The organism is Paenarthrobacter sp. NPDC090520 (genome assembly GCF_044769205.1).
GTDB lineage: Bacteria > Actinomycetota > Actinomycetes > Actinomycetales > Micrococcaceae > Arthrobacter.
The window spans coordinates 58,408-112,234 of record NZ_JBIVXM010000016.1 but is presented as its reverse complement, the minus strand read 5'-3'; the positions used below and the strand labels follow the sequence as shown (position 1 = coordinate 112,234).

The following is a 53,827-nucleotide window of genomic DNA, read 5'->3' as shown; positions in this document are numbered from 1 at the left end:
CAACACCTTCCGTTGCGGGAGGGTGATGTTTTCCATCACGGTCAGGTGCGGGAAGAGGTTGAAGCTTTGGAACACCATGCCCGTGACCCGGCGCAGGTGATCAAGGCTGGCCTTGTCCGGCAGCCTCGCCCCGCCAGCGACTACCTTCGCGCCGCCGATCGCGATGGTGCCCTCGGACGGGGTTTCGAGGTAGTTCAAGCACCGCAGGAACGTGGACTTACCAGCGCCGGAAGGCCCGATGATCGACACCACCTCACCCTCGGCCATGGACAGGTTCACGTCCTTCAAGACCTGGATGACCCCGTACTTCTTACCCAGCCCGGCCACCTCGACCTCGCCGGTGAGAGCCGTGGGGGGAGCTTTCGTGCCAAAACTTAGGCCCATTTTCGTTTCCTTCGAATAGCGGACCCGCGGGTCCTGGCGTCGGTCCTGCGCCCGACGGTTGATCTGTTGGGGTTGGGCGAGAACGCGGCTCATTCAAAACACGGAGGGCGAAGGACACGACATCGTGTGATCGTCTTCCGCACAGTGCTCGGTGCCCGCTCCGACTGTCTCAGTGGAGCACCTTCAATATTCACTGTGCCATGGATCACGTAAGTTGTCTACGATTTTGAGCACAAATAAGATCACTTTTTGGATTCTATTAGTCCTCTTGGATCTGCGCGACTTCGCTGCCCCTACATTCTCCGCATTCTGCTAGCGAAGTCAGCCATAGATAAGCCCCATCTTGAAACGTCTAAATCAGACAACTTAGTATCCAGGAAGAACCACTTTTACCGTCGGGACGGCACTGTGTGCCCCTGCCCACTCTGGAACAAAGGCCGGCGACCGCACTCACGGGCACATCCAGCTGGAGCGCTGGGAGCGGCTACTGGAGAGCTGACAGCTGACATGACAAAGGAGGACGCGCACCTGCGCGTCCTCCTTTGTCATTCCCGTGCCCTCGGTCTGGCTTAGGCAGTCGCCAACGTACTGTCGTCAACACTGCGGTAGAGCGGAGCCAGGGCCGCCTGAACAGCGACGTAGCGTTCGAAGAGTCGATCGTAAGTCTCAGCGTATGCAGGGTTCGGTGTAAAGGTCCGCGCGAATTCAACTCCGCGGCCGGCAACTTCATGGATGGAGTCCCACAAGCCCACATTGACTCCGGCGATAATTGCGGCTCCCCGACAGGCCGCGCTCTCCGCGTCTTGAAGGGTACGAACAGTGGTCTGCGTGGCGTCAGCCTTGATTTGACACCAGGCATCGCTCTTCGATCCGCCGCTGAGCGAGATGATTTCGTCAACGTGGACCCCGAGGACGGTTGTCGACTCGATCATGCGTCGCAAGACCATGGCGATACCTTCCATGACGGCTCGCGAGACGTGCTGTTTTTTGTGCGCCAGGGTGATCCCCACGATTGCGCCGCGCGCGTACGGGTCCAGGTCCGGCGGGCCCGACCCTTGGAGGTGCGGCAGCATCAGCAGGCCGTCGGCTCCGGGCTCAACCTGCAGTACCTCTTGGTCGATGAGATAGTAGGCGTTGACTCCCGCGATCTCTTCGATCTGGCGTTCCGCGGGGCAGAACTCGTCCCGATACCACCTCATGACCATTCCACCGGTGGAGAAGTTGTGGAGCATGTACTGTCCCGGAACGGCGGCAGGGAAGCAAGGTACGCGTCCTTCGGGATCCAGTGACAGACCTTCGACAATCGTGACGGACGCCAACGCGGAACCGGTGCTTTCAGAGAAAATGCCAGGTGACGCGTTGCCAATTCCCAGTGCCCCGCACGCCTGATCCAGGCCACCCACTGAGACCGGTAGTCCGGCGGGGAGACCGAGCTCCGTGGCGGCCTCGGCTGTCACGGTACCCACGATCTCCCCTTGTCGAGCAATCGCGGGAAGCTGGATCTCGTTGATACCGAGGTAGTCCAGCATTCCGGGCCAGTACTCCCTGGTGTTGATGTCCCACAGAATCGTCGAACAAAGAAGGGAATCCTCGCTGACAAGTTGCCCGGTGAGCCGCTCAACGAGGTAATCCTTGAGCAGCGCATACTTCGATGTTTGCGCGAATCTTGAAGGGTCGTTGCGCTTGATCCACAGGATCTTCGCTGCCGGCCAAATGGCGTCCATTGCTACTTGGCCGGTCGTTTGTTGGATGACCGATCGGCCGAAATGCGCCTCGATCTCATCTGCCTCTGCGCTTGCCCGGTTATCCATCCAAACGATCGCGCGTCCCACCGGCTGGTGGCTATCGTCGAGCGTCAGAAGGGTCTCACCTTGGGCCGACAGCCCCAGGGCCAGCAGGTCGTCAGCAGAGGTACCACTCCGCTCAAGAACCCCACGAACCGCTGTGGCGAAGGTACTTAAGTACGTGGCAGGTTCCAGCTCGACATGACCGGCTCGCGGGGTGAGGAGCGAATACTCTTCAGAATGGCTGCCGACCTCTGTGCCCTCTGAGTCAAATAGAGCGGCTTTGATGGCAGAGGTGCCGACGTCGACACCCAGGATTAGCTTTGTCATTTGACCTTTCCTGTCACTGAGGCGCTGAGCCCGATCACTTGCTGCAGGTTGTCGCGGAACGATCCACCTTCAACAAACGCACCTTCGAACAACGCGCCGCCGATTGTGTAGGCGGACGGGCCGATCTCCTGCATGAGGCGGATCCTCTCCACAGAATTAATGCTGCCCGCTACAACGACCTTTTCAGCGCCTACCCGCTCGATCGTCGCCTTGGCGAGTGCGACAGGATCGCCGTCACTGTAACGGTAGGCTACAAGGTCGATTCCATCCGCACCGTTGTCGACGATGCGCGCAGAGTCGTCGACGATCTCGCCCTGCTCGCCGTGCAGTTCAATGGGAGACCCGCCAACGGCGCCGCTGAAGGGCAGGTACTTCATGCCGGCATCTTGAACGATGTCCCGAACGGCCTCTGAATACGAAGAACCCGTGAAGTAGTCGAAGCCGCAGTCCACGGCGAGGCGGGCAGCATCGAGCAGCAGTTCTTCCTCAAAAGTCACCACTTCAAAGACGGCGGTCTTCCCGGCGGCTTTCAGGTCATCGACCAGCCTCCGAGCCTCGACCGACGTGACGCCGGCATCCTTGAATCCCCAGAATTGAAGGGGTAGATCGGCGCTTTCGGCGAAAACTTCGCGGGCATTCGGCACGGTGATGTCGTTGTGGGTGAGCATGACAATTACTTCAGGCTTCATCGGAGTCCTAATCTGTTGTGCGCTGCAGGACTGAGGTCCTGTTGTGAGAGTGCGTGCCTGGGTGAGTCGCACGCCCCCGCACGCGCGGTCCACCTGGATCTGAAGCAGGCGTCAGAGTCATGCCACGGGGTAAAGGCATTGGGGGCCGCCGGTGATCACGTCGAGTACGGCGAAGGGGGTGCCCGGACGCCGGTGATCGCATGCAGGAAGAAGTGTTGTCAGCGGGCTCAACCGGCAGAGATTGCTGCCTGTGGAGGATTCCCTTGCTTCGGTGCCGAAAACGCGCATGCACTCAAATGTGTTTGGTTGTGAGACAAGTTGTAGTACAACTTGGAATGACTTTGACTATATTCCCAGAGGTTTTTACTGTCAAGATGGCGGTGGTGCATCCGTAGTTGTAGTTCTGAACCACGCATGTGTGACATGGTGGCCGAGCGCAGATCGTAGACGTTTAGTCGACGCACCCGGGCACCCCGGCGGCGCAAATGAGGCACCGAGCTTTTGCTGATGCGGACCGCTTGGACCAGTGGCGCCGCTGCGACTCCCAGTTAGACGCTGTCTTTCAACACATTGGAAGTGCGGCCGCGTCGCGTATCACGAGCAGTCCGTTAAGTCGGTCTTTTATGTCGGAGAAAACATAAATGCCGGACAATATGTCCGACATAGAGGTAGGCTGTAGGACATGTCGAGCTCAAAATCTTCTGACGTCGAGATTGAAACGGCGTCAACCAACGGCCGCCCGAGCGCCAGCGCGAGAGCGGCCCAGTCGCTACGTCAACGTTTGGCTGCCCGGTCCTGGGCTGCCGGGGAGCGCCTTCCGTCTGAGCCAGCCCTTGCCGAGGAGCTTGGAGTGAGTCGGGTCAGTGTTCGCGCCGCTCTCGCGGAACTGCAGTCGGAAGGCCTGGTAAGTCGCAGGCACGGGTCTGGAACCTACGTCAACTCGATCCGTCCCCTCGTCAGCAGTCTGCACCGCAACGTAGGCTCGGATCAGCTCATACGCTCGCGTGGTCATGTATCCGGAATAGCGGGGATGTCATGGCAGCAGATGCCCGCAGACGAGGAACTGGCCGAGAGATTGCAGATCAACGTTGGTGACCCGGTCATCGACCTATACAGGGTGCGTACTTCCGACAACATCCCGGTCACGGTCGAACACGACTATTTCTCCGCAGCCCTTCTTCCACACGAAACCATCAGCTTGGGTCCCTCCCTTTACGCATTCCTCTCGGAGGTCTGCGGCATCGAAGTTGCCTTCGGTATCGCAACCCTTGAGCCCGCTTTCGTAGGCGAAGCCCTAATGGAAGTCTTCAACGTACCGGCGAACGAACTATGCCTGATTATTCGCCAGGTCGACTATGACCCAAACGAGCGACCGGTGTCCTACTCGGTGGAGCAACATCTGGCCAGTGCTTTTGATTTTCAGCTAGTGCGCCAAGGCCCCTTCGTGCCATCGGCAAGCTAGGGCTCCACGGAGTGGGTGCCTGCTCGAACTGACTTATGAGACAACCATCTCGTCCAGCGCGGCAGGTACGGCCCGTAACCAGTGGCGGCCATTGCATGACTCGCAGTGACGGTCCGAGGCTGTGAACCATACAGAAATGGGTGGCCAGGCATCGCCTGGCCACCCATCACGTTGCTTTGGACGGACTCAGGCGCCGGGCAGTGTAAGAGCGTGGGCGGCCAGTTTCGAAAGGAATTCCTTGCCCGAATCGGAAATGGGGGCAGTGGAAATGCGCGTACCACCAACCGGGACGCCGACCGATTCGAGGCAGAACTTTGTGGCAGCAATGAAGGGTTCGGTGTCAATTCCTGTCACGAACGGATACAGGTCATTCCACAGCTGCCGAGCCCGATCGAGGTCTTTGTTCTGAACCGCGTTGTAGACAGCCACCATCTGGGCGGGGGCCACGTTCGCCGTGATTGCCATGATGCCTGCGCCTTCAACGAAGCAGGCCAGGGCGAGGGTGTCCCACCCAACAATGGTTTCAACCAGGTCGCCCAGTTCATGGATGAACTGGACCGACTGAGCCATGTCCGCACTGGTGTTCTTCACGTACTTGATGTTCGGGCACTGCTCTGCCAGCTCGCGGATAGTGTCCGCCTGAAGATTGACGCCGGTGACGAACGGAATGTTGTACAGCATGACCGGGATGTCCACGCTCTCGGCCACCGCACGGTAGTAGGCCTTGACGGCGTCCAGGGCCAGCGGGTCGAAGTAGGGGGCGATCACCATGGCTACGTCGGCCCCAACCTCCTGTGCATGACGCGTCAGTTCGATTGCTTCTTCGGTAGTCAGCGCGCCAGTCTGCGCCACCACGGGTACCCGACCAGCGGCCTGATCCACTACGGTTTCCACCACGAAACGGCGTTCGGCATTAGTCAGCGTCTGGAACTCGCCACTGGTTCCATTGGCCACAATGCCATGAACGCCCCCTTCGATGTTGCGGTCCACCACGGCTCGCAGCTGCTTCTCGTCTATCTGGCCGTCAGCGCCAAAAGGCGTGACAAGCGGGGTAAGAACGCCGGTAAGCTTCGGGGTCATGAATCTCCTCCAATAGGGCGAGCCAGCGGAATTTGTTGTGCCGGCCTCAAGTGTTCAGGTCTCGCGGAACAGCAAGACTTACAAGGCTTTTGGAAAAACCACTGCAGTCTGCGAACAGCAAGATTTCTTCCTACGTCCACCATATTGAACCAAGATGTGCCTGACGTCAAGAGGTTGTATTACAACTATGGAGTGTGTTTAAGATCTCTTCAAGGGCGCTGAGTTGCGTGCTTGCCTTACCCGAAGCAGGACCGTAAGAAGGAGACATTGCTGAATGAAGTTTCAACGAATGTACGACTGCATCGAGACACACAGCGGGGAACCGATCAGGATCGTCACGGGCGGAACAGGGATTCTGAGCATTCCCGGCCAGACCGTGTATGACAAAATGTGCTGGCTGCGGGACAATGATGACCAGCTCAGGAAGCTACTGATCCACGAACCGCGTGGATACCCGCCAGTTTGCGTCGACATCATCGTGCCCTCCAACCATCCCGAAGCGGATGTTGGATTCCTGATTCTTGAACCCTTCGGCTACAGCACCATGTCAGGCGGCAACGTCGGTTGCGTGGTCACAGCACTCCTCGAAACAGGAATTATTCCTATGAAGTACCCCTATACGGACGTCGTCTTGGAAGCACCAGGGGGCCTTGCCAGGGCACGAGCCCACTGCGTTGATAACAAAGTGGAAAGCGTAACGTTCCTGGGAGTACCGAGCTTCGTTGCCCACCAGGACGCAACGCTCAAAATACCCGGCGTGGGCGAAGTCGTCGTCAATATCGCATACGGCGGACAGTTCTATGTGCAAGCTGACATCGCACAGTTCGAAGGCCTCGATCTGACACAGAAGCATGCTCGGGCCCTTGGCGAACTGTCTGCAAAGCTGATCTTGGCGTCCAGGGAGCAACTGCCAGTGGATCATCCCGACATGGCTGATCCAAGGGACAACCAAGTCGTCACCAGCTTTATCACGAAGACCCTGGACGACAAGGTTCCGACCAGGCACATAGTCAACGCGACTGGGATGATCTCGTACCCAGACCTGCTCAGTTGGGAACGCCCGGAGAGCCTCTCAGGCACAATTGCCCGCGATGCGTGCGGAACGGGGGGCAGCAGCATGCTTGCGATTGAGCACGCTCGCGGCAACCTTAAGGTGGGCGAGGAATACCTCAACGAAAGCCTCTGCGGCATCCAGAACACACTGAGGATCGCAGAGACAACGAAAATCGGCGACTACGATGCGATCGTCCCGGAAATTACAATGCAGGCGTGGGTGACCGGGTTCTCCAAGTGGGTCCTGGACGACACCGACCCATTCCCCTTTGGGTACCAAATGGGCGATATCTGGTAGGAGTCGCGCGGAAACCGGACAGGTCCTGAGCCGGCCGGAGCTGCTGAACTGCGTCGATTCGCACGAGGGACGACAACTACAACGGTTCGCCGCTCGGCCCGCCAAAAATCTCAATGATACTGTGCCGTCGCTTGCCGCTGGTGGTCCACAGGCAAGGTCCCAGGGTTTGAATGCAGAGGCTATCTTTTGGCATCCGTGCGGTCAGGGGAAGGGCGATTCCGAAATGGCCGAATGTTAATTTCAGCAGCTCAGATGTAATACAACAGAGGCTACGAATACAAAGTTGTCACACGGCCAATACTACTCCGCTGCTTCGTTACGTCGGCAGAGGTCGCAAGGCGTGAAGGAGTCTAACCGGTTATGACCCGCCCCTCGTCGGTCTGGGGTCGAAGGCAGCGCACAGTCGCCGCGGCCAGCCCAGGGTTGAGGCGTCCGATCTCGGCCGGCCGGGCATCCCTTGACACGTCGTTGCGGATATGTGAAAGTCGTTTAGGACCTGTTGTCCTACAACTTTTTATCGAAAGCGGACCACTTAGCTGACCCCCAGGGTTTCGCCCCGTGGTAAACCGCCTAACGCAAGGTCCGACGTCGACGGTTGACGTGGACAAGTTGGGAACTGTGACTGACCAATTTGTGGGATCCATACCGTTGGATCACACGCTGCCAGTTTGGCCAGCACGCAGTTCGGCAGCCTGCCGAATTGATCGAGGGCCGAGTCCCGGGCGCGATGTTATCCACCACCGGGACACTCGCTCTGGCCGGCAGAAACAATTAAACAGGCACAGCGAGCCAGCGACTTGGGGAACCTGGGTGGGCAACCGCACAAAGTGTGGTGGAACCACTGAAACTCTGGAATTCAGCTCAAAATGAACACGGTACCTGAGGAAGGGAACAACAAATGGCACCCAAGATGGGGCTTGTAGTACTTGTCAGCCGCTACGAACTTGGCGGCGATCGCTGTGACGGTTTGCTGGCTGCCACCAAGCAATCGCTGACCGAAGCCGGCATCGAAGTGGTCTCGGGCGAGCGTTCTGTGGAGAACGTCGCTGACGCCCTCGCAATCTGCGACCAGTTCAAAAATTCCGGAATCACATCTTTGGCAATAGTCGATGCGACCTGGCAGAGCGACTCGCTCAAATACCTGTTCACCCAGGAACTGGGACTGCCCACGTTGTACTGGGCGACGCCGTATCCCGAAACGCTCTCCATCGCTTGCGTTCAGCACTTCAGCTCGATCCTCAAGCTTCAGAACATCCCCTTCCAGTATGTGTACGGCCTGCCCTACGACGAAGCGGCCGTCAACAAGGCTGTCCTTGTGGCCAAGGCAGGACACATTCTCGACAGACTCGCAAATGCCCGCGTGGCCCTGGTTGGTCCCCGCAACTACTGGCGGATCGCCGGTGCCATGGACATGGTGAACGAGGAATGGGAGTTTTCCAAGAAGTTCGGCACCACCATCGTCCATCTGGAGATGGAGGAAATCACCGATATCGCGCAGGAAGTCTCCGACGACCAGGCACGAAACGTCCTTGAGGAACTCGCTTCCCGCACCGGCAAGGTCAACGCAAATGACGAAACCCTTCTCTGGTCTGCCAAGGTGTACCTCGGCACCAAGGCAATCGTGGAGAAGTACAAACTGGACGTCGTCGTCGGCGAGTGCTACCCGCGGTACTCAGGCCTATTGAACCTTGCGGCTTCTTGGTTGGGTGATGAAGGGCTCGTCGTCGAGACGGAGGGCGATCTCAGCGGCGCCGTGGTTCAATACGTACTGAATACGGCAGCAGCCGGCGATGAGGTTGCCAACGCAACAATCCTGGCCGAAGCCGGAAACTTCGACGACGAGAACAACCACTTCAATTTCGCCCACGAAGGCAGCACCGCGACGGCCTACGCTGAAGACATCAATGAAGTCCGCGTCGAACAGCTCGGAGACGACGGTACCCAGGTGTGCTTCAGGGCCAAACCGATGGAGAAGGTAACCGTCTGCAGCCTGGTTGGGTCCGCCGGGCAGTACAAGATGCTTGTGGCAAACGCGTCGACAGTCAAAGCAAGCCAGGAAGAGTGGGATGCTGCCGGCATCCGGCTCTACGCCAAGCTGCGCTTCAACGAAAAGCCCAGCAAGATCATGGACACGGCGATCAACGAAGGCGTCGGCCATCACTGGCTCATCAAGGAAGGCGATTATGCCGGACTCGTGCAGGTCGTCTGCGATTACCTGCAAGTGGGCACTCTGAGAATTCGCTAGCAGTATCAGGAGTGTGGTGGCCCGGGGCGGACTCAAGCAGACCGATCCGGGCCATCGCTGCTCGACCACTATCCAAGTCGCCCACATCCCCGGCTGGCTACCGTCGGTGAGCTCAATATGGCCCCGGCAGCCAGCAAGTGGGCATGACATGAATCCCGAACCAAAGGCAACCACAATGCATGTTCTTATCGTCCTCACTCATCCTGCCCCCGAATCATTGACGGCTTCCATCGCCCGCGAAATCGCCGGAAGAGTCTCTGCCCACCACACCGTGGAAGTGGCCGATTTGAGCGCGGAGGGCTTCGCTCCTGCCTTCTCGAAAGAAGATCTCAGCGCTTACCGTCTTGAGTCGCCCCTGCCCGCCGACGTCCAGCGGGAACAGGAACGAGTCGGCCGCGCCGACGCTATTGTCTTTGTTTACCCCATCTACTGGTGGGGCATCCCGGCGCTGCTCAAGGGCTGGATCGAGCGAGTCTTCAGCATCGGCTGGGCGTGGGGCCAAGGGCTCGAAGAGGACGCCCGCGGCCTTGCTCTGGTTGGCAAGAAAATCCATCTCGTTGGGCTCGGCGCGAGCAGCCTTGAACGATACGAAAAGCGTGGTTTCCTGGATGCCATGCACACGTCCGTTAACGAGGGAACTTTCGGATATTGCTCGGCTCCCGTCACTTCCTCGCGGATCATACACGGCTCTGAAGGCGATGTCATTGATGCTTCGGAGTTCGTGGAGTCGGCCGTAGGCGACATTCTGCAGAGCCTGGAATCGCAGGATTTTGAGCCCGCCGGCGTTTGCTGACCAAGGGTACGCACAGCCCAGTCATGGGGTATGCGGACCTGCCCGCCGTGCACGTCCTCCATCGAGCCACAATTGTCCAAGTAAGCACCAACCGAGAGAACGGATCTACCACTATGTCGAAGCCAACCATCGTGCGGCAGTCGGACGCCAAAGTTTTCTATGAGGGACCAGAACTGTGCCGCGAGTACCTGCGCAACAAGGACCTGTGGTTCGGCAGCTCACTGGTTAACCCTGGAGAGACCGGTGCCGTTGACCCGGGCCACACTGATTCGTGGGAAATCTTCTACTGCGTTTCAGGTGAAGGCGTTATGGACGACGGCGAAAACGAGTATGAATTGAGCGCCGGCGATACACTCTCATTTCCCCCAGGGGTTCCCCACCGGATCCACAACCGCGGCACCGAGCCTGTGTTGATGGTCTGGGCAGGCGGTCCGGGAGAAAACGTTGAATAGCCCCAGGCAGTGAACACTTCTGTAACTGTCGACATAACTATCCCCCCGGCCAACAGCCCAAGTGCCACGAGCCGCGCCCTTCTGGGGTTACGCCAGCTTCTCAGCGATGACACGTGGGGCGCCGGCGCCCGGCTCCCTTCCGAACCCGCTCTGGCCGCACTATTTGGTGTCAGCAGGGTCAGTGTGCGCAGCGCGCTGGCGCAGCTACAGAAAGAAGGTGTGCTCGACCGGCGCCACGGTTCAGGTACGTACGTGAACTCTGTCCGTCCGTTGGTCAGCAGCCTCCACCGGAATGTTGGTTCCGACGAGCTCATCAGTTCAGGAGGACACACGCCCGGTATTGCTGAAATGTCATGGCAACTGAGCTCGGCCACGGATGATGTCGCGAGCCGGCTCGGCCTGGAAACAGGAGCCCTGGTTGTGGATCTCTACCGTGTGCGTTCCTCCGATGGAAGGCCGGTCACAGTCGAGCACGACTACTTCCCTGCCGCACTCCTGCCGCCGAACTCCGCCAGCCTCGGCGTGTCCTTGTATGCATTCCTGTCGGAGGTCTGCGGCATCCACGTGGCTTTTGGTATCGCCGAAATCGAACCCTCTGAAGCAGGCGAGGACCTCGCACCCGTCTTCGGAGTCGCTTCCGACGAGTTGGTCCTGGTCATCAAACAAGTCGACTACGACGTAAAGGAGTCTCCGGTCTCCTACTCCGAAGAACGTCACCTGGCCTCTGCTTTCGACTTCCGTCTGGTCAGGGAAGGCCCCACAAAAGGACGCCCCAGCACGGCCAGCTTGCGGAGCGGCTAACTTCCGGCCTGGTGGGGCAGTCGCCCGCGGATGCGGTCGATAGCGGCGAGCAGCGATTCATCGATCACCCGACTGACGGCGTCACCGTCTTCGCGTGCGACGGCGGCAAGCAGCTCTTCGTGCCACTGCCACAATGGGGAGGTGTCTCCCGTCGCGAGAGCCTGACGTACGCCGAGAATCTTGTAGGAACGGCAGCGGGTCCAGAGGTTTCGGATCAGCTCCAGCAGGACGGGGTTGCCGGCTGCCGCATAGAGGATGCCGAGGAGTCGTTCATCGTGGTCAAGGTAGTCCGCTATGCGGCCCTCACGCAGGGCCACTTTGAGTGCGGTGTGCTCCGCGCGCATCTTTTTGAGATCCCCCCTTGCGAGCGATTGGGATCCCTCCTTGGATGCAGCGTCCTCAAGGATCCTGCGGCTCGAATAGACGTGGAGAAGTTCCTGGAGATGGAATTCTTTGACGACCGCAGTGCGCCGTGGGGGGTTGTCCACCAGACCCGTTTCTTCAAGCCGCCGCAGAGCCTCACGCACAGGCATGTGGCTTACCCCCAACTGCGCGGAGAGTTCCTCGATCCGGAGCTTCTGTCCGGCTTCAAAATCGCCGTTCATAATGCTGGTGTAGATCGCGTCGAAGACCTGCTCGCCGACCAGTCCCCCGGGTTCTATTTGGGCCAATCTCATTGCGCAATCTTAGGCCGGAACCTTTTCATTACAAAGCATTTTCGAAAAATTTGATCAAGAAACTTGATCATAGACTTCCCGAACACTCTCGCCCGCACCCCTGCGGCGACCCGTCCGCCCCGCGCTGATGCTCACGGGACCGGCGTCGCCGCGCCACGCCTCAAACGTCAGCAAGCCAGGTCGATGCCTGGCCGCAACCAGCCTGCCTTCCGCCATCGACGACAGCGTGGTTCTATAAGTTTGATCAAGAAATTTGATCAAACTCCTTGACCTTGAGTTGTGAGTCACTCCATAATGTGATGTAGGTCGTCACCACGAAACCGAGTCAGGTGGGCCGCTGAACCTCCATTCGCACCTACTGGATTCGCGTCCGACTGTCGACGAAGTCGTCAGCGCCTCGTATGAATCCCTGCAGCTGGGATACTCCCGGCCACATCTCAACATCAGTAGAAATTAGCTTCGATGGTGCTCATAGCGAGCGCACCAGCCCCTTCAGGAAAGATGAGAAAGCAATAATGAAAGATGTAGTCATCGTCGGTGGAGGCCTCGCGGGCCTCTCAGCTGCGTGGCGTTCGCGCTTCTTCGACACCCTGCTGCTTGAAAGCCAGCCCCGTATTGGAGGGCGAATCCGTTCCGAACGACGGGGTTCTTACTGGCTCAACTGGGGCGGCCACATGTACGCGGGCCCTGGCTCGGCAACGGACACCTTGTTCAACGAGACTGGCATCGAGGCTGTGGAAATCCCGGGTTCGTTAACCGGATTCAACATGAATGGCAAGACGCTGTATCGCGGAACGCTCGCGACCTACCCTCTGCGCCTGCCCATCTCCATGGGTTCGCGCATCGCGGCATTTACTGTGGGCGCGCGTATCCTTCGATCGCTGATCATGGAGTACATCAACGTGGTGAAGGTCCGCCCAGGCGAGTCAGCTACCAAACGCCAGCAGCGAATCTACGACTTCCGAAACGACGTCACGTTCCGTGAGTGGATCGGCAGGAACATGCCCCAGGACGCTGAAGAAATCTTCGACGTCACAGTGACGCGCTGCACCGGCTCTGTCGATCAGATCACTGCCGGTACCGGTATTGGCTACTTTTCCCTTGTCCTGGGCATTGGCGCCGGTTTGAACCGCGGTATCGTGGGCGGGCCATCAACCCTGACCGAGACCATTGCGGCGCGTTTGGGCGATCGTGTCCAGCTGGGAGCCGAAGTCCTCGAGGTCGTTCCGAAGAAGGACTCTGTCGTTGTGCGGTACCGGCAGAACGGTGAGGAGCACGAAGTCGAAGCCCGCACGGTCATCATGGCGACCACTGCAACCGTGACGAACAAGGTGACAAAGGACCTTCCGCAGGACCTGCGGGATGCCTTGGGCGAGATCAAGTACGGCAACCACGTGGTCACTTCCGTGCTGACCAATGAAACCACACCGAAGAAGTGGGACGACGTCTACTGCATCGCAGCCCCCAAACGCTCGTTCTCAATCCTGACAAACCAGTCAAGCATCGTGCGCGGAACCGAAGCGACACGCCAGCCTGGCTCTACCTTCATGGTTTTCTCCCCCGGAGCGAAGGGCGCAGCCCTCATCAATAAGACCGATGAGGAGATCCTCGACATCCACCTCAACGACATGGATGAAGTTCTGGGCGAAGGTTTCCGAGACTCCGTCGTGGAAGCCGAAACGTGGCGCCTTCCTGAAGGCTCCCCCTACTGCTTCCCTGGCCGGGGCAAGATTCAGCACACCCTTCTCCGGGGAACCGAACGCATCAAGCTCGCCGGAGACTACCTGGGCACCATGTACACGGAAACGGCCATCGGCACCGGACTCCAAGCGGCCCAGGACGCGATGAGCCTGATCGCCACAGAAACCCAGCAGGCAGGTTCCCCAAAGGCTCCGTTGCTTTCGGCCATCTGATAGCGCCAGGCCACCAACACCACAACAGATAAACCGCAGTACTTAGAGCACAGGCGGACCATCCGAACAACAAATGGCCTGCCTGTGCTCTCATGCGCCACCCCGCCATAGCAACCCCGCATGATCGGGGCCAATGCTGCAGAGGATATTGAAGCGTAATCCCCACACGGTCGTCGGCATTCTCTGGGGGCAGCGCCAACTCACTCGGTCCAGGCTGCGGATCTCAAAGGAGAGACAATGACACAAACACAGCAAATTGTTGAGGACACCCGGTTCAAGAAGAGATTCATGACCCGCCTCTTCGCAGTCCTGGCCGGGGGGACCTTCCTGGACGGATACATCCTCGGCATCATCGGACCGGTGACAGCTGTTCTCCAGCACGAACTTAACTTCAGTGCGCTGCAGGTCGGCCTACTCGCCGCTATGACCATGATCGGCATGCTCATCGGGGCACCCCTTGGGGGCTGGGCTACCGACAAGTGGGGACGTAAGCCCCTCTTCATCATCGACATCGCACTCTTTGTCGTCGCATCCGTTCTTCAATTCTTCGTTGGTTCAGCAGAACTTCTGATGTTCATCCGCTTTGTCATGGGGCTGGCCATTGGATGCGAATACTCAGTCAGTTGGCCGATGCTTTCCGAATTTGCCCCGTCGCGCTCACGCGGCCGACTCATGTCGATCAACCAGTTCGCCTTCTTCGGCGGATTCATGGTTGCCTATGCCCTGGCCTTCTACCTCAGCGCCATCGGAGTCTCCTGGCATCTGATCCTCGGGTCCTCCACCGTCCTCGCCGTTGCATTGCTGCTCGGCCGAATCGGCCTCCCGGAGTCCGCGCGGTGGCTATGGTCTAAGGGTCGCCAGGACGAGGCCCGCGCCATCGCGCACAAATACATGGACGGCCCAGCAACCATCGCCGACTTCGGACGCGCCTCACAGGAAGCGGAACGAGTGCGTTTCGTGGAGATCTTTTCCAAGGAAAACATACGATCCACAGCCTTCATCTCCATCTTCTGGTTCTGCAACGTCCTGCCGTACTTCGGCATCTCGACATTCGCCGGTGCCGTACTCAGTCAGTACGGACTCGCCGACGGACTGGCAGGAGGCGTCGGACTCTCCATGGTGGCTGTCCTCGGTGTTGCCCTCACGATGTTGCTGATCGACAAGGCTGGGCGGCGGATACTCACGGCCCCTCCACAGTGGATCATGCTCGGCATCTTCCTCATGCTGGGGCTTTGGTCATCAGCCCCGTCCTGGCTGGTACTCGTACTGTTCTTGCTGTTCTCCCTCCTCAGCGCCGTCAATGGCGTCCTCACTTCGGTTTATCCAAGCGAACTGTTTCCCACAGCAGTACGCGGAATCGGCACCGGCTTTGCCGCCGCTTTCAGTCGACTCGGCGCAGCCCTCGGCACTTTCCTGCTGCCAGCAGGCATCGAAGCTCTGGGGATCTCGACAGTTCTACTGATGCTCGCCGGCGTGGTCGCAGTCGGGGCAATCGTGTCGCAAATTTGGGCACCGGAAACCAAGGGGAAGTCCTTGTCAGCGGTCTCACACTAGAGAACCACGGTCTCCAAGGGCTTGCCTCACACCGAGTGCCGAGGCAAGCCCATGGCGCACCGCCTCAACGGCTTCCGAGCAGGACACGCCATACGCTGTCTAAGCGCAGTGGTCTATGCACGGCCCTCAGAACACGACGCTACTTCTCCGCAGACCGAGACTACTGCTTCTCTGCAACCCGGAAGGACCCAGTGACCCTCGCTCATCGGAGGTTAGCCCGGAAGGGATCTACTGCCCTCATCGGCCGGCGGAATGCCATATTCGGTGTCTTCACGCTGCCAGGGCTTGCCTTTGCCACATGGGCGGCCCGTATCCCGTCTGTTCGTGATGACCTGAGCATCACCAACAGTGACGTGGCTATGTTGCTGTTCAGCCTGGCAGCTGGATCCCTTGTTGGCCTGGTTGCAGCTCCCCGGCTCTTGGCACGTTTAGGTATGTCCCGCGGTCTGTTCATTGGGCTTTCCACAATGGCCGCCGGCCTGGCATTTGCCGGCATCGGCTCCGGGTTCCTGCAATCAATGCCTTCGACGGCGGTGGGCATCGCCCTGTTCGGTGTTGCCTATTCGGCTACCGATGTGCTCATGAACGTCGAGGGAGCCAACGTCGAAAGAGAACTAGGCAAAACGGTTCTGCCGTCAATGCACGCCTTCTTCAGTATGGCCACGATTATCGGAGCTGGTCTCGGTGTCCTGGCATCTGCCGGTGGCCTTTCGGTCACCTGGCACTTCGGCCTTATTGCCGTGCTTACGTTCGTGACAGCGATCATCCTTTCGCGGTTCATACCGGCGCCTGAATCAGGCGAAAGAACCACAACGGAACCCCGTAAAGATCAAAAGTCGACGGCGGCCCGCAACCGCCTGCTCGCGGACCGCCGTTTGATTCTCCTCGGAATCATGATGGTCGGCATGGCCTTTGCTGAGGGCTCAGCCAACGACTGGATCAGCCTGGGCGCGGTCGAAGGTCACGGATTCGACGCCTCAGGCGGCGCGTTCGTGTATGGAGTTTTCGTTTCCGCCATGACTCTTGGCCGGTTCGCCGGTGGACCACTGGCTGACAGGTTCGGCCGCGTCAGGCTCCTCATCGCGCTGGCGGCCTTAGGGATAACCGGCGTAACTCTCTTTGTCCTCGCAACTGAGCCTGTTGCCGCAATGGTCGGAGCCGCGCTGTGGGGGCTGGGCGGCTCCCTGGGTTTCCCTATCGGACTCTCCGCCGCGGCAGACCATCCCAGCGACGGCCCAAGGCGCGTCAGCTTCGTCGCAGCTTTCGGCTATGGGGCTTTCCTGACCGGTCCCCCATTACTGGGACTTCTCGGGGAACATGTCGGCGTTCTGAAGTCGATGTATCTTGTCGTGGCCCTGCTTGTGGTGTCCTTGGCAACCGCTGGGTCCGCACGACCGCCCGTACAGGTAAGGGTCGGTACGAAGCAGGAGACCGCGCCGGAATGATCAGACGCTGCCGACGGACCGGCCTTACTTGAACAGCATGACGACGCCGGTGACGATCAGTACCGGCACCGATTCCGTTCGTCGTGCCGGACAGGCCTTCCCGGAGCCGGCCATGACCGACGGCATCCGTGAGAAGCTCCCGGCGTACACGGCATCGATCGGTCACACACAAAACAGCCCGAAACACCCATAGACTCCTCAGCAACGGTCTTGGTCAGCGGACTCGAATCCACGCTTACAGGACCGTCCTGAGTCTGAAAGGTTCCCACAGGATCACGAACGTCCCGGCTCTGCAGGCAACTGCTCCCCCATTTTGCTAAGCGGTCACGCTGCTGGCGCAATGATGATGCCCTCGTGCGGCAGGCTGGATGCATCGACCTGACCTGCAGCCTGCCGCACCTCCCGGAGAATTTGCATCTTGCTGATGCCCTATGAACGTGAACAGCCGTCCCATAACGACGGCCGCGTCGGTGCACCGGCAGTTTCCAAGTCGTCCACCAAGTCGCTGCTGAACGAAGGGCGGGCCGGAAATATCCGTCATTCACGGGCACATGGACCCTGAGTGACTAGATATTTCCAGTCCGCCCTGTTGTTTAGTGTGAAATCGCACCGGCTGTCTCGGTGAGGCTCTTGCCTTTTGTTTCGGGAGCCAGCCATTGGGACAGCGCGGCGCCGGCGAAGGCGATCGCGGCTGCGATCAGCATGGAAGTTGTGGTGCCGAGGTTGGTCATGGACCATGGCAGCAGGAACGTGCCAAGAGCGGCGCCGATCCGGCTGACTGCTGCGGCGAAGCCCGTTCCCAAACCGCGGATTTCCGTCGGGAAGATCTCGCCGGGGTAGATGCTGGTCATCGTGCCGTAGATCGTGGTGAAGAAGGAGAAAGCGAGGAAGAGGGCAAGAATGGCGACCGGCGGGGCGCCGACCCACAGACCAATCGCGGCGAGGATCACGCCGCAGATCCACTGCGGCGGCACGGTAAGGATACGTCGACCAGCTTTGTCGATCAGCAGGAGTGCAAGGACAACCCCTGCGACGGCGAGCATCGACAGACCGATCCCTCCGGCAAATCCTCCGGCACCGAACTGGGCCAGAACGCTGTCCGCGAACGTTGCTATGGCGAAGTATGGTGTCACAGCGCAGAACCAGAAACCGGACGTGAAGAGCGTCGAACGCCAGTATTGTCGGGAGAACAACATCCCGAAGCTGCCCTTCCGCACTTCCTCGTGCCTGACGTCCTCCATCTCTGCGGCGCTCTCCATGTACCGGCGGGCAATAGTGAGTGCTTCTTCTTGGCGTCCTTGGTTCCAAAGCCAGTGTGGGGACTCTGGAAGGCCGATGCGGGCAACGAACAGGATCACGGCAATGGCGGTGCTGGTGCCTAGAATGAGACGCCAGTTCAGATCGGTTGTTGTAGCCAGGATGTGCCCGACAACGAAGGCCACCATGAACCCGACGTACCAGGCCACCATCACCAGGGCCATGAGTCGGCCACGTAGGCGGATGGGAGAGAACTCGGCCATCAGGGGGAACCCGACGGAGTACTCGATGCCGATCGCGATGCCCATCAACAGCCGGATGATGAACAGGTGTTCGGCTGTATCAACAAAGAACTGCAGGGCTGAGGCGATGACGAACAGGGCCATGTCGATGAGGAACATTGTCTTGCGGCCGAACTTGTCAGTCGCCCATCCTCCGATCGGTGCGCCAACGAAATGCCGATAAGCGCGGCGGCCGCTATCAAACCTGTCCACAGTGGTGACAGGGTGAGGTCAGCGGACATGGTGGCGGTTACAGGTCCGATGATCCCGAGGATGTAGCCGTCGAGGAACATCCCGCCGACCAGGACGAACACCAGCCTCCACAGGAAGCGGCGTTTGAATGATGTTGACGTATCCTCCGCGTCGGAAGATGTTGAGGTTTGTAGTTGCATTGGTCATTCCTCACTTGAGGCATTGGTCTTTTGGATGCAGCACAACTCTGAGAACGTTGTCGTGCGTGGGAGGGCCGCGGCGCTCTGGAACAGAGTTGACGGCTGAAACAACAGCAGTGGGTCTGCCTTGCTGTTTACTGCGAATTGCGTGGCCGGGCATGTCGTCGTTGACGGGCTGTTCAGGCCCTGCCCGGATTAGCGTGCGGTGGAGGTGCGGTGATAAATCGATGGAGTGGGACTGCGGGAAGGTCTGGTCCGCGTCCTGGTAAAGCGCAGGTCCGACCGGGATGGTCGGTGGGCCCTGTTTTCTGCCCGCATGACGGCCGGCTCCGAGTCGAGGACCGGGCTTCGTGTTGATCTGGGTGGAGTATAGGCGTGGCGGTACCTTGGATGCAGGGGCGACAGCTTTGTCGTCCCTGCACCCTGTGTGGTGCCTGGTCCTGCCATGGGGTCAGAGCGGGTTTCCACCGAACCACTCGGTCGGGGCGGGGGTCAGGTTCTGCCAGATGTGTTTGGCTTCGCGGTACTCATTGAGGCCCGCCTGGCCGAGCTCTCGCCCGATGCCGGATTTTCCAAAACCGCCCCATTCGGCTTGGGGCACGTAAGGGTGGAAGTCGTTGATCCATACCGTACCGTGGCGCAGCGCATTTGCTACTCGCTGGGCTTTGGAGGCGTCTGAGGTCCCGACCGCCCCGGCAAGGCCGTATTCGGTGTCGTTGGCGATTGCCACGGCTTCCGCCTCGGTTCCGAAGGTCTCGACGGTCAGTACGGGTCCGAATGATTCTTCCAAGAGCACGCTCATGCCGGAGCGGCAGTTGCCGAGCACCGTGGGCGGATAAAAGAATCCGTCCGCCAGAACTCCGTCTTCTGGGATGTAGCCGCCGCACAGGAGCTCGGCGCCCTCCGCGATTCCGGCCTGGACGTAGGCATGGACCTGGTCGCGGTGCTTCGCGGAAATGAGCGGCCCCGTCTCGGCGTTGGGATCAAACGGTCCGCCCATTCGGATCCTTTTCGCCCGTTCCACTACCTCGGCTACGAAGCGTTCCGCGATGGTCTCCTCCACAACCAGTCGAGCCCCTGCGGAGCAAACCTGCCCGGAGTGGAGGAATACCGCGGTCAGTGCGTTGTCGACCGCGGCGTCCCAGTCAGCGTCCGCGAAGACGACGTTGGGGTTCTTTCCGCCAAGTTCGAACGCGATGTTCTTTACCGTTTCGGCGGCAGCCGCCATGATCGTCTGGCCGGTAGCCAGGCTTCCGGTCAGGGAGACGAGGTCGACGCGCGGGTCGGAGCTGAGCGGTGGGCCCACCTTCGAACCCGGTCCCGTCACGAGATTCGCGACGCCGGCAGGCACACCTGCTTCTGCGAGGGTTTCCATGAGCTGGATGGAGGTTGACGGTGTGAGTTCGCTGGGCTTGAGGACGAACGAATTCCCGGTGACGAGAGCCGGGGCCACCTTCCAGGCCGCTTGGAGAAGCGGGTAGTTCCAGGGGGCAATGAGGGCGCAGACGCCGATCGGTTCATAAACCACGCGGCTGATGGCGTTCGGCTTGCCGGTGTCGATCACTCTTCCGGCGTCCAGGCCTGCGATCTTGCCGTAGTAGCGGAAGCAAGCGGCGATGTCGTCGATGTCGTACTCCGCCTCGACCAGCCGTTTGCCGGTATCGAGGGCCTCAGCCTTTGCGTAGATGGCCTTGTCACGTTCGAGCAGGTCCGCGACGCGGAGCAGAACGGCACCCCGTTCGATATCGGTGAGCCGCCGCCAAGGGCCGTCGTCGAACGCGGCCCGAGCGCTGGCGATGGCCCGCTCACTGTCCGCCGCCGTGGCGGATGCCACGATGGCAACCTCCCGCCCGTCCGCAGGGCAACGCACCGTGGAGGTGCCGCCGTCGGACGCTTGCCGCCAACCGCCGTCGATATACAAGCCTTTGAGAGTGTCCTGCAGGACATTGTGGATTGTGGTGGTCATCGAATCACCTTCCGGCAGCGAGTTCAGCGTGGGCGTCGGAGACTTCCCATGGCGGGGTCCACTCGCCGTCCAGCCGGAACGAAAGACCCGCGTCGTCTTCGATGTGCTTGGCAACATGCAGTTCGGCAGCGTCGGAACCATAGCGTTCGGTGGCGCGGGCAAAGGCGTACCGGGCGGCGTCTGTCATGGGCAGCTCCGGAAGAGCGTCCTGGAGTTCCCCTATAAGGCCAAGGTCCTTGAGGCAAAGATTAAGAGTGAAGGATGGGTCGTAGTGTCCGGCGAAGATCGACGGGGCGTCATGGCTCGCGACGAAGGAGTCGCCGACCGACTGTCGAATGGCTGAGTATAGGACGTCGAGGGCGACGCCGTGTTGCATGCCGAGGGCAAAGCCTTCTCCGATGGCAGCGGCGTGAATGAACCAGAGCTGATTCGTGACCAGTTTTACGACGTTTCCGGTTCCGAGTTCACCGCAACTGATCACGGTGCCCAGAGTCCCGAGGATAGGCGCAACTCGTTGCAGGTCGGCGTCAGCGCCGCCGGCAAAAAGGGTGAGCCGCCCATTACGGGCACCGTCAACGGCGCCGGTTACGGGGGAATCGACTACCGTCACGGCCTCCGGTGCTTCGGCGGCCAGTTCAGCAACCAGTTCCTTGCGGTTCGTGGTCAGATCAACCCAGATGCTGCCCGGGCGCAGTGCCTTCAACACTCCGCCTCCACGTAAACAGGCCTCGACGTGATCCGGGCGGGGAAGCGACGTCAGAAGGATGTCCGCTTTGCTCGCGGCATCTGCGGCTGATGAGGCTGCATGGGCACCGTGCGCCACTGCTTCGTCGAGTTTGGTGTTATCGAGGTCGAACGCGTGCACCTCGTAGCCAGCTTCGGCGAGTCGGTGGCACATGGGGCCTCCCATGTTGCCAAGGCCAATGAATCCGATCGTTTCCATGGTGTTCGACTCCTCAGTATGAGTTGTTGTGATTGGAAGTGATCTAGAGCATACGGAGGTATGCGGCGGCGATCTCTAGACGCAGGTAGCGACTCCGCGACCCGTCTTTCAACAAATGATCAAAGCCTGCTGAGGCGCTGTCTTCCCCGCCGCGGACGGACGGGTCTCTGGGGGCGTCGTGAAGGCGTCCCAAGGCTTTAGCGCACGGTGGCGCCGGGATCCGTGTCCGCCAGTGTGGCCGGGCGGTGAAGGCCGACAAGGGCTCTACCCGCCTGTGTGAGGCTAGTCTTGAGGGGCAGGAATCATTCAAGAGGGACAACGGCGGCGCCGAGGAATAGATGCAAGATGAACTACAGGCCACGGCTGAGGCCCTGGCCGCCGAACTCGGCCGCTCGGTCTACATAGAGGCCCCCGGATACATCCCCCTTGCCGTGAGTACCCACTACGGGGCTCTGGACAAGGCCCGAATGGACGCGCTCCTGGCACGAACAATTGCCCCGGAAATGGTGGCCTACTACAAGCAATGGCACCTTGATGCCGCTGACGAACCAGTCCATATTCCAGGAAATAACGCCTTGGGGCTTCTGCCTCGGGTGGTCTATCCGATCCGTCACAACGGCCGACTGTTGGCACGCGTCTGGCTAGTCAACGCCGAACCAGCCCTGGTCGAAGACGATGATGCAACCGTCGCAAGGGCGGCCCGGGTCATCGGCCGGATACTGTTCCGCCGGGACGAAAAAACGCAGCAGCGAGCAGATGCCGACGAAGCGGCCCTCCGGACCTTGCTGCGCGGTGACGTGCCCAACCGTCAAGCTGTTCTCGATGAAGCACTCTGGCGGCATGACATAGCCTCCGGCAGTTCAGTCACCGTTCTCGTCGCCCAAGGTGTTGCGGTGGTCTCTTCACGGGTCGAGGTGACATCCGAGGCACTGAAATCGTTCGCAGCCGATGTCGGGACAGCCTCGGGTGGCATGGCCGTGATACCGGCGGCCTGGTCATCGGAGTTGGTGGCGGTGTCACCGGTTCGCGGTGATGTGCAACGAACAGGGCGCGCACTCGCTCCGGTCCTGCGAGCCGTCGCCACCCGGCATGGCCTGCAAATCGCAGGAATCGGCATCGGGGCCGCCGTGCACGGCGCCGACGGACTCACCGACTCGTACCGCCAGGCGAAATACTGCGCCTCCGTGGACCGAAAACTGGCCCCGCTGGAGGGATACCGGGATTGGGACCACCTGGGCATGCTCAGACTATTCGCCGAGGTTCCATGGAACACTGATGGGATCGATCTCATCCATCCTGGCCTGGGCCGCCTCTTTGAGGACACCCGAAGCCCGCTGCCCGGGACGCTTTGGACCTATCTGCAATGCGGTGGTGACGCCCAACAGACCATTAGCCAGTTAAACGTTCACCGCGGAAACCTGTACTACCGGCTGGGAAGAGCAGAGGAGATTCTTGGCCTCAGCCTCAACGACGGAAACATTCGCCTTAGCCTCCATGCCGGCCTGCTGCTCGCAAAACTGGCAGGCTTCCCAGGCCTGGACACGGCGCCGATCCCACCGTTCAACAAGACCCCGTAGCGGACCTTCCTCCATACGGAGAGCTTCGCAACGCCGTGAGCGTCAAGAACCGGCTGCGAGACCACGGTGCTTTATCGGCGCTGCCATCACCATCGCCAGCGTAATGGCCCCTCGGTGGGTTGGCGACGTGCGCATCTTCGCCGGCATCATAGCCAGCCCGGAAAAGCCCCTCGGCGACGCCAGCCACTTCGTCGCGTACAACACCGTCTGCAGGGAGACTTCTACTATCAACCGCCCGACACGAACAACAATCGGTACGGAAATTCTGGTCAGTGCGGACTGATCGAGTTGAGCATCACTGCCGCCCGTCGCAGTGTCGACAAGTCCCATGACTTCACATGAAAACAGGTACTCGAGGCCCTGGAGGGGCCGCTCAAACCCGTCGGGCGGAAAGCGAATAATGTTGTCTAAAGCACGACCGCTAATGAAGGTATGTGAGCAAGAAATCCGAGGAGCAGCCTGCAGATAGAAAAGCAGATTCAATTATGGACAGTGTCCACACACCCTTTGGCCGGACCACCACGGCAATCCGGCAGTCCTTGCCGTGTGCGGCCCGAGCGGTTCTGGAAACATCTTTAAGAAATGTTGGTCAAAGTCATGTCATCGGTACATCTACCGACCATGAAGTAGTGATCGGCCAACAGGGGCCGACGCAAGACCTACGAAGGAGGGCCTGAATGACCCCACAACCCAGCACGCGGAGCGCCCACACGCCAGGACGCTGAGCCCGCTCCCCCACTCAAACTGATCAGGCCGCACCCGGCGGCCAGGTACTAGCCGGGACTCCCAATCAGAGGGACGTGTCAATAATTGTCCACACATTAAAGCAAAAACCCCTTTGACGAGGGGTTATGCCGTGCCCGAGGTGGGACTCGAACCCACACACCTTTCGATACCGCATTTTGAGTGCGGCGCGTCTGCCAATTCCGCCACTCGGGCGCGGAGATACCGGGTGGAAAGTAGCTACATTTCTGTGAGCAACGCGATCCGTTCCCAGCACGCGAAACTACTCTACATGCAGATAGGCTGTTTCAAAGAACCGGGCGCGCCGGGTGCAACAAAACCTGCCCCGGAAGCGTCCACACTAAGATGGACTTGAACCCGCCGAACCTTTGCAAGGAGATCCCGTGACCGAACAGACGGAGTCCGCCCCCACAGCCCAGCCGGCCCGACGCGTTGTCGTCGCCGAGGATGAGACCCTCATCCGCCTGGACATTATCGAGATCCTGAAGGGCGAGGGTTACGACGTCGTCGGCGAGGCAGATAACGGCGAAAAGGCTGTTGAACTGGCCGAAGAACTGAAGCCCGATCTTGTCCTGATGGACGTGAAGATGCCCGTAATGGATGGCATCTCCGCAGCCGAAAAGATCGTGAAGGCACGTATCGCTCCTGTTGTCCTGCTCACGGCTTTCAGCCAAAAGGAACTCGTTGAGCGCGCCCGCGACGCCGGCGCCATGGCCTACGTCGTCAAGCCCTTCACCCCGGCTGACCTCGTCCCCGCCATCGAGATCGCCCTCTCCCGCCACGAGGAGATCAAGGCCCTTGAGAACGAGGTTTCAGACCTGCAGGAGCAGTTCGCCACCCGCAAGCTCGTTGAGCGCGCCAAGAGCCTCCTGACCACCAAGATGGGCCTGACCGAACCCGAGGCGTTCCGCTGGATCCAGAAGACCTCCATGGACCGCCGCCTGAGCATGCGTGAGGTCGCTGAGACCATCATCAACCAGGTCAACTAGCACCAAGCCAACGAAGGGCGGCTTCCGATTCGGAAGCCGCCCTTCTGCGTTCAAAAACCACGACGCCGGCAATCACCCCGGCGACCGTCGCACCTCCCGAAGCAAAACCACGACGCCGGCAATCGCCGAAGCGCGCTACGCACCGGGGCACAGCACACCAAACCCGACCAACCGCCGTCGTACCGAACGAACGTCAGGCTTAAACGAAAAGCAGGCCCCGCCACCCGGCGGGACCTGCCCATCGAAAGAACGAAGACTACGCCTTCGCCTTGGACTTCTTTTCTGGCCAAGGACCAACCGGTTCCTTGCGTGAGGAATCCACGGCCGAGGTGTCGGCGAGGTCGCCTACCTTGTGGACCTTGAGCGAGTTGGTGGATCCGGCCTGTCCTGGAGGGGAACCGGCTGCGATGACCACGAGGTCGCCTTCCTCAACGAGCTTCATGTCCAGCAGGCTCTTGTCCACCTGGGCGGTCATCTCGTCGGTGTGTCCCACCATGGAGACCAGCACCGGACGGATGCCCCAGGTCAGGGCCAGCTGGTTCCAGACGTGCTCAACAGGAGTGAACGCAAAGACCGGCTTGACCGGACGAAGGCGGGACAGGCGGCGGGCCGAGTCGCCGGACTGGGTGAACGCACAGATGTACTTGGCGTCCAACTGGTCGGCGATTTCCACAGCGGCACGGGTGATGGCGCCACCGCGGGTGCGGGGCTTGGTGCCCAGCGGGGGTACGCGCTCCAGGCCGTGCTCCTCGGTGGATTCGATGATCCGGGCCATGGTCTTGACGGTTTCGATCGGGTACTGCCCCACCGAGGTTTCACCGGACAGCATCACAGCGTCGGCGCCGTCGAGCACTGCGTTGGCACAGTCGGAAGCCTCTGCACGCGTCGGACGCGGGTTGTCGATCATGGATTCCAGGACCTGGGTGGCCACGATGACGGGCTTCGCCCAGCGGCGGGCCAGTTCAATGGCACGCTTCTGAACGATCGGCACCTCTTCGAGCGGCAGTTCAACACCGAGGTCGCCACGGGCAACCATGATGGCGTCGAATGCGTCGATGATTTCGTGGAGCTGGTCCACGGCCTGCGGCTTTTCGATCTTGGCGATGACCGGCACGCGGCGGCCTTCTTCGTCCATGATTTCGTGGACGCGCTTGATGTCGGCTGCGTCGCGGACGAAGGAGAGGGCAACCAGGTCAACGCCGCGCTTGAGGGCCCAACGGAGGTCGTCCTCATCCTTTTCGCTCAGGGCGGGGACGTTGACGGCAACACCGGGGAGGTTGATGCCCTTGTTGTTGGAGACCTTGCCGCCAACGGTAACGGTGGCAACAACTTTGACGTCGTCAACTTCAATGGCGCGCAGGGCTACCTTGCCGTCGTCGATGAGCAAAGCGTCGCCAACGTTGACGTCCTCGGTGAGGCTCTTCAGCGTGGTGGAGCAGATGTCCTTGGTTCCGGGGACGTCTTCGGTGGTGATGGTGAAGGTGTCGCCAACAGCCAGCTCGTGCGGTCCGTCAACAAAGCGGCCGAGACGGATCTTGGGTCCCTGGAGATCGGCCATGATGGCCACCGGCTTCTGCAACTGGGCGGAAGCCTTGCGGACGTTCTCGTAGGTGTTGTCGTGCACGGAGTAGTCGCCGTGGCTCATGTTCATACGCGCAACGTCGACGCCGGCCTCCAGCACCGCGAGGGTGTTGTCATAGCTGGAGATAGCCGGGCCGAAAGTTGCCACAATTTTCGCGCGTCTCATATACCTACCCTAAGTAGTGTTCTGCTGATTGAGTAAAAGAACATTCCTGCCGGCGCTATAAGACCGCGATTGCCCGGTCGGTGGGGGCGACCGGTGCCGGGAGGATCGTGCTTCCCATGAGGAACTTATCGACGGCGGCCGCGCACGCACGGCCTTCGGCGATGGCCCACACAATCAGAGACTGGCCACGTCCGGCATCGCCGGCAACGAACACGCCTTCGGTATTCGTCATGTAGTAGCCATCACGGGCAACGTTGCCACGGGCGTCAAACTCTGCACTTACTTGTTCGGTGATGCCTGCCGGCTCGGCGCCGGTGAAGCCGAGGCTGAGGAACACGAGGTCGGCGGGAATGACCCGCTCGGTTCCGGCCTTGGGGAGGCGCTTGCCGTCGACGAACTCCGTTTCGGCAACCTTGACTCCGGTCAGCTTGCCGTTTTCGCCAACAAACTCAACGGTGGACGCAAGGTAGGTACGCTCGCCGCCTTCTTCGTGGGCGCTTGCCACCTCGAACAGGGTGGGGAACGTCGGCCACGGCTGGTGCGACGCGCGTTCCAGCGGCGGCTGCTTGCCGATCGCCAGGGTGGTGACCGAGGCTGCCTGGTGGCGGTGTGCGGTACCAATGCAGTCTGCACCGGTGTCGCCGCCACCGAGGATGACCACATGCTTGCCACGGGCGTCGATGTGGTTTTCGGGGCTCTCCCCCGCAACCACACGGTTGGAAGGCACAAGGTAGTCCATGGCGAAGTGGACGCCATCGAGATCGCGGCCGGGGATGGGGAGGTCGCGCGGTACGGTGGCGCCGGTGGCGATCACCACGGCGTCGTAGCGGCGCCGCAGCTGCTCCCACGTCACGTCCGTACCGACGGCGACGCCGGTGCGGAAGCGGGTGCCTTCAGCCTTCATTTGGTCCAGGCGGCGATCCACCTGGTCCTTCTCCATCTTGAAGTCGGGGATGCCGTAGCGGAGCAGGCCGCCGATCTTGTCGTCGCGTTCGTACACGGCAACCGTGTGACCAACGCGCGTCAACTGCTGTGCGGCAGCGAGGCCGGCGGGACCCGAGCCAACCACGGCTACCGTCTTGCCGGTGAGGCGCGTCGGCGGAAGCGGCTGGACCCAGTCGTTGTCGAAGGCTTCATCGATGATGGAAACCTCAACCTGCTTGATGGTCACGGCAGGCTGGTTGATGCCCAGTACGCAGGAAGCTTCACAGGGAGCCGGGCAGAGGCGACCGGTCCACTCAGGGAAGTTGTTCGTGGCATGGAGGCGCTCAATGGCCTCTTCGCCCTTGTCCCGCCAGACGAGGTCGTTCCACTCGGGAATGAGGTTGCCCAGCGGACACCCCTGGTGGCAGAACGGAACGCCGCAGTCCATGCAGCGGCCGGCCTGGCTCTTGAGGACGCCCTTCTCCTGGGCCTCGTAGACTTCTTTCCAGTCCATGATGCGGACCGGAACGGGACGGCGTGGCTGCGTCTCGCGCTGCCGGACTTTCAGAAATCCGCGTGGATCAGCCACCGGTTACCTCCAGGATTCGGGACCATACTTCTTCGCCATCGGGGTCGAGGCCCTCTTCGATGGCGTTGAGGCGGGTTTGCAGGACTGCAGCGTAGTCGCGCGGCAGTACCTTGGTGATGCGGGCAGCAGTGTCGTCGAAGTTTTCGAGCAAGCGGCCGGCCAGGACGGATTCGGTCTCCTCGACGTGCTTGACGAGGAGGCCGTGCACAATGTCGCGGTCTTCGGCGTCCAGTTCAAGGAGCTGGAGCTCGCCGGAGTCCAGTGCGTCCTTGTTGACGCGCTCGGGCTGCAGGTCCAGCACGTAGGCCGTACCGCCGGACATGCCGGCACCGAAGTTGCGGCCCGTGCGGCCGATGATCAGCGTCTGGCCACCGGTCATGTACTCGCAACCGTGGTCGCCAATACCTTCGACGACGGCGGTGGCACCGGAGTTGCGGACCAGGAAGCGTTCGCCCACCTGGCCACGGAGGAAGAGCTCACCGCTGGTGGCACCATAACCGATGACGTTGCCGGCAATGACGTTGCGCTCGGCCTGGAACACGTTGGTGCGGTCCGGGCGGACAATGATGCGTCCACCGGAGAGGCCCTTGCCAACGTAGTCATTGGAGTCGCCGAACATGCGCAAGGTGATGCCTGCGGGCAGGAAGGCTCCCAAGGACTGGCCGGCCGTGCCGTTGAGCGTGACGTCGATCGTGTCGGTCGCCAGAACATCGGTGCCGAAGGTCTTGGTCACCACGTGGCCCAGCATGGTACCCACGGAACGGTCCGTGTTGATGACGTCCAGGGTGATCTTGACAGGCATGCGGTCGCTGAGTGCTTCCTGCGCCATGGTGATGAGCCGCTGGTCGAAGTGCTTGTCCAGTTCGTGGTTCTGGCCCACCATGTTGCGCAGCGGAACGTCGTCGTCGAACTCGAGGCCGTGCAGGATCGGATCAAGATCCAGCCCGTCGGCCTTCCAGTGGTCGATCGCGTCGCGGGTGTCCAGCACCTCGGCGTGGCCGATCGCCTCTTCAATGCTGCGGAAGCCAAGGTCGGCAAGGATTTCGCGGACTTCTTCTGCGAGGAACTCGAAGAAGTTGACCACGAATTCGGGCTTGCCGGAGAACCGGGCACGGAGCTCGGGGTTCTGCGTGGCAACGCCCACCGGGCAGGTGTCCAGGTGGCAGACGCGCATCATGATGCAGCCTTCGACCACCAGCGGAGCCGTAGCGAAACCGAACTCTTCGCCACCCAGCAGGGCGGCAATGACTACGTCGCGTCCGGTCTTGAGCTGGCCGTCAACCTGGACCACCACACGGTCGCGCAGGCCGTTGAGCATCAGGGTCTGCTGCGTCTCGGCGAGACCGAGTTCCCACGGCACACCCGCATGCTTGAGCGAGTTCAGCGGCGAGGCGCCGGTACCGCCGTCGTGACCTGAGACAAGCACGACGTCGGCCTTCGCCTTGGTCACGCCGGACGCCACAGTGCCGATCCCGACTTCCGAAACCAGCTTCACATGCACTCGTGCCGAAGGGTTGGCGCGCTTGGCATCGTAGATGAGCTGCGCCAGGTCTTCGATCGAGTAGATGTCGTGGTGCGGCGGTGGGGAGATCAGTCCGACGCCAGGGGTCGAGTGGCGGGTCCGGGCCACCCAGGGGTAGACCTTTTGCGCCATCAGCTGGCCACCCTCGCCGGGCTTGGCGCCCTGGGCCATCTTGATCTGGATGTCGTCGGCGTTGGTCAGGTACAGGCTGGTGACACCGAAACGGCCGGAAGCGATCTGCTTGATGGCGGAGCGACGCTCCGGATCCAGCAGGCGGTCCACATCCTCGCCGCCTTCACCCGTGTTGGACTTGGCACCCAAACGGTTCATGGCAATGGCCAGCGTCTCGTGCGCTTCCTTGGAGATGGAGCCGTAGCTCATGGCGCCCGTGGAGAAACGCTTGACGATGCTGGAGACCGGCTCCACTTCCTCGAGCGGGACCGCAGGGCGGATACCGTCCTTGAACTTGAGCAGGCCGCGCAAGGTCATGAGGTTTTCGGACTGGTCGTCAACACCCTTGGTGTACTGCTTGAAGATGTCGTAGCGGCGTTCGCGCGTGGCGTGCTGCAGGCGGAACACGGTCTCCGGGTTGAAGAGGTGCGGCTCGCCGTCGCGGCGCCACTGGTACTCGCCGCCACCCAGGAGCGGGCGGTGCGGGTGCTCGATGCCACCCTCGGGGTAGGCCATCTGGTGGCGGGCCGAAACCTCGGCCGCGATGACTTCCAGGCCGACGCCGCCCAGCTGGGAGTGCGTGCCGGAGAAGAATTCGTCCACGAGTTCCTGGGACAGGCCCAGGGCTTCGAAGGTTTGTGCGCCGGTGTAGGAAGCAACCGTCGAGATGCCCATCTTGGACATGATCTTCAGGACGCCCTTGCCCAGGCCCTTGATGAGGTTGTAGACGCCGTCTTCCGGAGTCACGCCCACCACGTCGCCGTTGGAGATCAGCTGCTCCACCGATTCCATGGCCAGGTACGGGTTGACGGCGGAAGCACCGTAACCGATCAGCACGGCCACATGGTGCGTCTCGCGGACATCGCCGGCCTCGACCACCAGGGCGGTCTTGGTCCGGTTTGCACTCCGGAGCAGGTGGTGGTGCACGGCGCTGACCAGGAGGAGCGACGGGATGGGCGCCCACTGCGCGTTCGAGTCACGATCGGACAGCACGATGTACTGCACACCACGGTTGATCGCTCCGGAAACCTGCTCGCAGATTTCAGTCAGGCGGGCACGCAGTGCTGCTTCTCCACCCTCGGGGCGGTACAGACCGCGCACCTTCATGGCAATCCGGTCGCCGTCGGCGTTTTCGATGTTCGCGATCTTGGCGAGCTGGTCGTTGTTGATCACGGGGAACGGCAGGGAGATCTGCGGCTGGCGGACCTGCTTGCCGTCCAGGAGGTTGCCGTTGGGACCGATGGCACACTTCAGGGACGTCACGAGCTCTTCGCGGATGGCGTCCAACGGAGGGTTGGTGACCTGCGCGAAGGACTGCACGAAGTAGTCGAACAGCAAGCGGGGGCGCTTGGAGAGCACGGCAACGGGAGTGTCAGATCCCATGGCACCCAGGGGCTCGGCACCGGTACGGGCCATCGGCCCAAGCAGGATCTTCAGTTCTTCGGTGGTGTAGCCGAAGGTCCGCTGCCGGATGTTCACCGAAGCAGCCGTGTGGAGCACGTGCTCACGCTCGGGGAGTTCGTTGATGTCGATCAGGTTGTCCTTGAGCCACTCGGCCCACGGGTTGGCTGCTGCGACCTCGGCCTTGACCTCGGCGTCGTCGATGATGCGGCCGGCTTCGGTGTCCACCAGGAACATCTTGCCGGGGGCAACGCGGCCCTTCTTGACCACGTTGGCTGGCTCGACCTCGATCACGCCGACTTCGGACGCGAAGACGATCAGGCCGTCTTCGGTGATCCAGTAGCGGCCGGGACGCAGGCCGTTGCGGTCCAGGGTGGCACCCACAAGGTTGCCGTCCGTGAAGGAAACAGCCGCAGGGCCGTCCCACGGTTCCATGAGCAGCGAGTGGTACTCGTAGAAGGCGCGGCGTGCCGGATCCATGGTGGCATGGTTCTCCCACGCTTCCGGGATCATCATCATGATCGAGTGCGTGATGGGTCGCCCGGAAAGCCACAGGAGCTCGGCTACTTCGTCGAAGGACGCGGAGTCGGAAGCGCCCGGGGTGCAGATCGGGTACAGCTCTTCCGGGGTATCGCCAAGGAGCGGGCTGGCGAGCTGCGACTGACGCGCACGCATCCAGTTCCGATTGCCCTTGACCGTGTTGATCTCGCCGTTGTGGGCGATGGTGCGGAAGGGCTGGGCCAACGGCCAGGACGGGAAGGTGTTGGTGGAGAAGCGCGAGTGGACGATCGCCAGCTTGGTCTTGAAGCGCTTGTCCGAGAGGTCCGGGTAGAACGGCTCCAGCTGTGCCGTGGTCAGCATGCCCTTGTACACAATGGTGCGGGAGGACAGCGAGGGGAAGTACACGCCGAACTTGTTCTGGGCACGCTTGCGGATCCGCCAGGCGCGGGAGTCGAGTTCGTTCCGCTCAAGCTGCTCGCCAGTGGCCGAAGCAAAGAACGGCTGGGAGAAGTAGGGCATGCAGGCACGGGCCATGGCACCGACCAGGTCGGCCACCACGGGAACTTCGCGCCAGCCCAGGACCGTCAGTCCCTCGTCAGCAGCCAGCGACTCGATGCCCGCTTTGGCCGTGGCAGCTTCCCGCGACTCGGCAGGCAGGAATGCCGTACCCACCACGTACTGTCCGGGAGCCGGCAGTTCGAATTCAGTGACGGCACGGAAGAACTCGTCCGGTACCTGCATGAGCAGGCCTGCGCCGTCACCGGTGCCCTCGTCGGCGCCAACGGCACCGCGGTGTTCGAGATTGCGGAGGGCAGTCAGTGCCGCTTCCACGATGTCGTATCCCGGTTCCCCGCGGAGCGTGGCAATAATGGCCAGGCCGCAGGCGTCCTTCTCCGCATCGGGGTTGTAAAGCCCCTGCGCCTCCGGAAGCGCAGCGAAGCGCTTGAACGGAGACATGGCACCCTGGGGTTCGATGTTTTCGGACCAACCGGGGTTATGAAGATGGGTCATGGGAGACGTCCTTCCTCGTGATCGTGCGTATGGAAGGGACAACGTTGGCCCCACCTTGCTTGCCTGTGATGGGCACAACAAAGCGCTAGTTATTGGAAATTGTAGGCCAGCCAGCCTTGCGAAACTAACAGTTACGCAGACCACTGGCCCCGGCGAGACCGGTGAACATCGGTATGTTGCGATCCGGATTCCGGGGTGCCACGACGCTGTGGACTGGGCCCTACGAGCGGTGACTCTGTTGCCCCTTTACCGAAAGCGACTACTTGGTGTCGTCAGCCTTCGGCGTAGATCCGGGGGCCTTCCTCGCGGCAGTCGCGGCAGTTCCAGATACCGGCGTGGCCTGAGCCGCCTTGCCGGAATCCCCTGCTGCTTCCTGCGGCTCGTCAACGTGGCCCGGATCGCTTTGGTTATCAGGGAGATTATCACGGGAACCACTATCTGAGACAGATCGTTCCACATCATGACTCGTGACGCTCGTCACCGAAGTGTCATCTTTGGGGGATGCCGCCTCGGGCTCCCGCCCCGCCAAATACGGGGTATCAGGCACCGGTCGGCCACCGCGTCCCAGGACCAGGAAGATCGCCAGGGCAACCACGAACACCAGGATGCTCGTCCAAACATTAAGCCGGGTGGTGATCCCGAAGAGGGTGATTTGCTCGGCGTCGTCTATCCTTAGCGCTTCGATCCACACGCGGCCAACGGTGTAGTACATGGCGTAAAGCCAGAAGAGGCGGCCGCGGCGGAAGTGGAACCTGCGGTCCAAGACCAGGAGCAGGGCCACACCCGCCAGGTTCCACAAGGACTCATAGAGGAATGTCGGGTGGAACAGCGTGTCGGCAGGCATTCCAGCCGGGAAGTTCGCATTGGCAGGATCTATCTGGAGCCCCCAGGGAAGCGTGGTGGGCGCCCCGAACAGCTCTTGGTTGAACCAGTTGCCCCACCGTCCGATCGCCTGGGCGAGCAGAAGGCCCGGAGCCGCCACGTCGAGGAAAGCCGTCAGTTTCAGCCCGGCACGGCGGCAACCAATCCAGGCGCCTACTGCGCCCAGCACCACAGCACCCCAAATACCGAGGCCGCCGCGCTGGATCTGCGGGATCAGGGAAAGGTCACCGGTGCCATCGAAGCCAGGACCGAAGTACGCGTCCGGTGACGAAAACACGTGGTACAGGCGCCCGCCGATGATGCCAAACGGAATGGCCCAGATGGCAATGTCCCACAGGCTGCCCTCGGGAGCGCCTCGGCGCTTCCAGCGGACGGACGTCAGCCACAGGCCAACGATGATGCCCGTAAGGATGCAGAGCGCATACGCATGGATGCGCAACGTCCCCCACGGCAGCGGAATGTCGAAACCGGACCACGAAGGGCTCGGAATACTCAAGGGGACCATTGCCGCTGCGTGGAGGACGGTCTGCATGGGGCTTTGCTGTTCCTTTTCCTAGGCGTCTGCAGCTGCGCGGCCCAGGCCGGCGCTGAGGTTCTTGGTGAGTTGCCCGACGGCGTCGACGCCTCCATCGCGGAGCGCCGCCACGAGGGCGGTTCCAACGATCACGCCATCGGCGTAGGCGGCGATTTCGCGGACGTGGTCCGGGTTGGAAACACCCAGGCCGACGCATACCCGCTCGGCCCCTGCTGCGTGTGCACGGGCCACAACGTCCTCGGCACTGCTGCTGACCGACTGGCGTGCACCGGTGACACCCATGATGGACACGCCGTAGACAAATCCACGGCTGGCCTTCACGGTCATGTCCAGGCGTTCAGGTGTCGAGGAGGGCGCCACCAGGAAGACACGGTCCAGACCGTACTTGTCCGACGCTTCGAACCATTCGGCAGCCTCGTCCGGGATCAGGTCCGGAGTGATGAGGCCCGCTCCCCCGGCTTCAGCCAGGCGCCGCGAGAACTCGTCCACGCCCATGCGCATCACCGGATTCCAGTACGTCATGACCAGCACTGCCGCGTCCGTGACCGCGGTGATCCCGGCTACGACGTCGAAGACGTTGGAAACACGGAAACCGTTGGCAATGGCTTCCGTGGTGGCTGCCTGGATAACGGGGCCATCCATCACGGGATCAGAGTACGGAATGCCGATCTCGATGAGGTCGGCGCCGTTGCGCGCCAGGGCAATGCCGGCATCGATGCTTTCCTGCACGGTAGGGTATCCGGCGGGCAGGTAGCCGATCAGGGCGGCCCGTCCTTCGGCCTTGGCGCGGTCGATGGCGGCAGCAGACTTGCTGGCAAATTGTTCAGTCATTAGTCCTGGTCCCCGTTCACGTCAGCAGTTGCCTCGGAAGATCGCTCCGACGGGCCTTTGGGCTTGCGCGTGGACAGGGTGGTCCCCCGCACGTGCCCCTCGTCGTCGAGCATGTTGAACCAGGCTGCCGCGGTTTCCACATCCTTGTCGCCACGGCCGGACAGGTTCACGATCACGGAAACCTCGGCGGGATTCTCTTTGCCTTCGGTGAGGCGCTGCCCCACCTTGATGGCTCCGGCCAGGGCGTGGGAGGACTCGATGGCAGGGATGATGCCTTCCGTACGGCACAAGAGGCTGAAGGCGTCCATTGCTTCGGTGTCGGTAATGGGTTCGTAGGTGACCCGTCCGATGTCGGCAAGGTAGGAGTGTTCCGGGCCAACGCTGGGGTAGTCCAGGCCCGCCGAGATGGAGTGCGACTCAATCGTCTGTCCGTCCTCGTCCTGCATGAGGTAGGAGCGGGCACCGTGGAGCACACCCGGGCGGCCCAAGGAAATGGCTGCGGCGTGCCGGCCGGTTTCCACGCCCTCGCCGCCGGCTTCGAAGCCGTAGATCTTCACGGATTCGTCATCCAGGAAGCTGTGGAACAGGCCGATTGCGTTGGATCCGCCGCCGATGCACGCGCAGATGGCGTCCGGGAGCTTCCCGGTCTGCTCCAGGATCTGGGCGCGGGCCTCTTCGCCGATGACCTCGTGGAAGAACCGGACCATGGCCGGGAACGGGTGGGCTCCAGCGGCTGTGCCGAGGAGGTAGTGGGTGTTCTCCACGTTGGAGACCCAGTCGCGGAGGGCATCGTTGATGGCGTCCTTCAGCGTCTGGGAACCGTTGGTTACCGGCACCACCGTTGCACCAAGAAGCTGCATCCGGGCAACGTTGAGCGCCTGGCGGCGGCAGTCCTCGGCTCCCATGTAGACAACGCATTCGAGGCCAAGGAGGGCCGCCGCAGTGGCGCTGGCTACGCCGTGTTGTCCAGCACCGGTCTCGGCAATGACGCGGGTCTTGCCCATGCGCTTGGCCAGGAGCGCCTGGCCAAGGACGTTGTTGATCTTGTGGGATCCGGTGTGGTTGAGGTCTTCGCGCTTAAGGAAAATCCTTGCCCCACCGGCGTGCTTCGAGAAGTTCCTGGCCTCGGTGAGCAACGACGGACGGCCGGAGTAGTTCTTGTTGAGGTCCTTCAGCTGGGCGAGGAACCCGGGATCCGCCTTTGCCTTCTCGAACGTGTCCTGGACCTCGTCGAGGGCGGCGATGAGGGACTCGGGCATCCAACGGCCACCGTACTTGCCGAAGTAGGGCCCAGCGGCATTGCGCAGCGAGGTGCCACCTGCCAGGAATGCGTCGGCCGCATTCTGCTCCGAGCCGGCTGTTGGCGCGTCCACCATCAGTCTCACCGTCCTGTTCCAGTTAGTTGGGTAGTTCACGTACCACAAGGCAGCCTCGGGCGATTGCCCGGGCTGCCTCATGGCTGTCGCCTTGCTTCAGGTACTGCCTCAGTTCCTGACGGCGATGGCGGCAGCTCCAGCTGCCTTGAATTCAGAAATGCGTTCGCGGGGCGTCTGGTCGCTGACCAAAGCCTCGCCCACCAGGATGGCGTTCGCGCCGCTGGCGGCGTAATGGCTGACGTCATCGGCGGTGCGCACGCCGGATTCGGCGACCACAACCGCCTCAGCCGGGATGAGTCCCGCCAGCGTCCCGAAAACCGAACGGTCGACGTCGAGCGTCTTGAGGTTGCGGACGTTGACCCCGATAATCCGGGCCTCAGCCGCGATGGCGCGTTCGATTTCCTGTTCCGTATGCGTCTCCACGAGCACGTTCATGCCGAGTTCGTGGCTCAGGGCGCTGTAGTCCGCCAGTTGGGCATCGGACAGCGCAGCAACGATCAGGAGGATCAGGTCCGCGCCGTGGGCACGTGCTTCGTGGATCTGGTACTCGTCCACCGTGAAGTCCTTGCGCAGCAGAGGAACATCGACGGCGGCCCGAACAGCATCGAGGTCGGCCAGGGAACCGCCGAAGCGGCGCTGCTCGGTCAGCACGCTGATCACGGAGGCTCCACCATCCGCATACTGGACCGCAAGGGATGCGGGATCGGAGATAGGCGCCAGGTCCCCCTTGGAAGGACTGCGGCGTTTGATCTCGGCGATGACCTTGAGTTCATCGCGGCTGGCAGACGGACCACCCAGGGCGGCCCATGCATCACGGGCCGGGTTCGCTGCTGCGATGCGGTCCTTGAGCTCTACCGGGGACACCAGCCGGCGACGGGCCTCCATGTCCTCTTTGACGCCGACAATGATGTCATCAAGAACGGTCACGATCAGTGGCCGTTGTTCTGCAGCTTGCTGCCGCCTACTCCGTAGCCCGCCTTGCGCATGGCCCAACCAACAATGAGGCCGATGACCATGACCACGATTCCGCCAATGAAGATCGGGGTGCTGGCGATGACGAAGGCAATGGAAGAAATCAGGGCGCCAACGAGCATCACAATGACGCAGGTCCAGGCAGCCGGGCTGTTGCCGTGACCAATGGCGTCAGCGTGGCTGGCCATCTTGGACTCTGCTTGGTTTGCGGACACGGTGGTTTTGCTCATGTGAAATCTCCTCGGGATGAATACTGCTTACATTCTGCCATTTATTGACGGCGGCCGGGACATCGTCCGACGTCAGGGCGAGCGTGTGCTCTTTTATTGCACGACGCCGGCCCGCAAGGATGGCGGATGGCTTACGTGGGGTCTTCCCCGCGGGAGAGGCTGTCCCAACTGTCGATCTCGTCAACCGGCTCACTGCCACCGGCTACGCCGCTGCCCGCCTTGTCGTACTTGGTTCGGCTCTTCCAGTAACGTCCGGCAAGCGGCAGCATCACGGCGCACACCCCCAGGAAGGCCCCGGCCACGATTGCCACTACCGGGAACAACGTCGTGGCCACCTCTGCCTGGCCGCCCGACACGCCTGTTGCGCCTGCGATGGATCCCTGCGCGGCACCGAGTGGGTCGCCCAGTACCGTCACGGCGGCCAAGATGATGCCCACGGCCGACAACGCGATGATGGCAGCAATGATCCACCGGGCAATGCGGCCCGCAATGGACGCCGCCAGCCCACCTGCCAGGGAGACCAGGGCAAGCGCAGTCACGGCCGTGGCAGCCTTGTTTCCCTGAACCTGCAGATCGGCAGTGGAGGCCGTGGCAGGATCCAGATGGACAGTGATCCAGGTCTGCGTGGTGGTACCAAACACTGCGAAGGCCAGCAGGGTCGTCGTCAGTACCAGCGTGGATTTACTGGCCCAACGTGGTTGGGTGGAAGCCGCTTTGACGGGTGCCTTGGCCGTCATGAGGCGGGCGTCCCGCCGTCGAAGGTTCCGGCGTTCGTTGTTCCAGCGTCGGGGACGGTTTCGGCCGCAATGTTCTGCAACGAACCGGCCGTGTGCACCGCCCGCAGCGGGGCCGCGGCCTTGTTGACAGTTTCCAGCGCCTCGGATGGCTTGTGGGAATCGGCCACGATCCCCCCGCCTGCCTGCACATAGGCGCGACCCTCACGCAGAAGTGCCGAACGGATGGCGATTGCCATGTCCATGTCGCCGGCGAAGTCCAGGTAGCCAACCACGCCACCGTAGATGCCGCGGCGGTGCGGTTCGAGTTCATCCAGCAGGCGCAGGGCCCGCGGCTTCGGAGCGCCGGAGAGGGTGCCCGCGGGGAAGGTCGCCTTGAGGACGTCGTATGCCTTTGCGTCAGGCGCCAATTCACCAACCACCGTGGAGACCAGGTGCATGATGTGGCTGAAGCGCTCAACTTCCATGAACTGGGTGACGTCCACCGTTCCAGCGACGCAGACCTTGGAGAGGTCGTTGCGGGAAAGATCCACGAGCATCAGGTGTTCGGCGCGTTCCTTCTGGTCCGCGAGGAGCTCGGTGGCCAAGGCCTTGTCCGCTTCCACCGTCTTGCCACGGGGACGCGACCCGGCGATGGGGTGGGTGATGACTTCGCCGCCGGTGACGGTGACCAGGGCTTCCGGGGAGGACCCTACGATCGAGTATTCCCTGCCATCGGCATCCGCCAGGCTGAAGACGTACATGTAAGGGCTCGGGTTGGTGTTGCGCAGAACCCGGTAGACATCCAGCGGATCGGCGGCACATTCCATTTCGAAGCGCCGCGAGATCACCACCTGGAACACTTCCCCGTCAACGATCGCTTCCTTGCCGCGGTCGATCGCCTCCAAATACTGGTTCTCGTCCCAGCGTTCCTGCACGCTGGACGCGAAGTCCAACGCAGCTGTTTCAAGGACGGAGACCGGCTGGGCCACTGGCGTGCTGACTTGCTCCAACATGGACTTCACGCGCGCCACGGCGTCATGCCAGGCCTCATCCACGCGCTCGGTGCTGTTGTCGAAGTTAATGGCGTTGGCAATGAGCAGCACCGTACCGTCTACATTGTCATGGACGGCCATGTCCGTGACCAGGTTCAGGGCCATTTCCGGCAGGTGCAGGTCGTCTTCCGGCGGCGTCGTCAGGCGTTCCCAGTGGCGCACTGCCTCCCAGCCCAGGAATCCAACCAAGCCGGACGTGAAGGGCGGAAGGCCTTCAAAACGGTCTGTCTGCAGGGCAGCAATGGTGTCCCGCACCGCTTCAACAGGGTTACCGCCCACGGGGACGCCGACGGGCGGTTCACCGATCCAGTGTGCCTGTCCGTCCTTGGTGGTCAGGGTGGCACGGGACTTCGCGCCGATGAACGAGTAACGGGACCAGGCACCTCCCACAGCCGCGGATTCCAGGAGGAAGGTACCCGGCTGGCCCTTGGCCAGCTTGCGGTACAGCCCGATCGGAGTCTCGGCATCGGCCAGGACTTTGAGTCGGACGGGGATGACACGGCTGTGGACGGCGAGTTCGCGGAACTCTTCCAGGCCCGGGCTGATGATTCCAAGGTCCTGCATGGCTATTCTTTCCGCCTTCGGTATGAGGTGGTGCGTCAGTAAAAAGGGTGGGTGCCTAGTCGCGGTGACCCGTGACGACCGTAAAGTCGCGCCCGTCGAAGCAGGTCCGGGTTCCGGTGTGGCAGGCCGCGCCAACCTGGTCCACGCGGACCAGCAGGGCATCGCCGTCACAGTCAAGGGCGACTGACTTCACGAACTGAACGTGTCCGGAAGTGTCGCCCTTGCGCCAGTACTCCTGGCGCGAACGGGAGTAGAACGTCACCCGTCCCGTGGTCATGGTGCGGCGGAGGGCTTCGTCATCCATCCAGCCCAGCATGAGTACCTCGTTGGTGTCGTGCTGCTGGATGATGGCGGCTACAAGACCGGCGGAATCGCGTTTCAGGGCGCTCGAGATCGCCTCTGGAAGGGTCACTGCGGGGTCGCTGGGGAACTCCACGGCAGGAGTTGGACTGGGTGCGGACTGCTCTGACATCAGATCAAGTCTAGTGCCTTCGGGAGACCCCGGTTTCTGCGGCGGTTCCACTAAGCAACAGAGCCCTGATCGTGCTAGTTTCACAAGTGATGCATTTCGTCGATCCTTCCCGTGAAGTACTGGCCGAAACCCTGCTGGCGGCCGGGCCTGACTCCCCCACGCTCTGCGAAGGGTGGCTCACCCGGGATCTTGCCGCGCACCTCTACCTGCGTGAACGCAAGGCGGCAGTAGGGCTGGGCCTGCTGATCCCCAGCCTCGGCAAGGCCTCGGACAAGGCCACCTCCAAGCTGGCGGCCAGGTTGAAGAGCACGGACGACTACGCCGAGTTGGTCAAGACGTTCAGGGCAGGCCCTCCGGCACTCTCCCCCCTGAAGATCAAGGCCCTCGACGAAACGTCCAACCTGATCGAATATTTCGTGCACACGGAGGACATCCGCCGCGCCGGGGACCGCTGGGCACCCCGCGCCCTGGACGAGGCCTACTCGGATGCCCTGTGGGATGAACTGATCAAGCGGGCTGCCTACTTGTACCGCGGCGTGGACCTGGGCATCGTCCTTGTCCGCCCCACGGGACCCCGGCACGTTGCCAAACGGGCACCCGTTTCGGTGGCGATCGTCGGCGATCCTGGAGAGTTGCTGATGCACGCCCATGGCCGGACCAACCAGGCCTTGGTCACCTTCGAAGGCCAGCCGGACGCCGTCGCGCTTTTGCAGTCAGCCGACATCGGACTTTAAGCACCAACGCGGGGTCACTTCCGGCCCGTCCCACCAGGGATGATGGGCCGGAAGTGACCCCGCGTTGCTGTCTGATGCTTAGCGTACTTCGAAACCCGCCGCGCGGATGGCGGTCTTTACCTGCGCAATCATGTCATCCGGACCGAAGTGGAATACGGAGGCGGCCAGCACGGCGTCGGCTCCGGCTTCCACGGCGGGCGGGAAGTGCGCTGGCTCGCCGGCGCCGCCGGAAGCGATGATCGGAATATTGACCGCGGCACGGACCAAGCGGATGAGCTCCAGGTCGAAGCCATCTTTGGTACCGTCCGCATCGATCGAGTTCAACAGGATCTCGCCGACCCCACGGTCCGCGGCTTCCTTGGCCCAGGCGATGGCGTCGATTCCGGTCCCGGTACGACCACCGTGGGTGGTCACCTCAAAACCGGACGACGTCGGGACGTCGCCGTCGCGGGGACGGCGCGCGTCCACGGACAACACCAGCACCTGCGAACCGAAGTGGCGGGTGATCTCATCGATGACCTCGGGACGTGCCACGGCAGCGGTGTTGATGGACGCTTTGTCCGCGCCGAAGCGGAGCAGCTTGTCCACTTCGGCCACGCCACGTACGCCGCCACCGACGGTGAGCGGAATGAATACTTCCTCGGCAGTCCTGCGCACAACATCGAAAGTCGTTTCCCGGTTGCCGGAGGAAGCCGTGACGTCGAGGAACGTCAGCTCGTCGGCTCCCCCGTTGTCATAGCGGTGGGCCAGCTCAACCGGGTCCCCGGCGTCGCGTAGGCCTTCGAAGTTGACGCCCTTGACCACGCGGCCGGCGTCAACGTCGAGGCAGGGAATAACGCGTACGGCTACAGCCATGTGTTGCTCCTCTGGAGATCGGGGCCGGGTCAGATACGGCAGGCGTGGATGCTGCTGACCAGGATGGCGCGCGCGCCGAGGTCGTAGAGCTCGTCCATGATGCGGTTGGTTTCCTTCTTCGGAACCATGGACCGCACGGCAACCCATTCGGAGTCGCGCAACGGCGAAACGGTGGGCGATTCCAGTCCGGGGGTCAGCGCAGCGGCGTCTTCCACCAGGTCCTTGCGGATGTCGTAATCCATCAGCACGTACTGGCGTGCCACGAGGACACCCTGCAGGCGACGGATCAGGACATCGATTTCCTTCGCGGTGCCGTTTGCGGCGCCACCGGGTCCGGTGCGGCGGATCAGGACGGCCTCGGAACGCAGGATCGGATCGCCGAAGATTTCCATGCCCGCAGCCTTGAGGGTGTTGCCCGTTTCCACGACGTCGGCGATCGCATCGGCCACGCCGAGGCGTACGGACGATTCGACGGCGCCGTCGAGGCGGACCACTTTGGCGTTGACGCCGCGTTCGGCGAGGTAGTCGCGCAGGAGGCCGTCATAGCTGGTGGCCAGGCGCTTGCCTTCGAGCTGCTCGACGCCGGAGAAGTCACCAACGGGACCGGCGAACCGGAACGTGGAGGGGGCAAAGCCCAGGGGAAGCAACTCTTCGGCTTCCACCTTGGCATCAAGCAGGAGGTCGCGGCCGGTAATGCCTACATCAAGGGTTCCCTGTCCCACGTACACGGCGATGTCGCGGGGGCGCAGGAAGAAGAACTCGATGTCGTTGTCGGGATCAACCATCACCAGTTCACGGCTGTCGCGGCGCTGGCGGTAGCCTGCCTCGGACAACATGGCGGAGGCGGCTTCTGACAGGGATCCCTTGTTCGGGACTGCTACACGGAGCATGGGAAAGACTTTCTGTTTGGAAGGGAGGTTTCAGGCACACGGCCACGCGGAGAGCTCCGGCTGGGCTGCCTCACCCGCTGGGGGTCGGCGAAGCAGGCGGAGTGGCGTGGCTAGAGATGCTTGTAAACGTCCTCCAGGCTGAGGCCCTTGGCGAGCATGAGGACCTGCAGGTGGTACAGCAGCTGGGAGATTTCCTCGGCAGCGGCTTCGTCGGATTCGTACTCCGCGGCCATCCAGACTTCGGCGGCTTCTTCGACGACTTTCTTGCCGATGCCGTGGATTCCGGAGTCCAGTTCAGCGACCGTGCGCGAACCTGCCGGGCGGGTCGCTGCTTTCTCACTCAGTTCTGCGAACAGCGTCTCGAAATTCTTCACGCCCTACAGACTACTTGCTTCGTGGCTGGCCCCGCTTGTTGGGGCGTTGCATGACGAAGGGGATGTGAGTGAACACACACCCACATCCCCTCCCTGCAAGCAACCAGGCTAGCTGAACTGCTTGAGGGTGACCGCCGTGGCCAGGGCGGCAGAGACTGCTTCGTGGCCCTTGTCCTCGGTTGAACCGGGAAGCCCGGCGCGGTCCAGGCCCTGCTGTTCGGTGTCGCACGTGAGGACCCCGAAACCTACCGGCACGCCGGTGCGTACGCTCACGTCGGTCAGCCCGGAGGTGGCCGCCTGGCAGACGTAGTCGAAGTGCGGTGTGCCACCGCGGATGACCACACCGAGAGCTACTACGGCGTCAAAATGCGGGGCCAGCCGGGCTGCTGCCACGGGGAGTTCGAAACTCCCGGGAACCCGCAGCACCGCGGGTTCGGCGATGCCGGCTTCCTTGGCGGCGCGGAGGGCGCCATCCAGGAGGCCATCCATGATCTGGGTGTGCCAGCTGGCCGCAACGATGGCCAGCTTCAGTTCCGAGGTTTCCTCGGGGTTGAGGGTAGTGAGGTCGATGGTGGGCGCGCCGTGTCCGCTCATTGTTTCCTGGAAATCCGTTCAGTCTTGTTTGTTGTCGAAAGTGTGGGGTTTGTTGCCGTTTCCTGCAGGCTCGGTTTCAAGCGTCAGCAGGTGGTCCATCCGGTCCTTCTTGGTCTGCAGGTAGCGCAGGTTCTGCTCGCGGGACGGCACCTCGGTGGGGACCATTTCCACCACAGTGACGCCGGCCTGGGCCAGCCGGTTCTGCTTGTCCGGGTTGTTGCTGAGGAGCCGGACCTCATGGAGGCCCATTTCTGCCAGGATCTGGGCAGCAGCGGTGTACGAACGGGCGTCAACGGGCAGGCCCAGCTGTTCATTGGCCTCCACAGTGTCGAATCCGGCTTCCTGCAGGGCGTAGGCCTTGATCTTGTTGGCCAGGCCAATGCCACGGCCTTCCTGGCCGCGCAGGTACAGGAGCGTGCCGCCTTCGGCATGGATCAGCTCCAGGGCAAACGCCAATTGCTCCCCGCAATCGCAGCGGTAGGACCCGAACACGTCACCGGTCAGGCATTCCGAATGCAGCCGGACCAAAGGTGCGCGTCCGTCCTTGGGAGGGTTGGGGGAGCTGACGGCGAGGTGTTCAACACCGGTCTCGTGGTCCGTCCATGCCTGGGCTACGAAATCACCGAAAGCGGTGGGCAATTGCACAATCGGCCCACCGGAAACCGGATGGGGTGTGCGCTCCGAATCGCTGCTGCGTCGCGTCGTGGATGCCGTCATCGCTTCTCCTCGTCTGCCACCGAAATGTGTGCGTTGGGATTCTGTGCCCCTTCGGACTCTACCGCCTCCACGTATGCCACCAGGTCCTCGATCGAAATGAGGGGACATCCGTGCTCGGCGGCGAAGTCGCGCAGGCTGTCCAAGCGCATCATTTCGCCATCGTCGTGTACCAACTCAGCGATCACACCCACGGGAGCCAGGCCGGCGAGTCGGCACAAGTCCACTGCCGCTTCCGTGTGACCGGGGCGTTCACGCACTCCTCCCTTAACCGCGCGGAGGGGGAAAATATGCCCGGGACGGGTTATGCCGGCCGGCGTACTGCCCGGATCCGCGAGGATCCTGGCCGTCAATGCGCGGTCCGTGGCCGAAATGCCGGTGCTCACGCCTTGGGCAGCATCGCACGAAACCGTGTATGCCGTACCTTTCGCGTCCTCGTTGACGGCCACCATCTGCGGTAGCGCCAGAGCATCGGCCCGAGCGCCTTCAAGCGGCACGCAGATCACGCCGGACGAATAGCGGATGGTCCATCCCATCAGGGCAGGAGTGGCGTGCTGGGCCGCGAAGATGATGTCGCCTTCGTTCTCGCGGTCTTCGTTATCCACCACGATCACGGCCTTGCCCGCGGCCATGGCCACGATGGCTGCCTCGACGGGATCCAGGCCCTGGCGGTGGATGGTGTCCGGGGTGGTCTTGGCTGGCGTGCTCATCGCGCTGCCTCCTGTGTTGCTGCTGTGGTGTCATCTCCGGCACGGTGCGCGGGGTTTCCCTGCGGGGCAAAGGAGAGCAGGCGCTCGGTGTACTTGGCCAGCACGTCCACTTCCAGGTTCACGTTCGCCCCGAGGGCCTTCGCGCCGAGGCCGGTTTCCTCAAGCGTGGTGGGGATCAGCCCTACTTCGAACCACGGTTCCGCTGCCGCGGCAGGGCTGACAGCGGTGACGGTCAGCGAAACACCGTCGACGGCGATCGAACCCTTCTCGGCGATGTACCGGGCCAGGGGCGCCGGGACGCCAAAGCGCAGGCGGTCCCAATTGCCCTGCGCTTCACGTTCCCGAAGTTCCCCGACGCCGTCCACGTGCCCTTGGACAACGTGTCCGTCGAGGCGGCCTCCTGCCGGGACGCAGCGTTCAAGGTTGACGGAGTCGCCCGGCGCCAACTGCCCGATCGTGGTTCGGACCAGGGTCTCCCCCATGACGTCCACGCTGAACTCCTGGCCCTCAATCTGCGTCGCCGTGAGGCACACGCCGTTGACGGCGATGGAGCCGCCCAACGGCAGGCCGTCGGCCGTGCTTGGCGCTTTCAGGCGCAGGGTGGCGCTGGTTTCGCCTTCGTGTTCAATGGCCAGGACAGTGCCCTGCTCGGCGACGATTCCGGTAAACATCAGTGTCCTCCTGAGACATATTCCGCGGCTTCACTGCCGGGACGGGAATTCGGGGTTGTGCTGGCTTGAGGCCGGGTTGGCCGCAAGTGCAGCCGCAGGTCGTTGCCCAAGGTACGGACGGAGCCGCGTCCGGCCTCGTCCCATGCCCAGTGCTGGGCGTCGGCCAGCGTGGAGATGCCCAGGTCGTGAAGGGCCGGCGTACCGGAGCCCAACAGGGTGGGGGCCAGGTAGACGATCAGTTCGTCCACTAGTCCCGCCGCCAGGAAGGTGCTCAGGATGCTCGATCCGCCTTCCACCATGACGTGTCGCACGCCTTGTTCGAACAGCAGGGAGAGGGCTTCGGCGGGGTCGCGGGTCGGCAGGTGGAGGAACCGTCCATCCGTCCCCCGGACCGCCGCGTCTTCCGGAACATCCCGTTGTCCCATGACCACCCGAAGGGGTTGGCGGCCGGAGAGGCCACCGTCGGGATCGCGGGCGGTGAGGCGGGGGTTGTCGATCAGGACCGTGCCGGTGCCCACCAGGATCGCATCAATCAGTCCCCGCAGGCCGTGGTTGTCGGCCAGGGATTCCGGGCTCGAAATCCACTGGCTGGTTCCGTCCACCGCCGCAATGCGGCTGTCCAAGGTCTGTGCGATGTGCAGGGTGACGAAAGGACGCTTGGCGGCAACGGCGTCGAACCATTCCCTGTTGAGATGGAGCGCCTCGGCCTCTGCCAGCCCGGAGCCAACCTCCACTCCGGCGGAGCGAAGCGTCCGGGCGCCGCCGGCGGCGGGATCATGGGGATCGTCAACGGCATAGATAACCCGGGCAATGCCAGCCGCGATGATCGCCTGGGCGCACGGTCCGGTACGTCCTACGTGGTTGCACGGTTCCAGGGTGACCACCATGGTGGTTCCGGCCAGGTCCACTCCCTGCTTGCGGGCTTCATGGATGGCATCCGCCTCGGCATGCGCGGTGCCGGCACCACGGTGGTAGCCAACAGCCAACTGCTCTCCCGCCGGGCTGAGGATCACGGCACCCACCAAGGGATTGGCTCCCCGGGGACCCGCCAAGGCCGCGGCCAGGGCAGCGTCCATGGCGGCGTGCTCGGCGGCGCTGAAATCCAGGGAACCGGTCATGACACCGCTCCCGCCGTCGACTGGATCCTCGGCGCTGCTGGACGTTCGCGCTTGTCAGCCCGCCACCAGACGAAGAATCCGGCCAGGGTGAAGAAGCCATAGAACAGGTACATCACGGCGCTTGCGTAGTAACCCGCGCTGAACAGCAGGGGCACACCTACAATGTCCACCGCAACCCAGATCAGCCAGAACTCGGTCCAGCCGCGGGCCATGCCATAGGTTGCCAGGAGGGATCCCATGAAGGTCCAGGCATCGGCCCAAACAGGCGGGTACGAACCCAGGGCATCGAACAAGGGGGTCAGCGCTGCCGTCCCGGCAACCATCGCACCGATCAAGGCGATGCGGACTTTAGGGGTGGCCCAACCAGGAACAATGGCGCGTCCGGCACTGCCGGAGCTGCGGCCTTGCTGCCACCGGTACCAGCCATAAACGGCCACGGCGATGAACATCAATTGGCGGGCGGCCTGTCCCCACAGGGTAGCCGGCGCCGCTGCGCCGAAGACGTTGCCGAGGAACACGGTCAGCAGCAGGATGTTGCCGAGAATGCCCACGGGCCAAGCCCAGACTTTACGGCGCATTCCGCCGAGGGCGCTTGCGAGCCCAAAAATATTGCCAAGCACTTCGCGTAGTACAAGCGCAGATCCTCCAACAGGTATCTGTGCTTCGAAGAGCCATCGCAGAAAATCCATGCCGTTCCTTCCCAGTCAGCCGCGATGGCTCCGGGGGTGTACGACAGAGCACGACCGGAACGTCCTGTTGGACGCACACGGCGTGACTGTACGTGCTTCTCCCATCCAGACTTTAACTGTCGGTACCGGAATTCCACCGGTTCAACCGTCTGCCTCCGGCATCCATTGCTGGACTCCCTTGGCGCGCGGGTCGCGGACTATGACCGCCGGTTCGGACTTACACCGACCCCGGAGCACGTATATGTGTGTTGATATTCTGCCACAACCTTGAAGATGGCCGGACTATTCCCGGCCATCTTCGTAACATCCGGAAGCGGACGTCACCGAGTGGCTTGGCCGGCCTTTGAGCCAACTGTCCGGAGCCGGTCAATGGCGGCCGCCGGATCTTCGTGGCCGTAGACGGCCGAACCTGCTACGAAGACATTCGCTCCTGCTTCGGCAGCGCGCACAATGGTCTCCTCCGTGATGCCGCCATCAACCTGGATGGCGACGCCGAGGCCCGAGCCGTCAACGGCAGCGCGGGCACGGCGGATCTTCGGCAGGGTGACGTCCAGGAAGGCCTGGCCGCCAAACCCCGGTTCCACGGTCATGATCAGGAGCATGTCCAGTTCACTGAGCATGTCCAAGTACGGCTCCACCGGCGTGGCGGGCCGCAGCGCCATGCCTGCCTTTGCCCCGCGGGCACGCAGTTCGCGCGCGAGCTTCACCGGGGCCATCGCTGCCTCGGCGTGGAAGGTCACTGAGGCAACACCGGCGTCCGCGTAGGCAGGTGCCCAGCGGTCGGCGTCGGAAATCATCAGGTGCGCATCCAGCGGCACGGGGCTGACAGCTTGGATGCGCTGCACCACGGGCAGGCCCAGTGTCAGGTTGGGAACAAAGTGGTTGTCCATGACATCCACGTGCACTGCGTCCGCGGTGCCGATGCGCTGGAGTTCGGACTCAAGGTTGACGAAGTCCGCGGAGAGGATGCTCGGGTTGATACAGCACTGGGACAAGGAATTTCCCCTTCGATGTAGTAATGGACTGACGCGTGCGGGCAGCGGAGCCGGTGAAGTCCGCAGCCCGCAGGAGCCTGCTACGGCTTCTTGCGGATCAACGCCAGGAACATGGCGTCGGTCTGGTGGACGTGCGGCCAAAGCTGCGCCGTCAATTCGTGGCCCGCGCCCAAATGACCGCCGAGGCTCACATCGTCAAGTGCACTGCCGGCGTCGAGCAACTCAAGGTCCGCACGCTTCGCCAGGACATCCCCGACGACGGCGGTTGTTTCCGCGGGGTGCGGCGAGCACGTGACGTACCCCACCACTCCGCCGGGCTTCACGGCGTCGATGGCCGAGTTCAGGAGTTCCCGCTGGAGCGGACCCAAATCGGCCACATCCTTGGGGGCACGGCGCCAACGGGACTCGGGGCGCCGGCGAAGGGCGCCCAGGCCACTGCAGGGAACGTCCACCAGCACCCGGTCAAAGGACTCCGGCTGTTCGGAGCCCACTTCCCTGCCGTCTCCGGTCCGGACTGTCCACGAGTCCTGGGGAACCGCGGACAAAGCCTGTTGGACCAGCTTGGCGCGGTGGGGAGCGGGTTCGTTCGCCAGCAGGGTTGCTCCACCCTGGTGGGCCAACGCCGCCAACAACGCTGCCTTGCCGCCTGGTCCTGCACAGAGGTCCAGCCAACGCTCGCCCCCGGTCGATCCGGTGTCCACACGGGCCTCCGCCACTGCACGGGCAACCAACTGGGAACCAACGTCCTGGACCCGGGTGGTCCCTGCACGGACGGATTCCAGCCTGCCGAGGTCTCCACCGGACGAAAGGGCCGAGCCTTCAACAAGTTCACCCGGGGCGGCGCCCAGCTCGAGGGCTTCTTCCAGGCTGCCAATCCCCGGCAACGCCACAAGGTTTACCACCGGCGCGGCGTTGTCCGCCTCCAGCAAGGCTTCAATCTCGGATACGGGCCGGCCGTGGTTCACCAGGGACTGGCGCAAGGCCCGGACGATCCACTCCGGGTGGGCGTGGCGCAGTGCCGCGACTTTGGTTGCGTCGCTCTCCTGATCCAGGAGCATGTCCATCCACTCCTGGAGCGAGCGGGCCGCCACCTTTCGAAGGACGGCGTTAATGAGCGACGACGGTCCGGCACCGATCACTGCACGGGCCAGGCCCACTGTCTGGTCCAAGGCCGCATGGGCCGGAACGCGCATGGACAGCAACTGGTGGGCACCGATCCGGAGGGCATCAAGGATGGCGGGGTCGAGTTGCTCCAAGGGACGGTCGACGCAACGGGCCAGGATGGCGTCGTAGGTGCCTTGGCCCCGCAAGGCCCCGTAACTTAGTTCGGTAGCGAAGCCGGCATCCCTGCGGTCCAGCCGGTGCTCGCGGATGCGCGCCGGGAGAACCAGGTTGGCGTAGGCGTCCTCCGAAGCAACCGCCCGAAGCACCTCGAAGGCAACCAAACGGGCCGGATCCGCGCGCCTGGTGCGCTGCGACGGGGCACTGGAGGAGAATCCCTTCTGCGGGCCCCTGTTCCGTTCCCTGCCTTGGGCGTTGCGCTTGCTGTCGCCGCGGGGACCTTGTTTCCCGGATGCGGCTTGGCTCCGGCGGCCATCCCGGCTTCCGCCGCTGTTGGGGCCTCGGCGGCCTGACTCACTCATTCAAAAACCACTTTCCCGGCTGCTGCCAAGCCGCGGGCCCAGTCGGCCGGCGGCATCATTTTCTTTCCTGCGGGCTGGATGCGGCCCAGCTCCACGGCATGGGAGCCCGTACCTACCAATACAGACTTACCTTCAGCCCGGACCATGCCGGGATCCAGGTCCTTGACGTCAGGACGCAAGGACACCGGTTCCAGCTTGATCCGCTGCCCTTCCAGGATGGTCCACGCGCCTGGCTCGGGGGTGACCCCACGGGACCGCCGCTGCAATGCAAGGGCTGGCTGCTGCCAGTCCAGCCTGCCGTCCTCGAGGGTGAGCTTTGGCGCCAAGGAGATGTCGCCTGATTGCGCCTGCGGGGCTGCCTGGCCGGCGTCGATAGCAGACAGGGTCTGGCATAGCAGCACCGCGCCGCTGTCAGAAAGCCGGTTCAGGAGATCACCGGCAGTATCGTCATCGCGAACCGTTTCAGTCAGGGTTCCGAAGACCGGTCCGGTGTCCAGCCCCTCCTCCAGGCGGAAGGTGGCCGCACCGGTGACATCATCGCCCGCGATGATGGAGCGCTGTACCGGCGCCGCGCCCCGCCACGCCGGGAGCAGCGAGAAGTGGAGGTTCACCCAACCATGGGTTGGAACGTCCAAGGCTGCGCGCGGAACAATGCCGCCGTAGGCCACGATGGCGGCGACGTCCGGTGCGATGCCGGCTATTCTTGCCGTGACCCCAGCGTCCACTTTTGCCGCACGGATCACCTCGATACCCAGTTCTTCAGCACGGGCCGCCACGGGCGAGGGGGTAAGCACCCGCTTGCGTCCCAGCGGCGCGTCCGGCCGGGTCAGTACGGCCACAACATCGAATCCGGCGTTGACCAAAGCGTTAAGGGAAGGAACAGCAACCGCCGGCGTCCCGGCGAACAGTACCCTCACTCCGGAATCCCGAAGCTGCCGCCACCAAAGCTGGAACCCACTGAAGTGGCCCGCTTGGACGTGGTCTGTTCAGTAACCGCGTGGTAGTTGCCATTGCGGATGGCACGCAGTGCGGCCTTGCGGTCCTCACCTTCCAAACGGTCGGTGTACAGGACTCCGTCCAGATGGTCGTTCTCATGTTGGAAGCACCGCGCCAGCATTCCCTCGGCCTCCACCGTGACCGGATTGCCGTTGAGATCCACGCCAGTGACCGTGGTGGCCCGGTGGCGGCGAACCGGGAAGCCAAGTCCTGGAATGGACAGGCACCCTTCAACCTCATCCGGTTGGAAGTCTTCGCTGTTGTCCAGGACAGGATTGATGATGTGTCCTTCTGCACCGCCGATGCGGTAGGTGAAAACCCGCTGGCTCACGCCTACTTGCGGGGCTGCCAGGCCTGCACCGTCAACATCTTCCATGGTGTCCATCATGTCGGCTACCAGCTTGGCGAGTTCCGGTCCGAAGTCGGTGACGGGATCCGCCACGGTGCGCAACACCGGATCCCCGATGATTCGGATACTCAAAATTGCCATCTGCTGTCAGTCCTCACGATCGTCTGCCTCTGGTCCGGATGCTGCGGAGCCTTAGCCAGTTTAGTTGAGAGGAAGGATCAGGGGCTTGGCCCGGGTTAGTTTCCTGCGGCGCCGGCACCGATCCTGACGCCCGAGGCGGCAAGGGGTGGCGGGGCGATCGGCAGGAGGGCCTGCCCGGCGGCCGAGACATCGGCGGACATTTCCCACACCCGCCGCAAAGCGCAGAACTTCCACCAATGGTGCTTCAGCACCTCAGGGTTGGCCCGCTGCGGACGTACCTCCGTTTCGCCGATTGCGACAGCCAGGAGCATGGGGTTCTCACCAAACCTCCATTGTTCCCACTCCCCCGCCACGGGATCCACCAGGCTTTCCTCGGCCTTCATGCCCGCCACCAACTGCATGACAACCTTGTCATCGAGGGCTTTCACGGTGCCGTCCCGGGAGGTTCCCTTGGTCTTGTAGTCAATCAGGCAAATACGGCCGTTGATCCGGGCCACCAGGTCCAATGTTCCGGCGTAGCCCACACTCTTGTTCCACACGGTGATTTCCGGGGCAAGGGGCTCAACGCCGTACAGCTCCCACCATTCGTCGAACCTTGCGGCAAAGGCCTGCTCACCGTTGGCCGCGAGTTCGTCCCTGCACTCCTGCATGCGGTGCGGGCGTCCAAGGGCGCGCAGTGCCACCTGCTCACAATAGGTATGCACGCGGTCCCCGCGTGCGGCAGCCTCGTCCCGGTACGTTTCGGCGGCCTTCGACGCCTTGTTCACTGCCTGCCTGATCCGGGCGGGGCTCCCGATAAGCGCGGGCAATTCCGGATCGGCCGCCAGGCTGCTTGCTCCCATGAAACTGAACCAGCCGTCAAGGGAGTGCGCCTGCTGCGCAATGACAGTTGTTATGGAAGGCACCGAAAACTGTTCCGTAGTGGAACGGGCATACATTCGGCCGTAGTCAGTAGCGTGGGCAAGCAGTGGAGCGGTCATACAAAGACTCTGACACAGAGCACCGACAGAATGCGCCCCCGGCCGGGGAACCTGCCCGGAGAAACGAAAGAACCCCGCCGGACTGGATCCAGTCCGGCGGGGTTCTGTTGGTGGGCGATACTGGGTTCGAACCAGTGACCTCTTCGGTGTGAACGAAGCGCGCTACCACTGCGCCAATCGCCCGGGGTGATCGTGCATCAACTGCCCGGTGCATATAGAACACTAGCCCACGCTGCCTGGAATGCAAAACGGGTCGGCCAGCACGAACTACAGGCGTGGAATTACAGCCGTGGAAGTCTGCAAATTCCGCGCAAATTCAGGGATCCAGCCCCCATGGTTGGGAAATCACCGGGCTCGATTTGGAGTTTGCTGGAACCTCCTATAGAGTTTTTACTCGTCGGAAAGCGACGGAATGCCTGAAGGGCGGTCCGGAGCGAACCACAATGCGGACGTAGCTCAGCTGGTAGAGCACCACCTTGCCAAGGTGGATGTCGCGAGTTCGAATCTCGTCGTCCGCTCGCAAGGCACTGTCAAGCATGAATTCCCCGGAATCCTGCTTACACGGTGGGTTGGCCGAGAGGCGAGGCAGCGGCCTGCAAAGCCGTATACACGGGTTCGAATCCCGTACCCACCTCGGTGAAAACCATGCCTTCCAGGTCATTCTGGATGCATGGGCGATTGGCGCAGCGGTAGCGCGCTTCCCTGACACGGAAGAGGTCACTGGTTCGATCCCAGTATCGCCCACCAAAACAAGGCAACTTGTTTGTTG

General features: G+C 62.3%; 47 protein-coding genes, 5 tRNA genes, 1 pseudogene and 1 riboswitch. Of the genes and pseudogenes, 17 read left to right on the top strand and 36 right to left on the bottom strand.

What is annotated here, in order from left to right; genetic code table 11:
- The 3 genes from ACIQTZ_RS18025 to ACIQTZ_RS18015 all read right to left on the bottom strand — a co-directional run.
- A partial coding sequence (locus tag ACIQTZ_RS18025; protein WP_402982641.1) for an ATP-binding cassette domain-containing protein occupies positions 1 to 384 on the bottom strand: 384 nt, incomplete at its 3' end.
- A gap of 569 nt (positions 385 to 953) precedes the next feature.
- Positions 954 to 2,498 (bottom strand): FGGY-family carbohydrate kinase, encoded by a 1,545-nt coding sequence (locus ACIQTZ_RS18020; RefSeq protein ID WP_402982639.1) that lies wholly within the window; start codon positions 2,496 to 2,498, stop codon positions 954 to 956.
- Entirely contained in the window at positions 2,495 to 3,187 is a 693-nt protein-coding gene (locus ACIQTZ_RS18015) for a hypothetical protein (protein WP_402982638.1), read from the bottom strand. Before ACIQTZ_RS18015 ends, ACIQTZ_RS18020 begins: the two co-directional genes overlap by 4 nt.
- Positions 3,188 to 3,869: 682 nt before the next feature.
- Here ACIQTZ_RS18015 and ACIQTZ_RS18010 point away from each other — a divergent pair.
- Entirely contained in the window at positions 3,870 to 4,649 is a 780-nt protein-coding gene (locus ACIQTZ_RS18010; RefSeq protein WP_402982636.1) for a GntR family transcriptional regulator, read from the top strand.
- 186 nt (positions 4,650 to 4,835) lie between these two features.
- Here ACIQTZ_RS18010 and ACIQTZ_RS18005 read toward each other — a convergent pair whose 3' ends face one another.
- On the bottom strand, positions 4,836 to 5,729 hold the full coding sequence (locus tag ACIQTZ_RS18005) for a dihydrodipicolinate synthase family protein (RefSeq protein ID WP_402982634.1): 894 nt from the start codon (positions 5,727 to 5,729) through the stop codon (positions 4,836 to 4,838).
- A gap of 274 nt (positions 5,730 to 6,003) precedes the next feature.
- On the opposite strand from ACIQTZ_RS18005, the gene ACIQTZ_RS18000 reads away from it, so the two are divergent.
- The 6 genes and pseudogenes from ACIQTZ_RS18000 (at position 6,004) to ACIQTZ_RS17975 (ending at position 11,371) form a co-directional block, all read left to right on the top strand.
- Positions 6,004 to 7,080 carry a proline racemase family protein gene (locus ACIQTZ_RS18000; protein ID WP_402982633.1) on the top strand — a complete coding sequence of 359 codons (1,077 nt, stop codon included), beginning with the start codon at positions 6,004 to 6,006 and terminating at the stop codon, positions 7,078 to 7,080.
- An 898-nt stretch (positions 7,081 to 7,978) separates the two neighbouring features.
- Positions 7,979 to 9,325 carry a hypothetical protein gene (locus ACIQTZ_RS17995; RefSeq protein ID WP_402982631.1) on the top strand — a complete coding sequence of 449 codons (1,347 nt, stop codon included), beginning with the start codon at positions 7,979 to 7,981 and terminating at the stop codon, positions 9,323 to 9,325.
- A gap of 175 nt (positions 9,326 to 9,500) precedes the next feature.
- Positions 9,501 to 10,118, top strand: coding sequence for an NAD(P)H-dependent oxidoreductase (locus ACIQTZ_RS17990; protein WP_402982629.1), 618 nt, complete (start codon positions 9,501 to 9,503; stop codon positions 10,116 to 10,118).
- Positions 10,119 to 10,231: 113 nt separating this feature from the next.
- On the top strand, positions 10,232 to 10,570 hold the full coding sequence (locus tag ACIQTZ_RS17985) for a cupin domain-containing protein (protein ID WP_402982628.1): 339 nt from the start codon (positions 10,232 to 10,234) through the stop codon (positions 10,568 to 10,570).
- Positions 10,571 to 10,579: 9 nt separating this feature from the next.
- Positions 10,580 to 10,813: pseudogene (locus ACIQTZ_RS17980) on the top strand (GntR family transcriptional regulator); the annotation flags it as partial.
- 9 nt (positions 10,814 to 10,822) lie between these two features.
- On the top strand, positions 10,823 to 11,371 hold the full coding sequence (locus tag ACIQTZ_RS17975; protein ID WP_402982646.1) for a GntR family transcriptional regulator: 549 nt from the start codon (positions 10,823 to 10,825) through the stop codon (positions 11,369 to 11,371).
- Here the strand turns inward: ACIQTZ_RS17975 and ACIQTZ_RS17970 are convergent.
- On the bottom strand, positions 11,368 to 12,048 hold the full coding sequence (locus tag ACIQTZ_RS17970) for a GntR family transcriptional regulator (protein WP_402982626.1): 681 nt from the start codon (positions 12,046 to 12,048) through the stop codon (positions 11,368 to 11,370). The two genes, ACIQTZ_RS17975 and ACIQTZ_RS17970, sit on opposite strands and share 4 nt — an antisense overlap.
- Before the next feature lie 515 nt (positions 12,049 to 12,563).
- Between ACIQTZ_RS17970 and ACIQTZ_RS17965 the strand changes: the two genes are divergently transcribed.
- The 4 genes from ACIQTZ_RS17965 (at position 12,564) to ACIQTZ_RS17950 (ending at position 17,153) form a co-directional block, all read left to right on the top strand.
- Entirely contained in the window at positions 12,564 to 13,961 is a 1,398-nt protein-coding gene (locus tag ACIQTZ_RS17965; protein ID WP_402982624.1) for a protoporphyrinogen/coproporphyrinogen oxidase, read from the top strand.
- A gap of 237 nt (positions 13,962 to 14,198) precedes the next feature.
- On the top strand, positions 14,199 to 15,515 hold the full coding sequence (locus tag ACIQTZ_RS17960; protein WP_402982623.1) for an MFS transporter: 1,317 nt from the start codon (positions 14,199 to 14,201) through the stop codon (positions 15,513 to 15,515).
- A 35-nt stretch (positions 15,516 to 15,550) separates the two neighbouring features.
- On the top strand, positions 15,551 to 16,960 hold the full coding sequence (locus ACIQTZ_RS17955) for an MFS transporter (RefSeq protein WP_402982621.1): 1,410 nt from the start codon (positions 15,551 to 15,553) through the stop codon (positions 16,958 to 16,960).
- Between the two features lie 49 nt (positions 16,961 to 17,009).
- A complete protein-coding gene (locus tag ACIQTZ_RS17950) occupies positions 17,010 to 17,153 on the top strand; it encodes a hypothetical protein (RefSeq protein WP_402982619.1) in 144 nt (47 codons plus the stop codon).
- A gap of 400 nt (positions 17,154 to 17,553) precedes the next feature.
- Here the strand turns inward: ACIQTZ_RS17950 and ACIQTZ_RS17945 are convergent, their stop codons facing one another.
- The 3 genes from ACIQTZ_RS17945 to ACIQTZ_RS17935 all read right to left on the bottom strand — a co-directional run bounded on the left by ACIQTZ_RS17945 (position 17,554) and on the right by ACIQTZ_RS17935 (position 21,799).
- Complete coding sequence (locus ACIQTZ_RS17945) at positions 17,554 to 18,711, bottom strand: MFS transporter (protein WP_402982618.1); 1,158 nt, start codon at positions 18,709 to 18,711, stop codon at positions 17,554 to 17,556.
- Between the two features lie 630 nt (positions 18,712 to 19,341).
- The gene (locus tag ACIQTZ_RS17940; protein WP_402982616.1) at positions 19,342 to 20,856 is read right to left on the bottom strand and encodes an aldehyde dehydrogenase family protein; all 1,515 of its coding nucleotides are present in this window, start codon (positions 20,854 to 20,856) and stop codon (positions 19,342 to 19,344) included.
- A gap of 4 nt (positions 20,857 to 20,860) precedes the next feature.
- Positions 20,861 to 21,799: an NAD(P)-dependent oxidoreductase gene (locus tag ACIQTZ_RS17935; protein ID WP_402982614.1), complete on the bottom strand. Its 939-nt coding sequence runs from the start codon at positions 21,797 to 21,799 to the stop codon at positions 20,861 to 20,863.
- A gap of 338 nt (positions 21,800 to 22,137) precedes the next feature.
- Between ACIQTZ_RS17935 and ACIQTZ_RS17930 the strand changes: the two genes are divergently transcribed.
- Complete coding sequence (locus ACIQTZ_RS17930; RefSeq protein ID WP_402982613.1) at positions 22,138 to 23,376, top strand: PucR family transcriptional regulator; 1,239 nt, start codon at positions 22,138 to 22,140, stop codon at positions 23,374 to 23,376.
- A gap of 42 nt (positions 23,377 to 23,418) precedes the next feature.
- Here ACIQTZ_RS17930 and ACIQTZ_RS17925 read toward each other — a convergent pair whose 3' ends face one another.
- Entirely contained in the window at positions 23,419 to 23,859 is a 441-nt protein-coding gene (locus tag ACIQTZ_RS17925; RefSeq protein WP_402982611.1) for a hypothetical protein, read from the bottom strand.
- Between the two features lie 374 nt (positions 23,860 to 24,233).
- Positions 24,234 to 24,315, bottom strand: a tRNA-Leu gene (locus ACIQTZ_RS17920).
- Between the two features lie 188 nt (positions 24,316 to 24,503).
- Between ACIQTZ_RS17920 and ACIQTZ_RS17915 the strand changes: the two genes are divergently transcribed.
- Complete coding sequence (locus tag ACIQTZ_RS17915) at positions 24,504 to 25,109, top strand: ANTAR domain-containing response regulator (RefSeq protein ID WP_400334456.1); 606 nt, start codon at positions 24,504 to 24,506, stop codon at positions 25,107 to 25,109.
- A 256-nt stretch (positions 25,110 to 25,365) separates the two neighbouring features.
- Here the strand turns inward: ACIQTZ_RS17915 and pyk are convergent, their stop codons facing one another.
- The 11 genes from pyk to hisI all read right to left on the bottom strand — a co-directional run bounded on the left by pyk (position 25,366) and on the right by hisI (position 40,605).
- On the bottom strand, positions 25,366 to 26,856 hold the full coding sequence (gene pyk / locus ACIQTZ_RS17910; protein ID WP_400334458.1) for a pyruvate kinase: 1,491 nt from the start codon (positions 26,854 to 26,856) through the stop codon (positions 25,366 to 25,368).
- A gap of 55 nt (positions 26,857 to 26,911) precedes the next feature.
- On the bottom strand, positions 26,912 to 28,369 hold the full coding sequence (locus ACIQTZ_RS17905) for a glutamate synthase subunit beta (protein ID WP_402945930.1): 1,458 nt from the start codon (positions 28,367 to 28,369) through the stop codon (positions 26,912 to 26,914).
- The gene (gltB, locus tag ACIQTZ_RS17900) at positions 28,362 to 32,975 is read right to left on the bottom strand and encodes a glutamate synthase large subunit (RefSeq protein ID WP_402982610.1); all 4,614 of its coding nucleotides are present in this window, start codon (positions 32,973 to 32,975) and stop codon (positions 28,362 to 28,364) included. Before gltB ends, ACIQTZ_RS17905 begins: the two co-directional genes overlap by 8 nt.
- Positions 32,976 to 33,234: 259 nt before the next feature.
- Positions 33,235 to 34,389 (bottom strand): prolipoprotein diacylglyceryl transferase, encoded by a 1,155-nt coding sequence (gene lgt, locus ACIQTZ_RS17895; RefSeq protein WP_400334464.1) that lies wholly within the window; start codon positions 34,387 to 34,389, stop codon positions 33,235 to 33,237.
- Positions 34,390 to 34,410: 21 nt separating this feature from the next.
- Entirely contained in the window at positions 34,411 to 35,223 is an 813-nt protein-coding gene (gene trpA, locus ACIQTZ_RS17890; protein WP_402982608.1) for a tryptophan synthase subunit alpha, read from the bottom strand.
- Entirely contained in the window at positions 35,223 to 36,599 is a 1,377-nt protein-coding gene (gene trpB / locus ACIQTZ_RS17885; protein WP_402982644.1) for a tryptophan synthase subunit beta, read from the bottom strand. The genes trpA and trpB overlap by 1 nt, the downstream gene beginning before the upstream one ends.
- A gap of 108 nt (positions 36,600 to 36,707) precedes the next feature.
- Positions 36,708 to 37,526: an indole-3-glycerol phosphate synthase TrpC gene (gene trpC / locus ACIQTZ_RS17880; protein ID WP_402982606.1), complete on the bottom strand. Its 819-nt coding sequence runs from the start codon at positions 37,524 to 37,526 to the stop codon at positions 36,708 to 36,710.
- A 2-nt stretch (positions 37,527 to 37,528) separates the two neighbouring features.
- Positions 37,529 to 37,801 carry an HGxxPAAW family protein gene (locus ACIQTZ_RS17875; protein WP_387436269.1) on the bottom strand — a complete coding sequence of 91 codons (273 nt, stop codon included), beginning with the start codon at positions 37,799 to 37,801 and terminating at the stop codon, positions 37,529 to 37,531.
- Between the two features lie 131 nt (positions 37,802 to 37,932).
- A complete protein-coding gene (locus tag ACIQTZ_RS17870; RefSeq protein WP_402982604.1) occupies positions 37,933 to 38,538 on the bottom strand; it encodes a Trp biosynthesis-associated membrane protein in 606 nt (201 codons plus the stop codon).
- A complete protein-coding gene (locus ACIQTZ_RS17865) occupies positions 38,535 to 40,133 on the bottom strand; it encodes an anthranilate synthase component I (protein ID WP_402945919.1) in 1,599 nt (532 codons plus the stop codon). Before ACIQTZ_RS17865 ends, ACIQTZ_RS17870 begins: the two co-directional genes overlap by 4 nt.
- Before the next feature lie 55 nt (positions 40,134 to 40,188).
- The gene (gene hisI, locus ACIQTZ_RS17860) at positions 40,189 to 40,605 is read right to left on the bottom strand and encodes a phosphoribosyl-AMP cyclohydrolase (protein WP_400334472.1); all 417 of its coding nucleotides are present in this window, start codon (positions 40,603 to 40,605) and stop codon (positions 40,189 to 40,191) included.
- A gap of 89 nt (positions 40,606 to 40,694) precedes the next feature.
- Between hisI and ACIQTZ_RS17855 the strand changes: the two genes are divergently transcribed.
- Positions 40,695 to 41,339 carry a TIGR03085 family metal-binding protein gene (locus tag ACIQTZ_RS17855; protein WP_402982603.1) on the top strand — a complete coding sequence of 215 codons (645 nt, stop codon included), beginning with the start codon at positions 40,695 to 40,697 and terminating at the stop codon, positions 41,337 to 41,339.
- Positions 41,340 to 41,417: 78 nt separating this feature from the next.
- Here the strand turns inward: ACIQTZ_RS17855 and hisF are convergent, their stop codons facing one another.
- The 15 genes from hisF to ACIQTZ_RS17780 all read right to left on the bottom strand — a co-directional run bounded on the left by hisF (position 41,418) and on the right by ACIQTZ_RS17780 (position 53,241).
- Entirely contained in the window at positions 41,418 to 42,194 is a 777-nt protein-coding gene (gene hisF / locus ACIQTZ_RS17850) for an imidazole glycerol phosphate synthase subunit HisF (RefSeq protein ID WP_402982601.1), read from the bottom strand.
- Between the two features lie 29 nt (positions 42,195 to 42,223).
- Positions 42,224 to 43,084: an ATP phosphoribosyltransferase gene (hisG, locus tag ACIQTZ_RS17845; protein WP_400334475.1), complete on the bottom strand. Its 861-nt coding sequence runs from the start codon at positions 43,082 to 43,084 to the stop codon at positions 42,224 to 42,226.
- A 110-nt stretch (positions 43,085 to 43,194) separates the two neighbouring features.
- Positions 43,195 to 43,458: a phosphoribosyl-ATP diphosphatase gene (locus tag ACIQTZ_RS17840; protein ID WP_018778638.1), complete on the bottom strand. Its 264-nt coding sequence runs from the start codon at positions 43,456 to 43,458 to the stop codon at positions 43,195 to 43,197.
- 108 nt (positions 43,459 to 43,566) lie between these two features.
- Positions 43,567 to 44,052 (bottom strand): 6,7-dimethyl-8-ribityllumazine synthase, encoded by a 486-nt coding sequence (gene ribH, locus ACIQTZ_RS17835; RefSeq protein WP_400334477.1) that lies wholly within the window; start codon positions 44,050 to 44,052, stop codon positions 43,567 to 43,569.
- Between the two features lie 18 nt (positions 44,053 to 44,070).
- The gene (gene ribA / locus ACIQTZ_RS17830; protein WP_402982599.1) at positions 44,071 to 44,769 is read right to left on the bottom strand and encodes a GTP cyclohydrolase II; all 699 of its coding nucleotides are present in this window, start codon (positions 44,767 to 44,769) and stop codon (positions 44,071 to 44,073) included.
- The gene (gene ribB / locus ACIQTZ_RS17825; RefSeq protein ID WP_402982598.1) at positions 44,766 to 45,476 is read right to left on the bottom strand and encodes a 3,4-dihydroxy-2-butanone-4-phosphate synthase; all 711 of its coding nucleotides are present in this window, start codon (positions 45,474 to 45,476) and stop codon (positions 44,766 to 44,768) included. Before ribB ends, ribA begins: the two co-directional genes overlap by 4 nt.
- Complete coding sequence (locus tag ACIQTZ_RS17820) at positions 45,473 to 46,147, bottom strand: riboflavin synthase (RefSeq protein ID WP_402982596.1); 675 nt, start codon at positions 46,145 to 46,147, stop codon at positions 45,473 to 45,475. Before ACIQTZ_RS17820 ends, ribB begins: the two co-directional genes overlap by 4 nt.
- Positions 46,147 to 47,265, bottom strand: coding sequence for a bifunctional diaminohydroxyphosphoribosylaminopyrimidine deaminase/5-amino-6-(5-phosphoribosylamino)uracil reductase RibD (gene ribD / locus ACIQTZ_RS17815; protein WP_400334483.1), 1,119 nt, complete (start codon positions 47,263 to 47,265; stop codon positions 46,147 to 46,149). Before ribD ends, ACIQTZ_RS17820 begins: the two co-directional genes overlap by 1 nt.
- On the bottom strand, positions 47,262 to 47,954 hold the full coding sequence (gene pnuC / locus ACIQTZ_RS17810) for a nicotinamide riboside transporter PnuC (protein WP_400334485.1): 693 nt from the start codon (positions 47,952 to 47,954) through the stop codon (positions 47,262 to 47,264). The genes ribD and pnuC overlap by 4 nt, the downstream gene beginning before the upstream one ends.
- An 88-nt stretch (positions 47,955 to 48,042) precedes the next feature.
- Positions 48,043 to 48,195: riboswitch (FMN riboswitch) on the bottom strand.
- Between the two features lie 79 nt (positions 48,196 to 48,274).
- Complete coding sequence (gene rpe, locus ACIQTZ_RS17805) at positions 48,275 to 48,949, bottom strand: ribulose-phosphate 3-epimerase (protein WP_402982594.1); 675 nt, start codon at positions 48,947 to 48,949, stop codon at positions 48,275 to 48,277.
- Positions 48,950 to 49,029: 80 nt separating this feature from the next.
- Positions 49,030 to 50,592, bottom strand: coding sequence for an RsmB/NOP family class I SAM-dependent RNA methyltransferase (locus ACIQTZ_RS17800; protein WP_402982593.1), 1,563 nt, complete (start codon positions 50,590 to 50,592; stop codon positions 49,030 to 49,032).
- The gene (gene fmt, locus ACIQTZ_RS17795; protein ID WP_402982591.1) at positions 50,589 to 51,509 is read right to left on the bottom strand and encodes a methionyl-tRNA formyltransferase; all 921 of its coding nucleotides are present in this window, start codon (positions 51,507 to 51,509) and stop codon (positions 50,589 to 50,591) included. The genes ACIQTZ_RS17800 and fmt overlap by 4 nt, the downstream gene beginning before the upstream one ends.
- Positions 51,506 to 52,078, bottom strand: a complete 573-nt coding sequence (gene def, locus ACIQTZ_RS17790; protein WP_402982589.1) for a peptide deformylase — start codon at positions 52,076 to 52,078, stop codon at positions 51,506 to 51,508. Before def ends, fmt begins: the two co-directional genes overlap by 4 nt.
- Positions 52,079 to 52,173: 95 nt before the next feature.
- Positions 52,174 to 53,058, bottom strand: a complete 885-nt coding sequence (locus ACIQTZ_RS17785; RefSeq protein WP_402945908.1) for a cytochrome — start codon at positions 53,056 to 53,058, stop codon at positions 52,174 to 52,176.
- Positions 53,059 to 53,166: 108 nt separating this feature from the next.
- Positions 53,167 to 53,241, bottom strand: a tRNA-Val gene (locus tag ACIQTZ_RS17780).
- A gap of 262 nt (positions 53,242 to 53,503) precedes the next feature.
- Here ACIQTZ_RS17780 and ACIQTZ_RS17775 point away from each other — a divergent pair.
- The 3 genes from ACIQTZ_RS17775 (at position 53,504) to ACIQTZ_RS17765 (ending at position 53,805) form a co-directional block, all read left to right on the top strand.
- Positions 53,504 to 53,576, top strand: a tRNA-Gly gene (locus ACIQTZ_RS17775).
- Between the two features lie 45 nt (positions 53,577 to 53,621).
- Positions 53,622 to 53,692, top strand: a tRNA-Cys gene (locus tag ACIQTZ_RS17770).
- A 38-nt stretch (positions 53,693 to 53,730) separates the two neighbouring features.
- Positions 53,731 to 53,805 (top strand) — tRNA-Val (locus ACIQTZ_RS17765).
- Positions 53,806 to 53,827 lie beyond the last annotated feature (22 nt).

Bases quoted from the DNA above. Each gene is read 5' to 3' on its own strand.
- ACIQTZ_RS18020 (WP_402982639.1), bottom strand. From the start codon at position 2,498: ATGACAAAGCTAATCCTGGGTGTCGACGTCGGCACCTCTGCCATCAAA.
- ACIQTZ_RS17875 (WP_387436269.1), bottom strand. From the start codon at position 37,801: ATGAGCAAAACCACCGTGTCCGCAAACCAAGCAGAGTCCAAGATGGCC.
- ribH (WP_400334477.1), bottom strand. From the start codon at position 44,052: ATGAGCGGACACGGCGCGCCCACCATCGACCTCACTACCCTCAACCCC.
- gltB (WP_402982610.1), bottom strand. From the start codon at position 32,975: ATGACCCATCTTCATAACCCCGGTTGGTCCGAAAACATCGAACCCCAG.
- ACIQTZ_RS17935 (WP_402982614.1), bottom strand. From the start codon at position 21,799: ATGGAAACGATCGGATTCATTGGCCTTGGCAACATGGGAGGCCCCATG.
- ACIQTZ_RS17940 (WP_402982616.1), bottom strand. From the start codon at position 20,856: ATGACCACCACAATCCACAATGTCCTGCAGGACACTCTCAAAGGCTTG.
- ACIQTZ_RS17970 (WP_402982626.1), bottom strand. From the start codon at position 12,048: ATGAGATTGGCCCAAATAGAACCCGGGGGACTGGTCGGCGAGCAGGTC.
- hisG (WP_400334475.1), bottom strand. From the start codon at position 43,084: ATGCTCCGTGTAGCAGTCCCGAACAAGGGATCCCTGTCAGAAGCCGCC.
- hisF (WP_402982601.1), bottom strand. From the start codon at position 42,194: ATGGCTGTAGCCGTACGCGTTATTCCCTGCCTCGACGTTGACGCCGGC.
- ACIQTZ_RS17985 (WP_402982628.1), top strand. From the start codon at position 10,232: ATGTCGAAGCCAACCATCGTGCGGCAGTCGGACGCCAAAGTTTTCTAT.
- def (WP_402982589.1), bottom strand. From the start codon at position 52,078: ATGGCAATTTTGAGTATCCGAATCATCGGGGATCCGGTGTTGCGCACC.
- ACIQTZ_RS17800 (WP_402982593.1), bottom strand. From the start codon at position 50,592: ATGAGTGAGTCAGGCCGCCGAGGCCCCAACAGCGGCGGAAGCCGGGAT.
- hisI (WP_400334472.1), bottom strand. From the start codon at position 40,605: ATGTCAGAGCAGTCCGCACCCAGTCCAACTCCTGCCGTGGAGTTCCCC.
- trpA (WP_402982608.1), bottom strand. From the start codon at position 35,223: ATGACTGAACAATTTGCCAGCAAGTCTGCTGCCGCCATCGACCGCGCC.
- ACIQTZ_RS17960 (WP_402982623.1), top strand. From the start codon at position 14,199: ATGACACAAACACAGCAAATTGTTGAGGACACCCGGTTCAAGAAGAGA.
- ACIQTZ_RS17870 (WP_402982604.1), bottom strand. From the start codon at position 38,538: ATGACGGCCAAGGCACCCGTCAAAGCGGCTTCCACCCAACCACGTTGG.
- pyk (WP_400334458.1), bottom strand. From the start codon at position 26,856: ATGAGACGCGCGAAAATTGTGGCAACTTTCGGCCCGGCTATCTCCAGC.
- ACIQTZ_RS18015 (WP_402982638.1), bottom strand. From the start codon at position 3,187: ATGAAGCCTGAAGTAATTGTCATGCTCACCCACAACGACATCACCGTG.
- ACIQTZ_RS17995 (WP_402982631.1), top strand. From the start codon at position 7,979: ATGGCACCCAAGATGGGGCTTGTAGTACTTGTCAGCCGCTACGAACTT.
- ACIQTZ_RS18005 (WP_402982634.1), bottom strand. From the start codon at position 5,729: ATGACCCCGAAGCTTACCGGCGTTCTTACCCCGCTTGTCACGCCTTTT.
- ACIQTZ_RS17820 (WP_402982596.1), bottom strand. From the start codon at position 46,147: ATGTTTACCGGAATCGTCGCCGAGCAGGGCACTGTCCTGGCCATTGAA.
- ribA (WP_402982599.1), bottom strand. From the start codon at position 44,769: ATGACGGCATCCACGACGCGACGCAGCAGCGATTCGGAGCGCACACCC.
- ACIQTZ_RS17990 (WP_402982629.1), top strand. From the start codon at position 9,501: ATGCATGTTCTTATCGTCCTCACTCATCCTGCCCCCGAATCATTGACG.
- ACIQTZ_RS17785 (WP_402945908.1), bottom strand. From the start codon at position 53,058: ATGACCGCTCCACTGCTTGCCCACGCTACTGACTACGGCCGAATGTAT.
- ACIQTZ_RS17965 (WP_402982624.1), top strand. From the start codon at position 12,564: ATGAAAGATGTAGTCATCGTCGGTGGAGGCCTCGCGGGCCTCTCAGCT.
- ACIQTZ_RS18010 (WP_402982636.1), top strand. From the start codon at position 3,870: ATGTCGAGCTCAAAATCTTCTGACGTCGAGATTGAAACGGCGTCAACC.
- ribB (WP_402982598.1), bottom strand. From the start codon at position 45,476: ATGAGCACGCCAGCCAAGACCACCCCGGACACCATCCACCGCCAGGGC.
- ACIQTZ_RS17855 (WP_402982603.1), top strand. From the start codon at position 40,695: ATGCATTTCGTCGATCCTTCCCGTGAAGTACTGGCCGAAACCCTGCTG.
- ribD (WP_400334483.1), bottom strand. From the start codon at position 47,265: ATGACCGGTTCCCTGGATTTCAGCGCCGCCGAGCACGCCGCCATGGAC.
- lgt (WP_400334464.1), bottom strand. From the start codon at position 34,389: ATGCAGACCGTCCTCCACGCAGCGGCAATGGTCCCCTTGAGTATTCCG.
- ACIQTZ_RS17865 (WP_402945919.1), bottom strand. From the start codon at position 40,133: ATGCAGGACCTTGGAATCATCAGCCCGGGCCTGGAAGAGTTCCGCGAA.
- pnuC (WP_400334485.1), bottom strand. From the start codon at position 47,954: ATGGATTTTCTGCGATGGCTCTTCGAAGCACAGATACCTGTTGGAGGA.
- ACIQTZ_RS17930 (WP_402982613.1), top strand. From the start codon at position 22,138: ATGCAAGATGAACTACAGGCCACGGCTGAGGCCCTGGCCGCCGAACTC.
- trpB (WP_402982644.1), bottom strand. From the start codon at position 36,599: ATGGTGGACGCGCCAACAGCCGGCTCGGAGCAGAATGCGGCCGACGCA.
- ACIQTZ_RS18000 (WP_402982633.1), top strand. From the start codon at position 6,004: ATGAAGTTTCAACGAATGTACGACTGCATCGAGACACACAGCGGGGAA.